Annotated in this window: 46 protein-coding genes and 2 pseudogenes (2 of these 48 cut by a window edge); 13 read left to right on the top strand and 35 right to left on the bottom strand. The window is 62.0% G+C overall.

Going from position 1 to position 57,671, the window contains the following annotated elements; translation table 11 throughout:
- From ACZXDY_RS03535 to ACZXDY_RS03445, 19 genes are all read right to left on the bottom strand, one after another.
- On the bottom strand, window positions 1-5,564 hold the 5' portion of the coding sequence (locus ACZXDY_RS03535; protein WP_464344510.1) for a filamentous haemagglutinin family protein. The gene continues 2,068 nt to the left of window position 1, outside the view; 5,564 of the gene's 7,632 nt are visible here — the first part of the coding sequence; its start codon is at window positions 5,562-5,564; the stop codon falls past the left edge of the window.
- 32 nt (window positions 5,565-5,596) lie between these two features.
- On the bottom strand, window positions 5,597-10,012 hold the full coding sequence (locus tag ACZXDY_RS03530) for a two-partner secretion domain-containing protein (RefSeq protein ID WP_464344509.1): 4,416 nt from the start codon (window positions 10,010-10,012) through the stop codon (window positions 5,597-5,599).
- Window positions 10,013-10,176: 164 nt separating this feature from the next.
- Window positions 10,177-11,175 (bottom strand): FecR family protein, encoded by a 999-nt coding sequence (locus ACZXDY_RS03525; RefSeq protein ID WP_464344508.1) that lies wholly within the window; start codon window positions 11,173-11,175, stop codon window positions 10,177-10,179.
- A 100-nt stretch (window positions 11,176-11,275) separates the two neighbouring features.
- Window positions 11,276-11,776 carry an RNA polymerase sigma factor gene (locus ACZXDY_RS03520; RefSeq protein ID WP_464344507.1) on the bottom strand — a complete coding sequence of 167 codons (501 nt, stop codon included), beginning with the start codon at window positions 11,774-11,776 and terminating at the stop codon, window positions 11,276-11,278.
- A gap of 11 nt (window positions 11,777-11,787) precedes the next feature.
- On the bottom strand, window positions 11,788-12,438 hold the full coding sequence (locus tag ACZXDY_RS03515) for an STN domain-containing protein (protein WP_051396486.1): 651 nt from the start codon (window positions 12,436-12,438) through the stop codon (window positions 11,788-11,790).
- Between the two features lie 323 nt (window positions 12,439-12,761).
- Window positions 12,762-13,226 (bottom strand): Lrp/AsnC family transcriptional regulator, encoded by a 465-nt coding sequence (locus ACZXDY_RS03510; protein ID WP_130222800.1) that lies wholly within the window; start codon window positions 13,224-13,226, stop codon window positions 12,762-12,764.
- Window positions 13,227-13,476: 250 nt separating this feature from the next.
- A complete protein-coding gene (locus ACZXDY_RS03505; RefSeq protein WP_464344506.1) occupies window positions 13,477-14,238 on the bottom strand; it encodes an SDR family oxidoreductase in 762 nt (253 codons plus the stop codon).
- Window positions 14,235-15,746, bottom strand: coding sequence for a class I adenylate-forming enzyme family protein (locus ACZXDY_RS03500; protein WP_464344505.1), 1,512 nt, complete (start codon window positions 15,744-15,746; stop codon window positions 14,235-14,237). The genes ACZXDY_RS03505 and ACZXDY_RS03500 overlap by 4 nt, the downstream gene beginning before the upstream one ends.
- A gap of 26 nt (window positions 15,747-15,772) precedes the next feature.
- The gene (locus tag ACZXDY_RS03495; RefSeq protein WP_464344504.1) at window positions 15,773-16,762 is read right to left on the bottom strand and encodes an ABC transporter ATP-binding protein; all 990 of its coding nucleotides are present in this window, start codon (window positions 16,760-16,762) and stop codon (window positions 15,773-15,775) included.
- Window positions 16,740-17,756, bottom strand: coding sequence for an ABC transporter ATP-binding protein (locus ACZXDY_RS03490; RefSeq protein ID WP_464344503.1), 1,017 nt, complete (start codon window positions 17,754-17,756; stop codon window positions 16,740-16,742). The genes ACZXDY_RS03495 and ACZXDY_RS03490 overlap by 23 nt, the downstream gene beginning before the upstream one ends.
- Window position 17,757: 1 nt before the next feature.
- Window positions 17,758-18,603, bottom strand: coding sequence for an ABC transporter permease (locus ACZXDY_RS03485; protein ID WP_464344502.1), 846 nt, complete (start codon window positions 18,601-18,603; stop codon window positions 17,758-17,760).
- A gap of 4 nt (window positions 18,604-18,607) precedes the next feature.
- Window positions 18,608-19,576 (bottom strand): ABC transporter permease, encoded by a 969-nt coding sequence (locus ACZXDY_RS03480; protein ID WP_464344501.1) that lies wholly within the window; start codon window positions 19,574-19,576, stop codon window positions 18,608-18,610.
- A gap of 16 nt (window positions 19,577-19,592) precedes the next feature.
- On the bottom strand, window positions 19,593-21,197 hold the full coding sequence (locus ACZXDY_RS03475; RefSeq protein ID WP_464344500.1) for an ABC transporter substrate-binding protein: 1,605 nt from the start codon (window positions 21,195-21,197) through the stop codon (window positions 19,593-19,595).
- A gap of 68 nt (window positions 21,198-21,265) precedes the next feature.
- Complete coding sequence (locus ACZXDY_RS03470; RefSeq protein WP_464344499.1) at window positions 21,266-21,700, bottom strand: PaaI family thioesterase; 435 nt, start codon at window positions 21,698-21,700, stop codon at window positions 21,266-21,268.
- Entirely contained in the window at window positions 21,697-22,710 is a 1,014-nt protein-coding gene (locus ACZXDY_RS03465; RefSeq protein ID WP_464344498.1) for a quinone oxidoreductase family protein, read from the bottom strand. Before ACZXDY_RS03465 ends, ACZXDY_RS03470 begins: the two co-directional genes overlap by 4 nt.
- 19 nt (window positions 22,711-22,729) lie before the next feature.
- Window positions 22,730-23,842: a M14 family metallopeptidase gene (locus tag ACZXDY_RS03460; protein WP_464344497.1), complete on the bottom strand. Its 1,113-nt coding sequence runs from the start codon at window positions 23,840-23,842 to the stop codon at window positions 22,730-22,732.
- Window positions 23,839-24,693, bottom strand: coding sequence for a VOC family protein (locus ACZXDY_RS03455; RefSeq protein WP_464344496.1), 855 nt, complete (start codon window positions 24,691-24,693; stop codon window positions 23,839-23,841). Before ACZXDY_RS03455 ends, ACZXDY_RS03460 begins: the two co-directional genes overlap by 4 nt.
- Before the next feature lie 63 nt (window positions 24,694-24,756).
- Window positions 24,757-25,491: an aspartate/glutamate racemase family protein gene (locus tag ACZXDY_RS03450; protein WP_028161985.1), complete on the bottom strand. Its 735-nt coding sequence runs from the start codon at window positions 25,489-25,491 to the stop codon at window positions 24,757-24,759.
- A 317-nt stretch (window positions 25,492-25,808) separates the two neighbouring features.
- Complete coding sequence (locus tag ACZXDY_RS03445; RefSeq protein WP_464344606.1) at window positions 25,809-26,282, bottom strand: FMN-binding negative transcriptional regulator; 474 nt, start codon at window positions 26,280-26,282, stop codon at window positions 25,809-25,811.
- Here ACZXDY_RS03445 and ACZXDY_RS03440 point away from each other — a divergent pair.
- The 8 genes and pseudogenes from ACZXDY_RS03440 to ACZXDY_RS03405 all read left to right on the top strand — a co-directional run.
- A pseudogene (locus tag ACZXDY_RS03440) lies at window positions 26,238-26,339 on the top strand (hypothetical protein); the annotation flags it as partial. The gene ACZXDY_RS03445 and the pseudogene ACZXDY_RS03440 overlap by 45 nt on opposite strands.
- 42 nt (window positions 26,340-26,381) lie before the next feature.
- Complete coding sequence (locus tag ACZXDY_RS03435) at window positions 26,382-27,116, top strand: LysR substrate-binding domain-containing protein (RefSeq protein ID WP_464344605.1); 735 nt, start codon at window positions 26,382-26,384, stop codon at window positions 27,114-27,116.
- 187 nt (window positions 27,117-27,303) lie between these two features.
- Window positions 27,304-27,486 (top strand): hypothetical protein, encoded by a 183-nt coding sequence (locus ACZXDY_RS03430; protein WP_130222768.1) that lies wholly within the window; start codon window positions 27,304-27,306, stop codon window positions 27,484-27,486.
- Entirely contained in the window at window positions 27,483-28,763 is a 1,281-nt protein-coding gene (locus ACZXDY_RS03425; protein ID WP_464344495.1) for an alkaline phosphatase family protein, read from the top strand. Before ACZXDY_RS03430 ends, ACZXDY_RS03425 begins: the two co-directional genes overlap by 4 nt.
- Window positions 28,756-29,871, top strand: coding sequence for an ABC transporter ATP-binding protein (locus tag ACZXDY_RS03420; RefSeq protein WP_464344604.1), 1,116 nt, complete (start codon window positions 28,756-28,758; stop codon window positions 29,869-29,871). Before ACZXDY_RS03425 ends, ACZXDY_RS03420 begins: the two co-directional genes overlap by 8 nt.
- Window positions 29,868-30,800 (top strand): carbohydrate ABC transporter permease, encoded by a 933-nt coding sequence (locus tag ACZXDY_RS03415; protein ID WP_464344494.1) that lies wholly within the window; start codon window positions 29,868-29,870, stop codon window positions 30,798-30,800. The genes ACZXDY_RS03420 and ACZXDY_RS03415 overlap by 4 nt, the downstream gene beginning before the upstream one ends.
- Window positions 30,797-31,639 carry a carbohydrate ABC transporter permease gene (locus tag ACZXDY_RS03410; RefSeq protein WP_028161980.1) on the top strand — a complete coding sequence of 281 codons (843 nt, stop codon included), beginning with the start codon at window positions 30,797-30,799 and terminating at the stop codon, window positions 31,637-31,639. The genes ACZXDY_RS03415 and ACZXDY_RS03410 overlap by 4 nt, the downstream gene beginning before the upstream one ends.
- Window positions 31,640-31,654: 15 nt before the next feature.
- Window positions 31,655-32,944, top strand: a complete 1,290-nt coding sequence (locus ACZXDY_RS03405; protein ID WP_464344493.1) for an ABC transporter substrate-binding protein — start codon at window positions 31,655-31,657, stop codon at window positions 32,942-32,944.
- Window positions 32,945-33,437: 493 nt separating this feature from the next.
- Here ACZXDY_RS03405 and ACZXDY_RS03400 read toward each other — a convergent pair whose 3' ends face one another.
- The 6 genes from ACZXDY_RS03400 to ACZXDY_RS03375 all read right to left on the bottom strand — a co-directional run bounded on the left by ACZXDY_RS03400 (window position 33,438) and on the right by ACZXDY_RS03375 (window position 38,547).
- Complete coding sequence (locus tag ACZXDY_RS03400; protein WP_464344603.1) at window positions 33,438-33,632, bottom strand: membrane dipeptidase; 195 nt, start codon at window positions 33,630-33,632, stop codon at window positions 33,438-33,440.
- The gene (locus ACZXDY_RS03395) at window positions 33,581-34,414 is read right to left on the bottom strand and encodes a membrane dipeptidase (protein ID WP_464344492.1); all 834 of its coding nucleotides are present in this window, start codon (window positions 34,412-34,414) and stop codon (window positions 33,581-33,583) included. Before ACZXDY_RS03395 ends, ACZXDY_RS03400 begins: the two co-directional genes overlap by 52 nt.
- Before the next feature lie 82 nt (window positions 34,415-34,496).
- Window positions 34,497-35,540 (bottom strand): ABC transporter ATP-binding protein, encoded by a 1,044-nt coding sequence (locus ACZXDY_RS03390; protein ID WP_464344602.1) that lies wholly within the window; start codon window positions 35,538-35,540, stop codon window positions 34,497-34,499.
- A 72-nt stretch (window positions 35,541-35,612) separates the two neighbouring features.
- Window positions 35,613-36,431, bottom strand: coding sequence for an ABC transporter permease (locus ACZXDY_RS03385; protein ID WP_464344491.1), 819 nt, complete (start codon window positions 36,429-36,431; stop codon window positions 35,613-35,615).
- Window positions 36,428-36,793: an ABC transporter permease gene (locus ACZXDY_RS03380; RefSeq protein WP_464344601.1), complete on the bottom strand. Its 366-nt coding sequence runs from the start codon at window positions 36,791-36,793 to the stop codon at window positions 36,428-36,430. The genes ACZXDY_RS03385 and ACZXDY_RS03380 overlap by 4 nt, the downstream gene beginning before the upstream one ends.
- A gap of 560 nt (window positions 36,794-37,353) precedes the next feature.
- Complete coding sequence (locus ACZXDY_RS03375) at window positions 37,354-38,547, bottom strand: ABC transporter substrate-binding protein (RefSeq protein ID WP_464344490.1); 1,194 nt, start codon at window positions 38,545-38,547, stop codon at window positions 37,354-37,356.
- Window positions 38,548-38,886: 339 nt separating this feature from the next.
- On the opposite strand from ACZXDY_RS03375, the gene ACZXDY_RS03370 reads away from it, so the two are divergent.
- A complete protein-coding gene (locus tag ACZXDY_RS03370; RefSeq protein ID WP_464344600.1) occupies window positions 38,887-39,369 on the top strand; it encodes an N-acetyltransferase family protein in 483 nt (160 codons plus the stop codon).
- Between the two features lie 64 nt (window positions 39,370-39,433).
- Here ACZXDY_RS03370 and ACZXDY_RS03365 read toward each other — a convergent pair whose 3' ends face one another.
- Entirely contained in the window at window positions 39,434-40,156 is a 723-nt protein-coding gene (locus ACZXDY_RS03365) for an isochorismatase family protein (protein WP_464344489.1), read from the bottom strand.
- 161 nt (window positions 40,157-40,317) lie between these two features.
- Here ACZXDY_RS03365 and ACZXDY_RS03360 point away from each other — a divergent pair, with 161 nt between their 5' ends.
- On the top strand, window positions 40,318-41,220 hold the full coding sequence (locus ACZXDY_RS03360) for a LysR family transcriptional regulator (protein WP_464344488.1): 903 nt from the start codon (window positions 40,318-40,320) through the stop codon (window positions 41,218-41,220).
- Window positions 41,221-41,239: 19 nt separating this feature from the next.
- Here the strand turns inward: ACZXDY_RS03360 and ACZXDY_RS03355 are convergent, their stop codons facing one another.
- From ACZXDY_RS03355 to ACZXDY_RS03315, 9 genes and pseudogenes are all read right to left on the bottom strand, one after another.
- On the bottom strand, window positions 41,240-43,111 hold the full coding sequence (locus ACZXDY_RS03355) for a gamma-glutamyltransferase family protein (protein ID WP_464344487.1): 1,872 nt from the start codon (window positions 43,109-43,111) through the stop codon (window positions 41,240-41,242).
- A gap of 12 nt (window positions 43,112-43,123) precedes the next feature.
- Window positions 43,124-44,416, bottom strand: coding sequence for a serine hydroxymethyltransferase (gene glyA, locus ACZXDY_RS03350; protein ID WP_464344486.1), 1,293 nt, complete (start codon window positions 44,414-44,416; stop codon window positions 43,124-43,126).
- Window positions 44,417-44,426: 10 nt separating this feature from the next.
- Window positions 44,427-45,799: pseudogene (locus ACZXDY_RS03345) on the bottom strand (L-serine ammonia-lyase).
- Between the two features lie 4 nt (window positions 45,800-45,803).
- Window positions 45,804-46,400, bottom strand: coding sequence for a sarcosine oxidase subunit gamma (locus tag ACZXDY_RS03340; protein ID WP_464344485.1), 597 nt, complete (start codon window positions 46,398-46,400; stop codon window positions 45,804-45,806).
- A complete protein-coding gene (locus ACZXDY_RS03335) occupies window positions 46,393-49,389 on the bottom strand; it encodes a sarcosine oxidase subunit alpha (RefSeq protein ID WP_464344484.1) in 2,997 nt (998 codons plus the stop codon). The genes ACZXDY_RS03340 and ACZXDY_RS03335 overlap by 8 nt, the downstream gene beginning before the upstream one ends.
- A complete protein-coding gene (locus ACZXDY_RS03330; protein WP_464344483.1) occupies window positions 49,386-49,709 on the bottom strand; it encodes a sarcosine oxidase subunit delta in 324 nt (107 codons plus the stop codon). The genes ACZXDY_RS03335 and ACZXDY_RS03330 overlap by 4 nt, the downstream gene beginning before the upstream one ends.
- An 18-nt stretch (window positions 49,710-49,727) precedes the next feature.
- Window positions 49,728-50,981: a sarcosine oxidase subunit beta family protein gene (locus ACZXDY_RS03325; protein ID WP_464344482.1), complete on the bottom strand. Its 1,254-nt coding sequence runs from the start codon at window positions 50,979-50,981 to the stop codon at window positions 49,728-49,730.
- Between the two features lie 199 nt (window positions 50,982-51,180).
- Complete coding sequence (locus ACZXDY_RS03320; protein WP_464344481.1) at window positions 51,181-52,182, bottom strand: CobW family GTP-binding protein; 1,002 nt, start codon at window positions 52,180-52,182, stop codon at window positions 51,181-51,183.
- 35 nt (window positions 52,183-52,217) lie between these two features.
- Window positions 52,218-53,876: an amidohydrolase gene (locus ACZXDY_RS03315; protein WP_464344480.1), complete on the bottom strand. Its 1,659-nt coding sequence runs from the start codon at window positions 53,874-53,876 to the stop codon at window positions 52,218-52,220.
- Between the two features lie 240 nt (window positions 53,877-54,116).
- Between ACZXDY_RS03315 and ACZXDY_RS03310 the strand changes: the two genes are divergently transcribed.
- The 3 genes from ACZXDY_RS03310 to ACZXDY_RS03300 all read left to right on the top strand — a co-directional run.
- Window positions 54,117-55,943, top strand: a complete 1,827-nt coding sequence (locus ACZXDY_RS03310) for a CocE/NonD family hydrolase (RefSeq protein ID WP_464344479.1) — start codon at window positions 54,117-54,119, stop codon at window positions 55,941-55,943.
- A gap of 24 nt (window positions 55,944-55,967) precedes the next feature.
- Entirely contained in the window at window positions 55,968-56,486 is a 519-nt protein-coding gene (locus ACZXDY_RS03305) for a prolyl-tRNA synthetase associated domain-containing protein (RefSeq protein WP_464344478.1), read from the top strand.
- Window positions 56,487-56,678: 192 nt separating this feature from the next.
- Window positions 56,679-57,671: the 5' portion of a GlxA family transcriptional regulator gene (locus ACZXDY_RS03300; RefSeq protein WP_464344477.1), read on the top strand. 33 nt of this gene lie beyond the right edge of the window; 993 of the gene's 1,026 nt are visible here — the first part of the coding sequence; its start codon is at window positions 56,679-56,681; the stop codon falls past the right edge of the window.

Raw genomic sequence — 57,671 nt, 5'->3', positions numbered from 1 at the left:
AGGTATCGGGAATAGGTTGCGCCGCTGCCCGGCTGGAGCGAGCCACCCGCGGCAAACATGTTGATGGCGGTTTGCCCCGTCCACAGCGTGAACCAACTCGCGCCGTCACCGTTCGTTTGACCGTTATTCGCGTCCGTCCAGGCCGTGAGGCCGACGCGGCCCGGATCGAGGATGGTTCCCACGGCCAGATCGCCGCGCGCGCGAAGGTTGACCACGCTATCGCCCGGCGCGAAATCTCCGCCATACAGCGTGGTCATCGAATACGGCGTCAGCGGATTGATCGGCCGCGGATCCGTCCCGTTATCGTTGCGAATGTTTGTCGCGGTGAGACTGCCGAAATCTCCCGTCGCGACATCCATGGTCCCGCGCAGATTCACGAATTGGTTGCCGCCGGTGCCGATATCGCCCGCTTTCACCGACAGCGTGCCGCCGCCCGTCTGCAGCAGGCTGCCATCGCCTATCACGCGGCCGCTGCCACCGACGGCGATGACCACGCCGCGACCTGTGTCGCCGCCGAGCGTGCCGCCCGCTTGCAGCGTGACATTGCCGCCACCGAGCGTACCGAGGCCGGAGAAAGCGGACAGATTCAAAGCCGCGGCGTTATTAGTGTTGATCTGATCAAACGTGTAGCTACCGAAATTGATGCCCCAGGCAGCACGCTGGCCGATTTCCCAACCACCCTGGCGCCACAGCCAGCTTCCAACCTCGTCCGCGCGCGGCGTCAGCGTGCCCTTCACGTCACCTTGCGCGGCTAGCAGGAAATCCCCGCCATGCTCGGTGTAATACATCCGCTGCGAGCCAAGCGTCGCTTCATACGCGGCGTTTGCTGAGCCCAGCACCGTGCCATCGGACAATGTGCCCCGGCTGGCGTTGTAAGGATCGTTGGCCGCGGTCCCGGTCTCCTTGATCGCAGTGCCGGCGGTATAGACCCCGAACGGTGATTTTTGCTCGTAATTGCCGCCGGCGAGAAGCTCGAGATCCCCGGTGCCGGTGCGCACGACGCTGACGCCAGAGGTCGACGTGCTCCCAACGAGCGTGACCTGGAAGGGATCGTTCAACACCACATTGCCTGAACCAGCGAGACTGTCTGCCGTCTTCAGCCCCCGACTGTCGGCGCTCGCAAGATCAGCACCGCCCACAAGCCGCATCGACCAGGATTGCGTCCCCGGTGCGAGCATGGGTGCGATCGCCCACACCTTGCGATCGCCCGGCCCGGTCAGCTTCACGTTCGTCATGCCGGCCGGCAGCACGGTGCCCTTGGGAAGCGGCGTATCGGCATCGAATGTGTAACCCCCGAACAGGGCAAGGCTGGACCCCGCCGGCAACGTTACAGGCTGAAGCACCAGATTGATGGCTGAGTTGATGAAGACCTGCCCGGTAAAATAGACGCCTTTTTCGAACACGGTGCCGATCGGAAATACTGTGTTGACCAGAAGCGTATCACCCGGGTTGTAGGTCTTTTCCGGCGTGATGATGCGCCCGCCATTCAGCTTCCTGGTTTGAACATTGGGCCCTTTTATAGTGAAGGGCTCCGACAAGGTCATCGCGACGGGAAGTGGATTTGCGACGTTCGGGCTCTGCACGATCCTTCCGTCGACGAGATTCAGTTCCAGGTTGATTATGCCGTTGCTCGGAATGGTCGATCCGTTGCCGATTATGACGTCATCCATTGTGACCGTGTAATTTGATCCAAGCATGGTACCTGCCGGGATCAGCACCGTCAGCGCGTCGGGCGATTTCGGCGGCGGCGCGAAGCCGTCGTTGATGCTTCCATTGATCTTGAGATCGCCGGCGGCACGTACGACGAGCACGCCCGGTTCGCCGGAGCCTGGCGCGGCCGGATCGACCTTTGGTCCATAGCGATAACCGGAGAAATCGAGATCGCCGTTGGTCGAGAGATCTCCATCTGACGTGATGGCAACGCCCGGCCGCAGATGGAAGGCGGAGCCATAGGCCGCAAGCCCGGCAAGGCGATTATGCAAGTCGCCATTCTGGAGTGCCGCGTTGATGAATGCCTCACTGTCGGCATGCAGACCATCGAGGTAGGCCTGATCGATGACGCTACCGCCCGGAAGTTGATAGGTGCGGAAGCCGTTCATCGCGATGCTGCTGGTTCCGCGGATATCGAGCGGGCCGCGCGCGTCGACGGCGATGTCATTCGCGCCGATACCGTCGTCATTGGTGCCACCGCGCCGCGGCGCATTGAGCTCCAACTTACCGCGCGCTACGCTGTCCGGCGAGGACATATCGATGGTTGCGCCTGGCCTTAGCGTCATGCTGCCTTGCTTGCTCGTGACCTCGACATGCGCGGTGTTGTTGGCCTCGATCGGTGCACCATAGCTGTCGGTCTGCAGCACGGAGTGATGCACATCGAGCACGGCGTTCCGCGTCAATGTCAGATCGTCGCGCGCCGACAATCGGATGGTGCCGGGCTTGGTCCCGCTCGCATCGATCCTGCCATCGACCGTGAGGCTGCCTTGATCGACCGACACCGTCACGTAGCGCGCCTTGACGCCGTTGCGGATGACAAGGCTGCCCTGCCGCAGATCGAAGCTGCGAGCGCTGAAGAAGCCGGCGTCATTGAGCTTCGCGTTCAATGCGGCGAAATCGCCAAAATCCTGCGCCGCCACCGTGAACTGGCCGCTGTCATAATTGCCCGTCGACGAACCCTTGATCGTGCCGCCGAACGAGACGTGCCCATGTGCAGCGTCGATGGCCTTGGCCGTGATCGAGCCCGCGGCGTTGTTCACCGCCGAGACATCGATCACCGAGCCGGCGCCCTGGACGATATCGCCGCTCGTGCTATTCAGAACGAGATCACCGCCCCAGCTATATTTCGTGACATCGAAGAAGGAGATAGCACGGCCTGACAGGTCGATCACCGCGTTGCCGCCGAGCACGACGTCATGCGCGGCGTTGAAGGTCAGCTTGCCGGAAGGCAAGGCGAATGCGGTATCGACAAAGACGCTGTCGCCGCCAAAGGAGACCGTCCCGCCGAGATCCGTCACGCCACGCGTATCCGCGGGCGCGATCCCAGCTGGCGCGACCAGACGCAAAGCGCCACCTGCGGTAACATCGAGCTTTGCCCCATTGCTCGCCGTGATCAGCGGGGTCGCGACGGTGAGATTCCCGCCCTGCAGTGCGCCCTGGCTGTCCTGGCTTAAGCCCACTTTGAACGTGCCATCGCTGTTCGCCGTGACGCGCCTCAACGCCGTCAGCGCCACATCCGAGAAGCCGAGCGCGAGACGGTTCAGCGTTGCGCCATCGGTCGGCTTGCTCTGTGCAGCGTCGTAGCCGAACAGAACCTCGTTCGCCGTGATGGCGAGATGCCCCAATCCCGTGCCAGGACCGCCGGGCATGACGCTCGCCGGCGCCTGGCTGCCATACGGAGCAGCAGTGCCGGTGCGGATTCCGTTCCAGATCAGCACATCGGCCTTGATGCTCGCCGTGTCGCTTGCGGAGCCAAGACCATAAATGGCAGGCGTATTGAGAACGAGCTTGAGCGGATCCCCGGCCCCCTCCTGCCGCGTGGTGTCGAGCGCGGCGCTGCCGACCAGATTGAACGCGCGGTTTGCCGTGAGAATGAGTTGCTCAAGCGCGGGGACACCGGCGGTCGTTGACGGCCGCAGGAGTTTGTCGAGCACGCTCTGGGTGAGGTTCCAACCCGAGGGAAGCTGGCCCGCGGCCTGCGCCGCGGCGAGCGCAGCCTCCGTGCCGACATTGACCTGCTCCTGTGTGACGTTGAGATAACGTGCGCCGAAATTGACGTCGCCCATGGTGAGCCCGCCCGGCCCGGCCAGCACCACACTGCCGTCAGTGAGCAGCGACGCACCGCTCGCGATGTCGATCTTGCCGGGGCCAACGGCACTCAGGAATTGGAACCAGCCATTGGCGACCGCGAGCACGGCCGGACTGAAATTGGGATCCGCGTACAGATACGGGCTTATGTTGGCATAGACATAACCGAGCGTGGAATCGACGGCGTTGCTGCGCAATCCGCGCGTATCGATGGTCGCGCCGCCCGCCATGTTGACGGCCTTGCCGACCAGGAAGACCTGGCCCGCGCGGATGATGGCGCCATCGAGCAGGTTGACGGCCGCGGTCGTGCCTCCGTCGAAATAAACGTTGGCGCCGGCCCCGGGGTTGTCTTCCTCGAAGTACAGGCTCGTGCCGCCCAGCAAGAGCGTCGATGCTTTGAAGGCATTGACGTCGTCGCTCGAGATGGACGTATGCCCGGCTATGGACACGGCCCCTGGCGCCGTGATGTCGAGCACGGCAGGCCCCAATGAGGTGGCCGACGGCATGACGATCAGCGTCCCGTCGATACCGCCCTTGGCGCCATCGAACAGCGCGGTGCCGGCGAAGGACAGCGACTTCGTATTATCCGACTGCGGCAGGAGACTGATCTCAAGCACCTTGCCGTCCTCTGGCAGACGATGCCGGAGACCGCCGAACTGGGCCGCCCGCGCGCGCTCGAAATCGGCATAGCTCGTCTCGTTATATTGCGAGTAGCGGCGCGTGCTCTGGCCGGAGCTGAAGATCACCCTGGTCGGCAACGCGTCCTTAATTCCAGTGTTGGCGACGCCGAGATAGCCCGATGTGACGACGGAGGCATTGCCGATGGTCACGGGCGCAAACGTGGTGGTTCCCGTCGAGCCAAGCTCGACGCGATAACCGCCGGGCAGCAGCGCATAGCTCGAGGGCAGCAGCGTATAGGTGCCCGCAGGTAGTCCCGACACACCCGAGGGAAGAGTGATCTGCTGACCGATCGCCGGATCGCCGGCGCCGTTGGTCGCGATCGCCGGCGCATATTCAGCGGCGTAACCGGGCACGATCGCATAGACCTTGTTGCCGGCGGCGCTGTAGCTGTTGACCGGATTGGCATTGACGAGCGCTGTCTTCAACACATCGACCGAGCCGCCTCGGCCGGAGATGAAGCCCGCGCCGGTGAGCGTGCCGCCGCCGCTGAGATCGAGCACGGCTCCAACCTCACCCACGACCGACGCGGCATCGATCGAAGTACCGCTCGCGATCTTGTAGCCGTGATGGTCATCGTAAGACGCGCCCGCCAGATTGCGCAGTGTGCCGTCCGCGCCTTGATAGGTGATCCCGTCCGAGGTGCCGCCAAAAGGCATGATCAAGCCGGCTGCGCTTGCGGAGGTGATGCTGCCGCTGCGGAACGTGATACGTGCGTCAGGCGGCACGTCATTGGCCGCGGTATCATCATAATTGTTGAACCAGATATGGCCCAACGGTGCGCGAAGAACGCCGCCCTGGTCGATATTGGCGGCGAAAAAGGCGACACCGCCGAACACCGAAGGCGGGACCGCCGGTGTCTGATCGTCATTGCGGCGGATGGTAAGACGGGTATCTGGGGCATAGCCGCCATTGTCCAATCCGGCCCGCTGGCCAGCCCTGATAATGGCGACCGCGCCGCTCAGAGGATAAATCTGGTCTGCGATCAGCGTGAGATTATAGGCATTGAGGCCGCCAACCTGTTCGTTTTGGTCAGCACGGATTGTGGCATCGCCGACCCGAAGATCACCGCGGCTTTGCAACGTCACCTGGTCAAAACCATAGGCGACGGCATCTCGGATCAGTCCTGAGCCATAACCTTGCTTGGCCGCCGCGCCGAAATGAATATCCCCGTAGAGATCGATGAGATCGGGGAGATGGTAAAATGACTGTCCTTCGCGATCAATTGAGGAGCAGCAAGAAGGAAGCCGCTCGGCACATTGATGCCGGGATAATAGCCTCTGGCATTGTCACCCGCTGCGGGCTTTGTCCCACTGTAGTTGAACCCATCCAGGCGGACGTAAGGCGCCGCAAGGCGAATGCTGGCACTGGATTGATCGGAGGGCGCCGTTATCACACCGCCTGACAAGCGGATGCTGCGCGAAAGCTGAAGATCGATATTGCCGCCAAAAACAAAGAGATCGCGAGTCGAGAGCGATAGCGATCCAAACCCACCCTGCTCTATCTGGTCGACACCGATCACGGTGCGCCCGAATTGCAATGTCGGATCGTCCTCACCCGGCTTGAGATCGGCGCTGAGGCCACTGCGACCCGCATACTGCACGAGGGTGATATCGCGCGATCTCTGGAAGTCTTCCGTCAGTTCGCCGATAGCATAGGGCGCGTTCGCGCTGGGTTGCCCCAACGTATAACCTCGTTCAGCCATCGTCAGATTCAGCGTTCCGCCAGAGGCGCCGCTGCCGCCGCTAGCTGCTCGCAAGGTACCGTCGAGCGTGATGCCGAAGGCGGAATAGAGCGAGATCGTCCCGCCATTGCTGGCGGCAGGCGTCGAGACATAGCCGTTGCCGGTGGAGACATCGACCAGCGCGGAGGTGCCCGATGCATCGATCAAGGCGCCGGGACGAAGGATCACAAACGCATCGCTGACGACGGGCACGCCCGCGTTGTCGACCGCGCCCGTGCCACCGATGCGGATCGTGCCACCGTCCGGCACGGCTGCGTAGGAGACGCCGCGCTCATCGCGTCCCACCGCGCCACGTGCGGAGACATCCAGCACCGCGGCGTTGCCGATCCAGATCGACCGCGTCAGGGCGAATTCGCCATATCCGGAATTGTACCTGGTGTCGCCGGGCGCGTCCTGCAGGCTCGTGATCAGGATACTGCCGGCGGGAGCCGTGATCGCGCCGTCGATGACGGTCTGGCGATTGGCGAAGATCGAGACGGAGTGCCCCGCATCGACATTGATCGAGGCGCCTTTCGCCAGCGTGAAATCATGCAGGCTCCAGAGCGTCACATCGGCGCCCACGCGCTGCGTGACGCTATGCGCGACGGGGTTGATGATGAACCTCGGCGGCGTCCACAGCTCCGCGGCATCCGCGACAGGGCTTCCCGTCGCCGCGTCATAGCTCTTGTCCGTGAAGCGATAGACCGGCACCTCGACGTCAAGGCGCGTTCCCTCGCCGATCTCCATGCCAGTGTTGCTGGAGATCTTGTACGCGGAGAAGCCGGACCGGAACAGCTCGGGGTCGAGCACCAGCGCATCGGCCACGGCCTTGCCGATCGCGATCGCCTGGCCCGCATCCAATGTCAGCGTGCCGCTGCCGCCAAAACCATACGCGCGGATAGCGCCCTCAAGGATGAGTGGATTGGTGAAGAACTGCGTCGAGGCCAGATGCGCATAATCATTGGCGACGAGGCTGACATTGCCGCCCTTGCCGCCTTTGGTTTTGCCATCCACCAGGATGGCGCCGCCTGACGACACGTCAATGAGCGAACCCTTCGAAAGCGTGATGCCGCCTGTGGTCGAGACGGTGAAATTTCCGCCATCAAGATGCGCGAGACGTGATGAATCGGTTTGCGCGTCGCGGAATTCGTTGGTCCACAATCCGCTGAGATCAATGGCAACCCTTTCGCCGATCGTGACCTGCGAATTGCCGTTCGCGTCGTTGAGCGCCCACCATTTCGCGTTCTGCCCCTGGCCGAGCACGGCATGCATGAGATTGGTCAGCGTAATACTGCCGCCATGAGCCGTGACGTCTGCGCCGATATCGACATGCGGCGCCGCGAAGGTCACCTCCGCGCCGGGCGCAAGTTCAAGCGGCGCCTCGACAACGATTTCCTTGCTGCTCGCAAAGTTGAGACCGCCCAGCTTGGCGGCATTGATCGCGTCCGCGTCAAACAACGCGGTGCCGATGCGGCTGTCAGGCGACAGCGATTTGTCGTTCAGCGCCTCAGTGATATCAGACACACGGCCAAAGACGACCCGCGCAGCGGATGCATCGGTGAGACCGATACCCGAGTAGCTGCCCAGCGCAAGCCTGCCCTCGAGCGGCGCGACGTCCTGGGGCAGCTTGTAGCCGTCGGCGGTGCCGGAAGGCCGGTTCCCGGTCTGGCGCTCACCCTTCACGATGTCGGCGAGGATGGTGGCTTCGAAGATCGACGTCGGCGTCGACAGGATAAGGGAGCCGGCGTCGCGGCCGACGGTGTAACCATCTTCCCAGCGGGTGGAGACGCTGCCCTTGCCGAACGGGGACGTCCAGATCTCGGTCAGCGGATCGTAAACCTTGCCCTCGACATAGTGCTTGCGCATATAGCCGCCGCCGAGCGCCATGAACTGCATATCGGCGCGCGCATTATTGATATTGTAGGTTCGGCCATCCGCCCCGAGGAAGTTGGTGGTCCTGATATAGCCGCCCTCGTAGCTGACCGAGCCGCCGGAGACGTCGAACACTGCCCCCTTCTGCGCGACCACCTCCGGCGCCGCCAGCGTGATGGTGCCGCCGAGCGCGGTCCATTCCCCGATGCGATGGGCGGTATTGGCGAGATAGCCCGAGACCTCGAGCAGACCGCCCGGCGTATAATAGCGGTCGGTCGCATAGCCGCCTGTGCCAGCCGGCACCAGCACCAGATTGCGCGCGTCGATCCAGACATCTGCGTTCTTCAGATAATCCTGATCGCGATTGACCGGTGAATCGCGCAGCTCATTGCCTTGCACGTTGACCATGATGTTGTTGGCCGACATCGGCAGCAGCACGCCGCGCACGCCCGAGACATCGATCACCGCGCCATTCTCGGCGAAAACGCGGCGAGCGGCGGAGACGGCAACCTGGCCACCTTGCGCCTGCGTGATAGAGCCACCCTTGAAGACCACGTTGCCGCCACTGACGATTTCGACGCGGCCTTGGTCGAGCCGATCGGCGAGCAGCGAGAGATTGTTGAACTGGGCGTTGGCGGTCGGAACGTGGGTGAAGGCGTTGGAATCGGCGATCAACTGGTTGCGCTGGCTGTCGAGCGCGGTTTCGGCGCTGCCGAGCTCGGGCAGGATGGCGGTCAGGCTGCCGCTGCCGAGCGTGACACTGCCGGCGGGGTCGGAGGCGGCGTTCAGGAGGTGGATGGTGCCGCGGGTGTTGACCGAGGTAGTGGCAACCAGCACGCCGTCCTGGCCGATGCTGCGACCCGCGAATGTGATATCGCCTTGCTGCGCGAAAGTCAGGCCGGAATTGCCAACGACCGCAAGCGCATCGCGGACGATCGGCGAAATCTCGTTGCCGCGCGTGGTCGAGGCCTGGTTGGCGTCGGTGCCGTAGCCTGGCCGCAGCAGGAAATCGTTGCCGGCCGCAAGCTGCACCTGACCGCGCGGCGCGCTGATCGCGCCGGCGTTGCTGACCTCGGTGCCCATCAAGAGGACGAAGCCGCCGCCCTGCTTCGCCGACGACGGCGCGCGGGTCGAGATCAGCGCGCCGGCCTCGACCTTCACGGCCCCACCAGCATCGGTGAAGCTGGGCACGTATTGGCCACTTTCCTGCCGCGAGTAGATGCCGCTATTGAGGAACTGGGTGTCGGTGATATTGGCGGTCGAGGCGATCAGCGACCCGACATTGATCTGGCTCGCACCGCCGAAGATGATGCCGTTCTGGTTGATCACATAGACCGACCCTTCGGCCTTGATGTTGCCGAGGATCTGGCTCGGCGATGTGCTGCCGACCACGCGGTTGAGCGCCACCCAATTGGCATTGCCCTGCTGGTCGAAGGTGAGCGTGGTGCGCGCGCCGACGTTGAACGAATTCCAATTGAGGATCGCCTGCGCCCGGGTCTGCTGGATGCCGACCTGGGTCTGGCCGCTGGCATCGACGGCCTGCGTCGGCGCATTGGCGCCCTGCCATCCAGCCGCCGCCTGCAGGCCGCCCGGCGCCAGCCCATTCGGCACAGCGACCTGCGGCAGCGTCGCGGAGCGCTGCGCGGCCTGCGCCGCGCTGCGCGCCGCGCCCTGCACCGCCTGCATCGCCTGGATGGCGCGCGTGGCCCGCGCCAGCGCATCCTGGCTTTGCTTGGCGACCGTCGCCGCGTCCTGCGCCGCCGACTGCGATGCAGCCATCGCCGCCGCCGATGGTGTCGGTGCCTGTCCGCCTAATGGACGTGCCACCACTGCAGTATTGGCCAGGAACAGCGCCACCACGCTGACGCCGGTTCGCAGCGCCGCGTGACGGGCATGGCGGCGCATGGGACCGTTAGCGGTCGAGGGTGAACGGGCGGACATCGGGTGGCTCCTTCAGACGACGGTACGCCCCTGACGCTGCAGCCGGAAGTCGCCGCCGCCTCGGGGGTCAAGAGAGGTCTCACCGCTAAGACCGAATCCCGAGTGGCCGTTGACTACGCTTTCGGAAGATTTTTTTGAGAAATTTTTTACCCGTCCCGTCCGAATCAGCTCAGCAGCACGATTCCACCCGGCAACCGCTGCAGTTTTGCGCCGAACGCGCGCCCCAATCCCAGCAGCGCCTCATTCATCTGATCGATACGAAAGCGACCGCTGAGCTGTTTCTGGCCCAAGGCCGCGTTCATCAAGATGATGCGGCCGGGCCGATATCGATTGATTTCTTCCACGGCTTCGACGAGCGGCGTGCCGCGGAATTCGACGATGCCGCGCTGCCACTCCGAGGCTAGCTGCGGATCGACTGCGGCAATCTCGCTCAGTCCCGCAAGATCATAGCGCACGCGCTGGCCAGGTCGCAGGGCCACAACGTCGGCTCCACGTTCGATCCGCACCGCGCCGTCGAAACAGGTCACGCTGACCGGGGACCGCTCGCCGCTTGCGGTGTAGCGGACATCGAACCGGCCGGATTCGGCGATCGTCCTGCCGTGCGCCGCCAGGACCACGAGCGATCGCGCCGGGCGCATCGATGTTGCAAACGATGCTTCGCCGGAGATCAACTCGATGCGATCTTCGATTCCTTCCGCAGGACGGACGGCCAGGCTCGTCTGCGTGTTCAGGCCGATCGTCACGTCGCCGGCGAATGTGACATGGCGTTGCTCGCCGGTGCCCGTGCGGTAATCCGAATTGAGTTCGGACAATGACGGCCAAAATCCGAACGGCGGGTTGAGCACGCCATAGACCGACGCCGCGGCAAGCGCCGCGACGCCGGCGCTCAATACCGCGCGACGGTTCATCCTGCGGCGCCGTCCCAGCGCATCGAGCCTGGCTAGGAAGCTTTCACCCGGACCCGACAGAGCATCGCCGGCGACACCAGCCGTATGCCACAGGCGCTTCGTCTCCAAAAAGGCTGCTTCATGCAGAGGACTGCGCGCGCGCCAGAGTTCCAGCGCCGCCACGTCCTTCGGCGTCATCTCTCCGGATGTGAGCTTCTGCAGCCAGTCGACCGCTTCCCGCTCCACCGGGTCCAAACCAGGGCGTGCCTTGCTCATCTCAATGTTGTGCCTTTCACCGCTGCCTCCGTGAGAAAGCAAGCGACGATCGCAGGAGTTCTTACCTCTAAGACGATTCTCGGCGACCGAAAGTGCACGCTCAACCCTTCAATTCCTTATAGCGCGCCAGGCAATGTTCGAGTGCCAACCGGAGTTCTTTCGCAACGAGCTGCCGGGAGATGCTGAGCCGATCGGCGATTTCCTGGCGGGGAACATTGCCGACCCGGGCCGCCAGAAAGATCACCCGGCGCCGCTCGGGGAGTTCGTTGACGATCGCCTCGAAGGCCTCCAGATCAGACCGCGCCAACATGGTTTGCTCAGGCGTCGGCGCATGATCGGGCAGCTCAAGCAGGCTTTCGATCTCGATCGCCGATATGCGTTGCCGCCGCTCCATCCGGCGGCGATCCTCCGCCACGTTCAGCGCGATCCGGAAAAGATAGCTGCGCGGGCTTTGTACGGCGCCAATCGAATCCGCGCGCGACAGGCGCAACCATGTATCCTGCATCGCATCGCCGGCGAGATCGGCCGAGCCGAGGCGTTGAGTCAAGCGCGCCTTGAGGTCATCATAGCGATCGACAAACAGCCGGCGGATGATCGTCAAGGCGGTCTCGGTCATGGCCGCGTCCCAGCCGATCGGAGGTTGGAATCGGCCTTGCCGCACCCCTGCGCCACGCCGGGTCCTTGCGGCACAATCAAGATCAAGACCGGCTGCAGAAAGCCCGCCGGCGGTGGCTCGTCGAAGCGCACGCTGCGCAAGGTCGCATCAATCCGGTCATCAGCGTCAGGCTTGCCGGTGGACCCGATACGTTGGGATCTCTGGACGGTGCCGTCTGGCGCGATCCAGAACACAGTGGCGAAGCGATAGCTGCCCGGACGCGCGCCGCCCGATCGGCAAAGAGCATCCGCAATGCTCGCCTGAATCTGTCCATAGTAACGCCGATGTTCTGGCGATCGTGTTTGCTGCGCCGCCTGCTGAGTGGCGAGTGGCTCCGGCAACAGCACGAAAGTCGTCTCGGCCACGAACTCGGCAGCCAAACCGGTGCCAGACAAGAGCTTTCGGAGCGCCTCGTCCGGTGCAAACACGCCCTGGACATCGCCGGAGAGGCGGCCGGCCGCAAGGCTCGTGTCGTAGAGGGCGTCGCGTCCGGTCGCATCGACATAGCGATTGAGCGCGGCGGCGAGTGGTTGCGAGGGGATATTGAATTCGATCGGCGCATTCGCTGGCCTGGTCTGAGCCGCGGCCACGTCGATACCCGCAGCCATGCCCGCGACGGCCAATGCGCATGCCCAAGCTGCCAGTCGCCTATTGGCCGCCGTAACGACAACACGCTTGGCGCGATCCGGTCTGAGTTCGGCTAGGGCCGATCGAAGCATCACCACTGTCCCCGCCCACGCAGATCAGGACAGCCGTTCCGGCTTCCCAGCGCTACGACCTGCCCGCCGACGGTCCAAATTGCGCGTCAGCGCACATCCCAAGCCAACGCGTGGCGGACGCTAGTGACGTAATATTACGGTTTGACGACAGCCGTAGCCCCTAGTCCGTGTCGACGATCCAGCCCAGACACGCGGGTGCCCGCCTCAGTCGCTCACGCGAGATTCGCGAGTGGCAATTCGGTGGTCGACTTGATCTGCTCCATCGTGAACATCGATGAGACGTCGTGCAGGTCAATCTTTGCGATCAATCGCTGATAGAGATCGTCATAGGCGCGAATGTCGGACACGACGGCTCGGATCAAATAGTCGACGTCGCCGCTCAAGCGATAGAAATCCACGACCTCCGGAAAGCTCGTGACGATTTTCCGGAATTTCTGCGCCCATTCCGCATTGTGCTGGTTGGTCTTGACCGCGATGAAGACGCTGACGCCAAGGTTCAGCTTTTCCGCGTCCAACAGCGCCACCCGGCGTTTGATGTAGCCGGAGCTCTCAAGCTTCTGGATCCGCCGCCAGCAGGGCGTCGAACTCAACCCGACCCGCTCGGCAATCTCCTGCATCGAGAGGCTGCTATTCACCTGCAGCGTCGCCAAGATCTTGCGGTCGAAGTCGTCGAGCATGCAAACCTCCGAATCCAGGAGGGAAAAGAATATTTTGGTTGTCACAAACCTTGTTTGAAGAATGTTATTGTCATGCACGCGCCACGGCTAGCATGAACTTTCATCAAGCGCTGTACAATCTCGCGGCAGCGTGTAACGTCCCCGCCACGAGCCAGGCCCCTCATGGAAAATCCGCTGATGAAAAGCCCGCCAGGCGAGGCATCGGACGGCTAAAGCGGCCGATCCTTGCCTGTTCTGGCGGCAGTGCGGCTTACAGCCGCTGGCCGCCGCTGGCGTCGATCTGTTGGCCCGTGACCCAGCCGCCATCGTCGGACGCCAGGAAGGCGACGACTTTGGCGATATCGGCCGGCTGGCCGACACGCCCAAGCGCGATCGAATTGGCAACTTCGCGGCTGGCGACGGGATCGCGCGCGTTGGCGTTCATGTCGGTCGCAGTGGCGCCCGGCATCACGGAGTTCACCGTGATTTGCCGCCCGCCAAGATGAACAGCGAGCAGCCGGCTCAACGCCTCCAGGCCCGCTTTTGCCGGCGCATAGGCTGCCATGGCGGGGTACGCGGCGCGCGTTCCCATCGACGAAATGTTGATGATGCGGCCACCATCGCGCAAGTGGGGCAACAGAGCCTTGATGAGAAAGAACGGCGATTTGAGATTGGTCTGCAACAGAAGCTCGAAATCTTCTTCCGTGATCTCCTCGATCGTCGCACGCTTGCCGACACCGGCGTTGTTGACGAGGATATCGAACGCTGTCTTGCCGTATCGCTCGGTTAGTTCCGCGGTGAACTTTGCGGCAAGAGCTACAGCACCGCCACGCGCCGACAGATCGGCCTGCAGTGCAAACGCAGCTCCACCGGCAGCGACAATCTCGTCGACGGTAGCGCGCGCGGCTCCCTCGGCAGAGTGATAATGAACCGCAACGATCGCACCGTCCCCGGCGAGCCTGAGTGCGATCGCCTGCCCGATGCCGCGGCTCGCGCCGGTGACCAATGCAATCTTGGCTGCCAGTGCGCTCACACCGACCAGCCTTTCGCCGCCTCGAGCTGGCGGGCGCGATCAATCAGCGATTTGCGGTCGATCTTGTTGGTGCCGGCCCAGGGCAATTCATTGACGAATTCGATGCGGCGCGGATGTTGATAGGCCGGTCCATTGGCAATCGTGAATTTCCGGATATCGTCCACGGTCGGCTTGGCGTCGGCGCGGGTGACGATGAAGGCGACCGGGACCTGGCTGCGCTCCTCGTCCGGCAGCGGCACCACCACCGCCTGCTGCACCTGCGGATGACGCTCCAGCAACTTCTCGACCTCGCCGGGATAGACGTTCTCGCCCGAGCAGACGAACATGTCGTCGGCACGGCCGACGAAATAGTAGAAGCCGTTCTCGTCGCGACGCATCACGTCGCCGCTGTAATACCAGCCGTCGGTGATCGCCTTCGCCGTCTGCTGCGGCAGGTTGTGATAATGATCCATCAGCGCAGGATTGCGCATCAACAGCACACCCTCATTCTCGGTACCATTGATGAGCTTGACTGCCTCGGGATCGATGGGATAGCCGAGCGCGAGCGGCGGCGTTGGAATGCCCTTCGGATGCGGTCCAAACACTGCCGGCCCGGCTTCGGTGGTGCCGTAGCCGATGGAGAGCGTGACGTTCGGCAGGACCTGCTTGATCTTGTCCCACAGACCCATCGTCATCGGCGCCGAGCCAAGCATCAATCGCCTGATCGATGTGATGTCGTTCTGAACCAGCAACTCGCGCTCCTTGATCACCCGCGCCCACATGGTGGGGACGGCCGTCGCCGCCGTTGCCTTGTATTTGGCGATCGCCTCGATATAGCTCCTGGTCTCGAACGATGGCAGCAGCACCACGGATGCGTTGGTCGCAAAGATTGTCTTGGTCGCGAACAACCCATTCATGTGGAACAGCGGCTGCGCGATGATGTAGCGTTCATTTTCGTTGAGCGCGCCGCTGGTTCGGGTGGAAAGCGCCCAGAGCTGACCGAGATGCGACAACGGCACGCCTTTCGGCCGGCCGGTCGAGCCGGAGGTGTAGAGCATCTGGCCCACTTCGTCCGGTCCGGCCACGACACTGTCAAAGGACTCGAAGGGCTTTATGCTTGCGGCAAAACCGTTCGGGCCGGCGTCGTCGAAGTCAATCACCGGAATGCCCTCGCGCACCTGAGGGCGGTTCGCAGCGTCGGCGAAGGCGAGCGCGATCTTGGCGTCATCAATCACATAGTCGATGGTGTCGCGCGCGACCTTGATATTGACGGGCACCGCGATACAGCCCGCCCGCATGATGCCGAAATAGGCCGCGACATATTCGGCGCGATTGAATGACAGGATGGCGATATGAGTGCCGCGGGAAAATCCGCGGTCGGTCAGGTACTTTGCGACCCCGTTGGCGAGCTGATCTACCTGCCGGTGGGTATAGATTCTCGGGCCACCGGGCAAAGCGAGATCGATGATCGCTTCCTTGTCCAGATTGCCCCTGCGATCGATCAGATCGCCCAAATTGTGCCAACGCATCGGCGGAACTCCGTCCTTCGTATCAGCTAACTGGCCGCACTCACTGCCCGCGGCAGTTCGGCGGGCTGCTCAAGCAAGTCGTAATGGCAGGCCACCATTCGGCCGCCGGACACCTTCCGCAGCAGCGGCCGCTCTTTGCCGCAGCGCTCGCGCGCCATCGGGCAGCGCTCGTGGAAGCTGCAGCCTTGGGGTGGATTGAGCGGGCTTGGCAATTCGCCCTGCAAGACCTGCTTGGCGCGGCCGCGCGCCAATCGTGGATCGGCGATCGGCGCCGCCGCCAGCAGGGCAAGAGTGTAAGGATGCGCCGGCTGCCGCCAGATCTCTTCACCGCTGCCGCTTTCGACGATGCGACCGAGATACATCACGATCAGGCGATCGGAGATATGCTCGACCACCGAGAGGTCGTGGGAGATGAAGAGAAAGGACACGCCGGTCTGCTGCTGCAGGTCCTGCAGCAGATTGATCACCTGCGCGCGGACGGAGACGTCCAGCGCCGATACTGGCTCGTCGCAGATGATGACTTTCGGCCGCAGCGCAAGCGCACGCGCGATGCCGACGCGCTGGCGCTGGCCGCCGGAGAACTCGTGCGGATAGCGGCGCTCGGCATCCGCCGGGAGGCCGACCTGCCTGATCAGCTCGGCAACACGATCGCGGATATCACGGCGCGACCAGCCGGCGACGCTGAGCGGCTGGCCGATGATGGTGCCGACGTCGTGGCGCGGATTGAGCGAGCCATAGGGATCCTGAAAGATCATCTGCATGTTCTTGCGCACGGATTTGAGCTGCGCGTTCGACATGCTCGTGATGTCCTGCCCGTCGAGCACGACGCGGCCATCGGAGCTCGGCACCAGCCGCATGATTGCCTTGCCGAGCGTCGACTTGCCGCAGCCGGATTCACCGACCAGACCGACGGTCTCACCGGCCTCAAGCTCAAGGCTGACGTCGTCGACCGCGCGCACGGTGCCTTGCGCGGTCTGGTACTGGACGCACAGGCTAAGTACGGACAACAGCGGCATGTCGCGACAGCTCCTCTTCGGCGGCGAAACACGCGGCGGTGCGCCCCGGCAATAGCGGCATCAGGCCGGGCCTCTCCGCACCGCAACGATCGAATGCGTCGGGACAGCGGTTCTGGAAGGCGCAGCCGGCCGGCAGATCCGACAGCGGCGGCACGCTGCCCCCGATCTCCGCAAGCCGCGTGCCGCCCCGGCGCGTCGCCGAAGGCGTGGCACCAAGCAAGCCGCGGGTGTAGCGATGCAGCGGCCGTTCGAATAGCGCCTCTACCGGTGCCTCCTCGACCTTCCGGCCGGCATACATCACCACAACACGGTCGGCGGTCTCGGCCACGACGCCGAGGTCGTGCGTGATGATGATCAGCCCCATGCCCGAGCTCGCTTGCAGTTCCTTGAGCAAGGCAAGTATTTGCGCCTGGATCGTCACGTCGAGCGCTGTGGTCGGCTCATCGGCGATCAAAAGTTTCGGCCCGCAGGCGATCGCCATTGCGATCATGACGCGCTGGCTCATTCCGCCGGACATCTGATGCGGAAAATCGTTCAGCCGTCGCTCAGCATCGGGGATGCGCACCTGGCGCAGCAACTCGACGGCGCGGGTGTGCGCTTCGGCGCGCGAGACGTCATTGTGCCACCGGATCGCCTCGATCAACTGGTCGCCGACGGTGGTGACCGGATTGAGCGAGGTCATCGGATCCTGAAAGATCATCGAGATGTCCTTGCCGCGGACCCGCCGCATCTCGCGATCGGACGAGGACGTCAGCTCGCGGCCCATGAAACGGACGGTGCCGCCGACGATCTTCGCCGGCGGATATGGCAACAGCTGCATGACCGCGAGCGCCGTCAGCGATTTGCCGCAGCCGGATTCGCCGACGATCGCTACCGTCTCGCCCGCCGCGACCGTCAACGACAGCCCATCCACCGCCGGCAGCACGCCGCGGCGCGTGAACAACGACACGCTCAGCCGGTCGATCTCGAGAACCGGGCCGTTGCCAGCCGCCATGTCAACGATCCCTCAGTTTCGGATTAAGCGCATCGTTGAGACCATCGCCAACCAGGTTGAGCGCCAGCACCGTGATCATGATCGCAAGGCCCGGCACGGCGCAGATGTACCAGGAGGTGCGGATCAGGGTCCGGCCATCGCCGATCAGCCGCCCCCAGCTTGAGACGTTGGGATCGCCGAGCCCGAGGAACGACACTGCGGATTCGAACAACACGGCGCCGGCTATCACGAGCGAAGACAGCACGATCACCGGCGGCAGCGCATTCGGCAGGATCTCGCCAAGCATGATGCGCAAGTTTCCCATGCCCATGGCGCGGCAAGCCTGCACGAACTCGCGATCGCGTAGCGCCATGAATTCCGCCCGCGTCAGTCGCGCAATTGGAGTCCATGTGACGATGCCGACAGCGACCGTGACATACTCAATCTTCTGGCCGAGGATCGAGACGATGGTCAGCACGAAAATCAAATTCGGAATGGTCTGAAACAGCTCGGTGAAACGCATCAGCATTTCATCGATCCAGCCACCGAAATAAGCGGCGGTGGCGCCAATCGTGATGCCGATCAGAGTCGCCGTCAGGCTCGCGCATAGCCCGATCAACAACGTCGTGCGCGCGCCGTAGGCGATCATCGCCGCGATGTCCCGGCCAAGCGAGTCGGTGCCCAACGGGTAGCGCGAATTGACAAAGGGCCAGATCTCGGGACGGCCGACGATGCGCAAAGGATTGCGCGGAAACAACCAGGGCGCCGCCAGGGCGACGCCGACCACGACAATGACCAGCAGAAGACCGATCAGCGCGGCGCGGTTGCGCGAGAAACGGCGGGCGAAATCGATCGCGAGATTAAGCATCCGCCTACCTCGCCCGGATGCGCGGGTCGAGCCGCAGATAGAGCAAGTCAACGGTTGCGTTGGCGACGGCCACGAGCAGCGAGCCAAGCACGAGTACGCCAAGCACCATCGGAAAATTCCGGCTCATCACGCTGTCGAACAGCAGGCTGCCGATGCCAGGCCAACTGAACACAGCCTCGATCACGACGGAGCCGCCCAGAATGGTGCCGAGCTGCAGGCCGAGCAGCGTCACGATCGGAAGCAACGCGTTGCGCATGACATGCGCGAGCACAACGCGTGCCGGCGAGAGCCCCTTGGCGCGCGCGGTGCGGACGAAGTCGAGCCGGAACACCTCCAGCATCGAGGCCCGCATCACCCGCGCATAGGTTGCGGCATAGAACAACCCGAGCGCCGTCGCCGGGAGCACTAGGTGGTGCATGACATCGAGCGCATCGGCGAACGCGCCGTTGCCGGCTCCGATCGTCCGCATGCCTCCGACCGGAAACCAGCCGAGTTTGACTGCGAACAGCACCGTCATCATGATGCCGAGCCAGAAGCTTGGCGCGGCGAAGAAGAACACTGCGGCAAGCGAGATCAAATTGTCCCAGTTCGTGTTGACCCTGACGGACGCCAGCACGCCCGCCGTGACGCCCACCAGCAGTGCCACCGAAGTAGCCGCCAGCATCAGGATCACGGTGGCCGGCAGCTGGTCCATGATCACGTTGAGGACCGGCGCATTCTGCCGGTAGGAGAAGCCGAGATCGAGCCGCATCACCGACCAGATATACTTGGCGAGCTGTACCCAGGTCGGTTGGTCGACGCCGTAGGTGTGACGGAGCTGATCCAGCATCGCCGGATCGGAGATCTGCTGCTCGGCAGTCATGACGTCGAACAGGCTGCCCGGCGCGAGATGGATCAGCACAAAGTTGAGCACGATCACCGCCAGGACTAGCGGGATTACCTGAGCCAATCGGCGAGGCACGATGCGGTTCAAGTCGATGCTCCCTTATCTAGCGATCGAGCCAGAGTTCGGCCCAGCTTTCCCCCATGAAGTCGGCGGTAGCGGAATGATTGCGGACGTCCGATCGGACGATCGTCACCGGCTCCAGATCGACCATCGGAAGCAGGGGAGCTTCTATCGTGGCCAGGCGATCGAAGTCCTTGGCCAGCGCGATGCGCTTCGGCTCATCGGTTTCGACCGTCATCTTGGCGACGATCTCATCGAGCTTCGGATTGGAATAGCCGGTCGCGTTGCGGAACGCGGCGCCCTTCACGATGCCGTCGGTGGTGTAATATTGCGTCGTGCTCGGGATCAGTTCGACGCTCCCGGAATTGTTGGAGATCGCGACGTCATAGTCGTAGTCGCTGTAGATTCGTTTGAGCGAGGTGGCGCGATCCGGCACCGCGAGATCCACGGTGATATCGAGGTCCTCGAACGCCTGCTTCACATATTGGCCGATCTTGATGTTCTCCTCGAACCAGCCGGCCGAAACCAGGCTGAGCTTGAAGCGCGAGCCGCCCTTCACCGGGAAACCTGCAGCATCCAGAATCTTCTCTGCTTTCTTGACGTCGAACGGATAGTCCTGGACGTCCTTGGTGAAGAAGATGGAATTCGAGCTCGCCACCGCGCCGATCGAAGGACGGGCGCGGCCGAAGAACACCGTGTCGGCGATGAACTGCCGGTCGATGGCCTGCATCAGGGCCTGCCGCACCTCCCGCTTCTTGAATATCTCGCGGCGCTGGTTGAACTCGATCGTCGTCACCCAGGCCGAGTTCGAATAACCCTTGGTTTCGGCAATGAACTTGCCGCCGGAGGTGAGCCGCGCGATATCCGGCATCGGGATCGGATTGAAGGTGCCGATATCGAGTTGCCCCGCCTCGAAAGCAGCAGCCCGTGACGCCGGATCGCGCCACCAGTGGATGACCAGGCGGTCGAGGTACGGCAGTCCCGGATTCCAGTATTTCTCGTTGCGCAGATACTCGACATGGCTGCCACGCACCCATTCCTTGACTTTGAACGGGCCGGTACCGATAGGCGCGTTGTTGATCGGATTGGTGATGATGTTGCTGCCGGCATAGATGTGCTTCGGGATCACCAAACCGGATTTGCCTGCCAGCACGGATTTGAGGAAGAACTCCGGGACAGGCGCCTTGAACTTCAGCACCACGGTGAGCGGATCGGTCGCCTCCGCGCTTTCGAGCGCGTCGAGCGAGACGCCGGCCGAGATCGGCTTCCAATACTGCATCGCGTTGAAAACGACGTCCTCGGCACTGAAGGAATTGCCATCATGCCAGGTGACGCCCTCGCGCAGCTTGATCGTATAGCTCTTGAAGTCGGCCGATGGCTTGATGTCGACGGCCAGCACCGGCTCGAACTTCAAATCGACCGTCAGGCGGATCAGGCGCTCCAGTACCTTGGTCGAGGTGAAGTATGGACTTGAGCCGCCGCCCGGCGGCACGAACAGGGATTGCGGCTCAAAGCCGCCCCAGGTACCGATCAGTGTGCCGCCACGCTTTGGCGTTTCGAGCCCAGCCAGCGCAGGTCCGGCCATGCCTGATGCGAGCGCCGCACCCGCCGTAGTTATCAGAAAGTCGCGTCTCGAAAACCTGCTCATCGTGTAGCCCCTCTATGATTGCGTCGAACGGGCTCTTATTGCAGCGCCCGTTTGCCCCGTTCCCGCTGTTACTTTGCATCCAGCGTCGAATAGGTGCCCCTTCCGATCGCGAGCAGTGAGCCTTTCTCGTCGAACACGTCGACATCAGCGACGCCGACGCTCTTGCCAGCGCGGCGCACGCGTGACACTGCAACCAGCGCCGTATCGACCGCGGGCTTGAGATAGTCGACGCGGAAATTGACGGTCGGCAGGCCCCGTCCGACCATCATGCCAACGGCAAAATCGCCGACAGTGTCGATGACAGAAGCGATGACGCCGCCGTGCCACTGCTTCGAGCCGGGACGACGCTCGAATTCCGGACGCATCTCCGAGCGCATGGTGACTTCCTGCTTGACCGGATTGGCGTCAATGACGGTCAGGCCGAGGAACAGATTGAACGGCGAGACATCCAGCATCTTCTGGATGTCGGCGGCCGTAAGGGTCGTGACTTCTGCCTTGCTCACGGCGTCACCACGACTTTACCGAACACCGCCCGATCTTCGATCACGCGGACGGCTTCCTTGGCCTGTTCGAGCGGATAGGACTTGTCGATCAAGACCTGCAGCTTGCCCGCCTGCACCAGATCGAACAGCTTTTCGATGTCCTCGCGCTCCCAGCCGTTGGAGCCGAGGACCTGCAGTTCGAAAGTCCAGATGAAACGGATGTCCTCGGTCGGCGCATACCCGGCCGTGGCGCCGCAGGTCAGCAGACGCCCTCCCAGCTTCAGGCAGCGAAGCGACTTCACCCAGGTGTCGCCCCCGGTAAAATTGACCACCACGTCGACGCCGCCGCCTTCGACGAACCGCCGGCGATGCGGCTTGCCGTGGCGCTCGAAGACCGCCTTCATGAAATCGGTCTGCGTGTAAAGAATGATCTCGTCGGCGCCGAGCTCCTTGAGCCGCCGCCCCTTCTCCTCGCTGCCGGCACAGGCGATCACATAGGCGCCCGCCAGTTTGGCGAGCTGCACACAGCAGACGCCGACGCCACCGCTCGCGCCAAGGATCAGCACTTTTTCGCCCGGCTTGATCTTGCCGATCGTGTTCATCATGCGGATCGCAGTGCCGTAAGCCACCGGCAGCGCCGCCGCCTGCTCGAAGCCGACATTGTCGGGAATCCTGACCAATTGGTGCGCCTTGGCCCGGCAATATTCCGCGAGGCCCCCGTCCTGGGTCTCGCCCATCAGGCCGCCCTCGACGCGGTTGACCGGATCGATCAGTACGCGATCGCCGACTTTCCAGCCGGTGACGCCCGGGCCAAGCTCCGCGATCTCGCCGACCACGTCGAGGCCGATGATGACCGGCAGCGGCACCTTGATGCCGGGCATGCCGCGGCGGGTGAACACATCGTGGTAGTTGATCGAGGAGGCCTTGACCCGTACGACGACATCACCCTCCGCCGCCCTCGGCGTTGGATAATCAGGCACGAATTGAAGCTTGTCGTTGTCGCCATGTTCGCGAAGGATTACGGCACGCATCTTGTCATTCAGCTCCGTGTTAGGCCGCCGCGGCAAGCGACCAGGTCGCCAGTCCGTCGATCGCCCGTTGAGTTATCGAGATCGCCTGTTCGGTGGTCTGCTCGCGCCAATTGGCCGATACCGGCACGAAGCAGTCGTGAAGATCGGCTCTCAAGAGCCGCACCCGTTCGCTGTCGCGTTCGGCCTTGAACTTGAGCCATAGATCGAGTTGCAGCGCGCGCCGGACATGGACGCCGCGGGTGCCGAACTCGACGACCGCGCCGACCATCGGCCGGCGGCCGAGGAATGTCGTCAGGCCGTGGAACACCAGCCCTTGATAGTTCGGCCGCGCCATGTTGTGTGGCCGCTGGCCGATGATCCGCTCCTTGCCCCACCAGCGCACGGCCTCGGCGTGCAGCGGACCGTTTTCGTCGTTGAAGCAAAGGAAGAAGGACTGAGCCCAGTCCCCGATCCCGGTATGCCAATCGATGAAACCGACACGTTCAGCCTTGCCGAGATGATCGACGACGATCTTCTCCAGCGTAACGTTCGACCACTCGCGAGCGACGCCGCCGAAATTGTTGCCATTGGGGAAGTCATACTGCCCGCTCGCCAACACATTGAACAATGCGTCATCGCCATGGGCAGCACGAAAACGATCGAGCGCTGCGGCATAGGCTTGAAGGGCGGGCGGCGTCCAATCGTCCGGGACCAGATCCGGGTACAGCGTTGCGTAGCCGGGATTGGCAGGATACGGCGCCTCGTGATCGACAAAATTGCGGTTGAGATCGACGTTATTCTCGGTCGTGCGAGTGCCCCACGCGAAACCATACGGATTGATCGCATGCACCAGCACCACGGAGACACGAGGCGGCAGCGCGCGCGCTTGAGCGCTTTTCATCCAGGCGATCTGTGCCGCAGAGCCGCTGAGACCTTCAAGGCCGTGCGTACCGCTGATCACGATCAACTGCGACGGGGCGGCGGCATCGCCGAGCCGCGCGACGTCGACCACGAGATCCTGGCCGTCAGGCGTCTTTAGGGTCGGATGACGATAGTCGGAAAGCGCGCCACCCAGTTCGGCCGCAGTCGCGCGGAACTTGGCGCGGGCGCCCGCATAGTCCAAGGCGAAGCTCTCGGTGAAATCGATCATCATGGCGCCGTGAACCCGAGCGCCACATTGGCTGCGTCGGCATGGCTGACGATGATCCCGTCGACATAGGGCCGGTAACCGATCCCCGACCTCTCGAACACCGTCCGCGGAGCCTCGAGCGAAGGCACCTTGAACACCAGGGCGACCATACGATCCGAGCCGTTCTCGTCGACCAGCGCTGCGCCGGCATAGCGTTCGGCAACTGCCGACGGCTCCAGTACACGGATGATGGTAGTGCCGGCACGGAACGATACGCCGCCAGGTACCTCAGTGAGCAAAGGCGCGCCGAACACCCGCTCGTACAGGGCAGCGGTGCGCGACGGCGCTTTCGACGCGATGACGAATTCGACGATGTCGGTGACACCGTTCGGGTGCGCACGCCATTCCGATCGGTAAACCAGTTCCGGAGTATCGTGGTGGCAGAAGAAGGTGCGGCCGTTTTGCACCTCTTCGCCGCTGACGCGAACCACCCTGAAGCGCGCGTCCTGCGCACCACCCGGAAGCGACACCGGGCGCGAAAAGCTCATCGGCTCTTCCGCTGGAATGCCGCGCTTTTTCAAGGCGGCAAAGACAAGGTCGGGGTCGACCGATTTGAACACCAGCCCGGTCAACCCGGGCGGATGTGCCCACAGGTCGGCGCGCCTGGTCTCGTTCCCCGGCAGATATCCGAGCAGTTCCAGGTAGTTCTCGCCAAAGATCGCGAGATTATTGCTCGAGCCGAGCGAATGATGACCACGTTCCGTCAGTTTGAAGCCGAGCCGGTCATATTGCGCGGCCGCCTCGTCGAGCTTCCCCATCACATTAATGACGGCGTGATCGAGAACGGGCTTCACCGCATCGATAGTCAGAGCCATTTCACTCACTTCCTTACAAACCTACTCGCGGCTCGCTGTTTTTCAGGCAAGATCGGTGCCACTTCAGGATTTCATTCCCTGCGCTGCACGCGGATGAGACGCTTGTTTCGTCATGGAGAAATCCACGGCAGCGTCGGCGTGCAGCATCGTCGAGTCGAACACTGGAAGATCAATGTGTTGCGGTCCGACCAACAGACAGATTTCGGTACAACCGAGGATCACGCTGTCGGCACCGTTTAACTTTCCGCGCGCGATAACATCGAGGTAGCGGCGGCGCGACCGCTCGCTGACGACGCCTTGGCATAGCTCATCGAAGATGATGTCATGGACGGCGATGCGATCTGTTTCGTCGGGAATGATCGGATCGAGCGCAAACTGCTCGCGCAGCCGCTGCACATAAAAGTCCTGTTCCATGGTGTAGCGTGTCGCCAGCAGCAACGGGCGCTTGCATCCGCCGGCCTTGATCGCGCTGGCGGTAACGTCGGCGATATGCAACAGCGGGATCGATACCGCCCGCTGCACCTCGTCCGCGAGCTTGTGCATGGTGTTGGTGCAGATCAGGAGGCAGCCGGCGCCGCCCTCCTCCAGCTCGCGAGCGATATTTGCAAGAATCCTGCAGGCTTCGTCCCAGCGTCCCTGCTTCTGCAGGTTGACGATGGCATCGAAATCGACCGACCTCATCAGGATTTCGGCGGAGTGAAGCCCGCCCAACCGGGTTCGGACCTGTTCATTGAGCCGTCGATAATAGACGGCGGTACTCTCCCAACTCATTCCGCCGATCAAGCCAATCGTTCGCATTTCCTGTTGCTCGCTCCACGCGACATTTCTGCCTTGTGGAAAGACTAGCAACGCCGTTGCGCAATTCGGTTGCGTATCGAGGACTTATAGGAGCTTCGAGCTAAAAATAGACTTCATAGTTCGAGCGAATTCTGGAATAGGATTTCACAATCTTGGGGCGTCCCGAGTTGGACATGCTGCGGGACTCATTATTCGCTATTCGTTGTCCTCAGCGCGACAACCTGTCTTCCGTACGGATTGATCGACGGTTCTTCCGTCTGCTCGTCGAGGCTTGGTCGTTGGCGACGGACCCGTGGTCGTTCAGGGCGAGCTCGGGGCTAGCCCTTTGAATAATTGTCAAGAATGTCGTTAGCCGGGCGATCACCCTGCACCGAGAGCGTCTCAGCCATCAGTCCCGCGATCTGTCGGGCATCATCCTTGCCGGTCTCGATGAGCCCCGCGATGGCGCCGCGCTTGTCGGCGTCACTGTAGTCCCGCTTGATGTTGAATTTGGGTTCGAGCCGCGTCACTGCCATCGAGAACCCAACGATGTGCGGCATCAAGGCGGCGCGGCGCTGCGGGCTGTAGTCCGCGATCGACCACTGGGTGGGAAAGCGGCTTTCATTGACACGCACCAAGTCATCGACAACCTGATCGCGCCCAGCGCGGTCGAGCAGGCGGACGTCACCATGGGCATGGACCACCGCATACGACCAGCTCGGCGCCGCCGGACATTCCTTCGTGTACCACTGAGCCGACACGTACGCATTCGGGCCGTTGAAGACGAACACCGCCTTCGGCTGGCGCTCCAGCGATGCGGGCTGTCGCAGTCGGCGTTCAGCACCCGCATTTCGTCGCTCGAACACGCGTTAGGAGCCAAGCTGTTCGACCGGACCACGCGGAGGGTCGAAATGACTCCCGATGGTGAGGTCTTCGAGCCTTTCGCTCATCAGTTGCACGCGGATTTGTCCGACGTTAATCAGATTTTCCGCGACCGGGCGGCGCGCCGCCGGGGCCGGGTGTCGATCGCGGCACTGCCATCGGTCTCTGCCGGTTGGATGCCGAAAATACTATCACGGTTTGCAACCCGGCATCCAAACGTTCAGTTGTCGCTGACCGATGCAATAGCGGAGACGTGCGTATCATTGGTACGCAACGGCGACGTTGACTTTGCCCTGTCGACACTTGACGGTGCAGAGGACTTGGACGGGCAGGTCGTGGCAACCGATCACTTCTACCTCGTGTGCCGCACAGACCATGAGTTGCTGGCGAAAAAGAAGATCACTGCCGCTGACGTCGCGTCCTATCCGTTTATTCACCTGACGCGCAACAGTAGTGTTCGCCGCGCTCTCGAGGCCGCCTTTGAGCGCGCGAAACTAAAAGCCCATCTCGAAGCGAATTACATGGCGACGCTTGCCGGCATGGTGGAAGGAGGTCTGGGCATCACAATAGTTCCGTCGCTTAGCGTCCACCAGTTCGAGCGTCCGACACTTGGTGTCAGAGTTCTGCAAGCACCACGGATCTCTCGTCTGATCTATCTGATCCGCCGGCGCGCTCGCACATTATCGGCAGCCGCTGAAGCACTCTTCAATGAGATCCGCCGGACAGACTTCGAAGAGCCTTCGATCACGCGCAAGCGCACCTAGGGCGAACGTAGTCTTGAACAATTGGCCCGGGCACCGCGTCGAGTTGCCTGGTCCAGCACATCCGTCTCCCTGCTACACGCTCCACATCGCAATTCGGCGTTCGGAACAAATGTACCTCATAAGTCACAAAAGTGTCGTCGGTCTCCATTAGGAGTCGCCTCCTCTCAGGCGCAAACGATGGAACGACATGCAAAGTGGTGAACCGACGCCGATCCGGCTTGCTCAGGACGTAAACGGAAAACTCCGCGCGTGGCCCGAGCGGCCAAAGATGGCCAAACATCGGTTGAAAGCCGGTCGCACCAGCGACCCAGCACGGCTGCTGCGCGAATGTCGCGCCTCTTTCGTGCCGCTCAACGACGTGGATGCATGAACGTGCGCCGCGCCATCCTCGTCACCCTCGACGGCTTGCGCCGGGACCTCATCAGTCCCGAGACTACGCCGCACGTAGCCGCCTTCGCCGCGCACGCCGAGCAATTCTCAGACTACAGCACGGTCTTTCCTTCATGCACGCGCGTGGTCTCCGCCAGCCTCGCCACCGGCTGCCTGCCGGCGCACCACGGGCTCCAGGGCAACACCATGGTCCTCGTTGAAGACGGCCGCCTTGTGCGTCACGATGCGGGGCGGCCGGATTTTCTCCAGCACAAAAGACGTGTCACCGGACGGTCCCTTGGCGTTCCGACTCTTGCCGAGCGGCTGCGTGAGCACGGTGGTGCGGTGATCTTCAGCAACGTGTCGCCTGGTGCGGCCTATGCTCACGATCCCGACGGCCACGGACGCATCTATCATCGCGCCGGCTCGTTCGGGCGAGGCCGCATTCCCCTGCCCGAAGCTGAGCAGCTTCGCGTGAGCCTGGACGTGGCTGGCGATCGAGCCATGACCGAGCGTTTCATTGCGGAAACTGTGCTGGCCGCGGGTCCTCCAGCCCTCACTCTGATGTGGCTGGGCGAACCCGACTCGTCCCAGCACGCACTGCCGCTGGGCTCGCCCGAACATCTGGCGGTCCTGACGGAAGCCGATCGGAACGCGAAGCGCGTCATGGACGCTGTGGCGCAATTGCCCGACCGTGAGGATGTGCTCTTTCTCCTTGGATCCGATCACGGTCATCAAACCGTGAGCGGCGTCATCCACATCGAGGCCGAGCTGGTCGCCGCCGGCCTCAAGGAAAGTCTCGATTCCGACGAGGTGGTGGTCGCCTCCAACGGCACTTCGGCACTGATCTATCTTCACCCGGACGCCGCTCGGCGCGAGGCGGCGATCGCAAGCTTCCTGGCCGGCCAAGATTGGGCCGGTACCGTACTGACCCGGGCCGAGTTGCACCGTATTGGCCAGTCCACCGACAACGGACTCGCCTGCGCCGTCTCCATGCGCGACACCGAGGCTCCCAACGCTTTCGGCATCGTCGGGACAAGCTTTGCCGCCAAGCGTTCCGAAGGCAAGGAAGATGTCATCGGCGCAGGTCAGCACGGTGGGCTTGGGGCTGCCGAGCAGTCCCCTTTCCTGATGATCTCAGGTCCGGGCTTCTTGGCCGGAGCGGTGCGCTCCAAAGCAGCCTCGGTTATCGACATCGCACCGACCATTCTTGCTCATCTCGGTCTGCCCGGCTCCGGCACAGACGGCAACGCGCTACAGCGAGGCGGCTGTGGCTGAGATCGAGCTGCGCGGCATCGAGAAGCGCTATGGCGAGGTGCCGGTCCTGAAGGGCGTCTCCCTGAAGATTCAGGACGGAGAATTCCTGACCCTGGTGGGACCGTCCGGCTGCGGCAAGTCCACCTTGCTGCGGATCATCGCCGGGCTCGAAGATCAAGACGCCGGCGAGGTGAGCGTGGGCGGCCGGACCGTGGATGGTGCCCGTCCAAAGGACCGCGACGTCGCCATGGTGTTTCAGTCCTACGCCCTCTATCCCCATCTCACCGTATTCGACAATATCGCGCTGCCATTGCGCACGCGGAGACTCTCCTTCGCACAGCGCCTGCCGCTGATCGGACGGCTGCTGCCGGGTCGCACCGGCATCGAAAAAACCATTCGCGTGGAGGTGGAGCGGGCCGCCGCCATGCTCGACGTGGCCCATTTGCTCCACCGCAAGCCCGGCCAGCTTTCCGGCGGCCAACGCCAGCGCGTCGCCCTCGGGCGCGCAATGGTGCGGCATCCCACCGTCTTTCTGATGGACGAGCCGCTATCCAATCTCGACGCCAAGCTCAGAGTGCAGATGCGCGCGGAAATCACCGCGCTGCACCGCCGCCTCGGCGTCACCTTCGTTTATGTTACGCACGACCAGTCGGAGGCCATGACGATGGCGGACCGCGTGGCCGTGGTGATCGGCGGCGAGCTGCTCCAGGTGGGCCCTCCAGACGAGCTCTATCGCGACCCGCGGGATCTGAGGGTGGCCGAGATGATCGGCAGCCCCAAGATCAACGTGGTCGCTCGCGGCCATTGGGCGGACGATCGACCGATTCTGTCGGCAGCCCTTGCACCGCAGACCAAGCACCTCGCATTTCGTCCTGAAGCAGCCGTCCTGACCACGCCAACCGCTGGCCTGCCCGGTGGCACCGTGACGGATCTTGAAAATCTCGGCTCGGATATCTTCGTGCATGTGGCGCTCCGCGACGGCTCTGAAACCGTCGTGATCCGCACCGCACCCGACGAACCACGCCTTTCGCTCGGCTGCGCGGTTGGGCTCAAGGTCGATGCCGCGCGACTGATGCAGTTCGATGAGGCTGGCAGACGCTGCGGCGATATCGGGCGGGTTGCAGCATGAGCGTGACGGCCTTGGCCCACCGCCGTGCTCGCCCGGCTGCCCGTCGTCGGCAGCATCAGGCTGCAGAGGCCACCGTCGGCTGGCTCGCCGTCTCCCCGGCTTTGATCCTGCTCCTCTGCCTGCTCTTTGGCCCGGCCGCGGCGGTGATCCTGTTCTCTTTCACCGACTGGCAATTAGGCGCCAGCACCTTCCGTTTCGTCGGTACCGAGAATTTTGCAGCGTTGTGGGCGGAGCGGCCCTTTTGGAAGGCCCTGATAAACACCTGCATCTATGTGGCTATCGTGGTGCCGGGGACGGTGGGGCTTGGCCTTGCCACAGCTTTGCTCATCGAAGCGAGCCCTGGCCTGCGCGGCTTCTATCGCGCGGTGCACTTTCTGCCAGTCATGTCCACCATGTCGGCCATGGCCGTGGTGTGGGGCACCATGCTTCATCCCAGCATCGGCCTGGTCAACCGGACGCTCGCCGTATTCGGCATGACCGGCATCAATTGGCTGCGGGACGAGCACACCGCGCTCCTCGCCGTCGCGGTTATCGGCATTTGGCAGGGCTTTGGCTTCGCGATGGTGCTCTTTGTCTCCGGCCTGAAGGCGGTGCCCCAGCAGCTCTACGATGCCGCTGCGGTCGATGGAGCGGACGGCCTCTTTGACCGGCTGCGCATCGTGACTCTCCCCATGTTGGGGCCAGTCACCATGTTCGTCATCGTCCTCACCGCAAGCCGCGCCTTTGAGGTGTTCGATAGCGTGCGCGTGCTCACCCAGGGCGGTCCGAATTACGCCTCCGAGGTTTTGCTGAATCGGCTCTATTCCGAAAGCTTCGACTATCTGCGCACCGGATACGGCGCGGCCCTGACGGTGGTCTACCTTGCTATCGTGATCGCCCTCACGATTGCCCAGGCGCGGTTCATCGAACGCCGGGTGCACTATTCATGAGTGCACACCGCCCCCGACGCCGGCTCGCAGGTCGCATCGCGCGCCACGTCTTGCTCGTCGCTTCCGCAGCATTCGCGTTGCTGCCTTTCGTATGGATGGTCAGCTTATCCCTGAAGCCACCGGACGAAATCTTTCAACCCGACTTCCATCTTTGGCCCCAATCCTTCCACGGCGTCGAGAACTATCGCGTTGCGCTGACCGCGGCGCCGATGCTCCGTTTCCTGCTCAATGGTGCCTTCGTCTGCGCGGTCATCTTCGCGCTGCAGCTCGTGATCTGCGTGCCATGCGCCTACGCCCTCGCCAAACTGCGCTTCCGCGGGCGCGACACCTTGTTTTCCGCGGTGCTGGTGGGGCTTCTCGTACCCCCGCAGGCGCTGGCCATTCCCCATTTTGTCCTGCTCTACGTCTTCGGGCTGCTCGACACCTACGCGGCTCTCATTCTTCCCTGGATCATCTCGGCCTTCGGCATCTTCCTGCTGCGCCAGTTCTTCCGATCCATCCCCGACGAGATCATCCACGCCGCCCGGCTCGATGGGCTCGGTGAGTTCGAGATCATCTGGCGCATCATGATGCCCATGAGTGCGCCCGCGCTCGCCGCCTTCGGCATCTTCTCGGTAGTGGCCCACTGGAATGACTTGTTCTGGCCACTCATCGCCGTGCGGAGCGAAGAAATCTCGACACCGGCGCTAGGCATTCTCCTGTTCCGCGATGACGAGGCCGGCCAATTCCTCGGCGCACTGATGGCCGGCGCCACGATCATCGTCGCCCCGCTGCTGCTCGCTTTCCTCTTCGCCCAGCGCCGCTTCATCGACGGGCTGGCGACCACCGCCATGAAGTAACCAAAGGACACCATCATGTTCGACAGACTGCTGCCGCGCCGTGTGTTGAGGGTCGTGGGTGCCACATTGCTGGCCGCCTTCGCGCTCGCGCCCGCCCATGCCGAGGTAACGCTCGACGTGCTTTACACCACGCCGGGGACTTTCAACGCTCTTCACCAGGAGCTGGCCAAGCGCTTCACCGAGACACATCCCGAGATCAAGGTAAAATTCCGCAACCCGGCGGCCGGCTACGAGGAGGGGGCACAGCAGATCCTGCGCGACCAGATCACCGGACGTCTTCCGGATATCGCCTTCAACGGCATCAACCAGATCGGCTTGTTCGTGGACCGCGGCCTCGGCGCGCCCCTCGATGCCTTTGTGGCGGCGGATGGTGGTCTCGACAAACTCGGCTACTACTCAACGCTCGCAGCGCTTGGCCAATGGAAAGGCAAGCTCTACGGTCTGCCTTTCGCGGTCTCGACACCGGTGCTCTATGTGAACGCCGACCTCCTGAAGAAGGCCGGCCTCGATCCGACTACGCTGCCCAAGTCCTGGCCTGAGCTGGTCGCCGCAGGTCAGAAAATTCAGGCAGGTGCCGGAGCTAGCGTAACGGGATTCTACTACCAATGGGACCAGACCGGAAACTGGCTGCTGCAGTCGCTCGTCACCAGCCGCGCTGGACGCATGCTGAAGGCCGACGGCTGCACAATCGCCTTCGATGACGATGCCGGCATGTGGGCACTCAAGACCTTGGAGTCTTTTGGCAAGTCAGGAATGCCCAACTTCGGTATCAGCCAAGTGCGTCAGTCATTCGTCGCCGGCAGCGTCGCCATCCTCGTCGATTCCACGTCCTATGTCGCCGCTGCGGATCGCCAGATCGGCAACCGCTTTGATTTCAAGACCGTCGCGTTTCCGTTGTCGGCCCCCGACGGCAAGCTGCCTGCCGGCGGAAATGTCGCTATGGTCTTCGCGAAGGATGCCGAGCGGCAGAAGGCGGCATGGGAGTATGTGAAGTTTGTCACCGGCCCGATCGGTCAGACGCTCATGGTGAACTATACTGGTTACATGCCCGGCAATGAGATCGCGGTGAAGTCACCCGAGCTCCTCGGGTCATTCTATGCCAAGAACCCCAACCACATGACCAGCATTCAGCAACTGCCGGTGCTGACGGATTGGGCGTCCTTTCCGGGTGGAAATTCGCTGAAGATCATCGAAGTGATCAAGAACCACACCGAAAGCCTGGTGACGGGCAAGCGTTCCGCCGCGGAAGTGATGCCCAGCCTGGTGCAGGATGTGAACGGCCTCATGCCCAAATGCGGCGGCTAGAGCATTTTCGGTTCTGATTGAATCAGAACCGAAGTTCTAGATTCTTGTCTTGACGCGTTTTCTGCGCAGATAAGTCTACGCAATCTGCGTAAACTTGATTGCTACGCGAACCGATGTCCACCCTCGGATCAAGTCCGAGGGCACGCTTGGCTCGAAAACGCTCTAAAGCCAAGAATGTGTCAGGCAAGAATGAGAAGCTATCGCCCTCTTCCAACTCGGTCGTCCTTTTCGCTTTGAACCGGACCATGTTCGTTAATTTCAGCGTCGAGACCGGTACGATCAAGGCAGTCAAGAACCCCGTCGCTTTGTTTCATTCCCGTGGGCAGCGACACCTGCGCGCCGTCGGGACAGATGTGGAAATCGCTGACGTCTCCTTGGAACCTAAGCGATGCCCTCAACTGCGTGAACCAGCTCCTCATGGAAGGCGCCCTCAACAAACCGGCCTGCACAAGTGGTGGCAAGCAATTACTATGCGAATTCGTATGCAGGCGATCTAGGCACCCCAGACTTCGCGTAAGACCGACAGCCAGTTTTCTCCGATCACGCCCTCGATTTTGCTTGAATTCCAGCCGCGTTTCTCCATCGCGGCCGTGAGATTTGGCCAATCACCGATGGTACGCATGCCCTGCGGATTGATCACGCTCCCGAAGTCCGTGAGCTTGCGTCCGTATCCTTTGTCGTGCGTGATCCAATCGAAGAAGGGCTGCCCGTAGCCTTGAGTGAAGTCGGTCCCATGCCGACGTTTCGCTCGCCGCAGATGTCGATCACGTATTCGATCGCCTCGACGTAATCGTCTACTGATGCTTCAGCCCCGCGTTTAAGGAAGGGAGGAAACATCGTAACGCCGACGAACCCGCCGCGATCGGCGATGAACTTCAGTTGCTCATCGCTCTTGTTCCGCGGATGGGACTTGAGCCCGGCGGGCAGACAGTGCGAGTAGGTCACGGGCTTCTTGGAAGCAAGGATCACGTCTGTGCTCGTCTGGGGACCGACATGCGAGAGGTCGCACAGGATGCCAAGCCGGTTCATCTCGGCAACCACCTCGTGTCCAAAGTCGGACAGCCCACCGTCCTTGCTTTCATAACAGCCGGTGCCCACGAGGTTCTGGGTGTTGTAGGCCATCTGAATGATGCCAACGCCGAGCTCCTTGAAGAGGCTGAGATAGCCGATCTGGTCCTCTATACCGGTGATATTCTGCCATCCCAGTATGATCCCGGTTCCGCCTTCCTTTTTCGCAGCCATGATGTCCTGGGTTGTATAGACCTGCTTGATCAGATCGCCATGTTCGCGGAACCAGTGTTTCCACTGCATCACGTTCCGCATCGTCTCGGTGAACCCCTCCCAAATGCAGCACGTGCAATTGGCGGCCGTAAGCCCCCCCTTTCGCATATCCTCGAATATATCGCGGCCAAAATTGGAGATGATCAGACCGTCAATGACGATCGAGCGCTCGTGCAGTTGCGACGACATATTCTTGTTCTCCTGACGCAAATCGATGTTCGAACGCCGGGCAGCGACGGCGACGCCGCCGGTACCAAGTGGTGATGGTCCGTTACGGCTCACCCTCCAGGGCCTTCGTGCCCGGGTCGGCATTGAAGAGAAAGCACCACTCCGGAGCAATCGTGAGCCTGACCGCCTGCCCTGGCTGTACCGCTTCCGGCACGTCCCGATTGGCCTGCTGAACCAGAAGCCGTTGCTCGCCGGGGACCCTAATCTGATACTCGGTGAAAGGTCCGAGATAGCTGATGAGCTCGACCACCCCGTCGATCTCGTTCGCATCGGCGAGCACCGTTGCCGTCGATGCCGGGCCGACCGCAATCTTGATTTTCTCGGGCCTTACCCCAAGCAGCGTCGCCCGCGCGATTTTCGGCGCAACCCTGAGGGAAATTCCCGTATCGGTCGTGAACCTGTCGCCCGCCAGCGTTCCCTTGAAGAAGTTTGTCTTACCGATGAAGTCGGCGACGAAAGGCGTAGCCGGTCTTTCGTAGAGATCGGCGGGGCTCCCGATCTGCTCGATCGCGCCACCGTTCATCACCACGAGCCGATCGGCGAGGCTAAGCGCTTCCTCCTGGTCGTGGGTGACAAACACGGTCGTCAGCCCCAGCGATTGCTGCAATTGTCGGATCTGCAGCCGAACGTCGTGTCGCAGCTTCGCGTCGAGAGCCGACAGCGGCTCGTCCAGCAACAACACATGCGGATTGATGACCAGTGCGCGAGCCAACGCGACCCGCTGTTGCTGCCCTCCCGACAATTGTCGTGGCATGCGTTCTGAGAAACGGCCGAGCTGCACCAGGTCCAGAACCTTCGCCACGCGCTGTCGGATATCGCCTTTGGGAACGCGGCGCATCTCCAGTCCGTAGGCGATGTTCTGATGGACGTTCATATGGGGAAACAGGGCAAAGCCCTGAAAGACCATTCCCGTATTGCGCTTGTTGGGCGGAAGATCGGTCACATCCTGATCGCCGAACAAGATCCGGCCCGCGCTAGCCTCGATAAAGCCCGCGATCATCCGAAGCGTCGTGGTCTTTCCACATCCGCTGGGCCCAAGCAGCGCCAGGAATTCTCCGTTCGCGATATCGAGCGACATTTCCCTCACAGCGACGACGGAGTCGTATTGCTTCACCACGTTCTGGAGAGTGACGTTGGACACTGTTAGCCCTTTTGTTCTTCAGAATGTTCGGCCGAGACGCACGTATCGGTCGGAAACGATGAGCGCGATCGCGATGATGAGAACCTGGATCGTCGCAACCGCCATGATCGTCGGATCGGTTCGGTATTCCAGATAGTTGAGCATAGCGATCGGCAGCGTGATACGACCAGGACCGACCAGCAGGAGCGACTTCTCAAGATCGCCGAACGAAGCGATGAATCCGAACAGAACGCCAGCCGTGATACCCGGGCGTATCAGCGGAAGGGTTATACGGAAGAAAGTCGTAAGCCGCGTCGCGCCGAGACTAAGTGATGCTTCCTCGATCGCAGGATCGAGCCCGGCCAAGGATGCGACGAGCAGCCGCAACACCCAAGGTATCGCGATCAAGGCATGGGCCAAAGTCAGGCCGTAAACCGTAGAGGCGAACTGAACGTCGCTCCAGATCTGGAGCTCAATGTAGAACAGATAGATCGCGCTGCCGGCGACGATGGCCGGGATCATCAGCGGCGACATCAGCACAGTGTTAATGAACTCCCGTCCCCGGAACTTGTATCTGCCGATTGCGAGCGCTGCGGGAACGCCCAGGCATAGTGCGAGCACCGACGCACTGATCGCCACCTGAAAGCTCAGGAAGAAACCGCTCCTGAAGGCTTCGAGGCTCCAGGCCTGAACGAACCAGCTTCCCGTGTATCCCTCGGGAGGAAATGAAAGGATTTTGTTGCTGAAGAACGCGACCCATATCGTTGTCGCCAGCGGGACGAGCACGAACAGGATGGTGGCCCATACGAAGATCAGATAGGTCCACCTGAGCGGGCTCACCTTGCCGATACTCGTCATCGGACGGCACCTATCCGTGCCGTCCGATTGAACATTACGGCGGACACGACCGTGAGCACCATCGTCAGGGAGATCAGCATGAACGCCAGCGCCGAGGCGAACGGCCAGTTCATGGCCGCCGATATCTGCTTGTAGATGGTCGGCGCCATCATGTAGAACTTTGGCCCACCGATGAGGATCGGCGTCGCATAGGCATTCATCGACAGGATGAAGCACAGCACGCAGCCTGCGAAGATACCCGGCATCAGAAGAGGAAGGACGATCCGGCGAAATGTTGTCAGCGCGGAAGCCCCCAGGTTGAGTGACGCTTCCTCCAGCGATACGTCGATATTGTGCATGACGCTGTTGAGCGTCACGATCATGAATGGCAATAGTACCGACGTCAGACCCGTGATTACCGCGCCGGACGTGTAGAGTAGTTGCAGCGTTTCGCCTCCCGGGTCGAGTTGTTGCAGCAGAAAATTCAATAAGCCCCTTGTTATCGAGGATGATGATCCATCCGGCGGTCCTCGCCACGTTCCCCATGAACAGCGGCAAGACGATTGCGATGATCAGGTAGCGCTTCAGTATGGCTGAAGTCGTCCTCGCCATGAAATACGCAACAGCCAATCCACCGATGAGGCACAGCAACGTCGTGACTGCCGAGACCCAGAGGGTCGTCCACAACACCTGACGGTAGAATTCGTCCTTGAAGAACCTGACGTAATTATCCAGCGTGAACGCCTGGATGTACATCTGTGCCGCGTCGTACTGGTAGAAGCTCAACCGCAGCATCATGAGGAGCGGAAGCATCAACAGTAGCGAGACAAAGACGAAGGCCGGTCCCGACAACGCGTACGGAGCGGCCCATCTGCCACGTTTCGCGACAGCACGCATGCCGCTGGTATCTGGCGCAACTACTAGCGTGGTCATCTAGACGCGTTCAGCTCTTGAATTCTTTGTTCCACCAATCGAGCAGATCATTGCGGTTCTTCAGCCAGAATGCATGGGGCCGGTTATGGATCGCCTTCTTCTCTTGCTCAGTGAATTCGATCTGCTTGGCGGCAGCTTCGGGCAACAGCGACTTGGTGTTTGATGGCGAATAGAATGACTTCTGGACCAGAGCCGTGAGCCCGTCCGGGTCTAGCAACGCATTGCAGTAGAATTTCGCCGCCTGAGGATTCGGTCCCTTCTTCGGCATCACCAGACCGAAGATGATGCCGATGCCGCCCTCCGCCGGATAAGCGGAAACCACATCGACACCCTCCGAGGCGAATTGCAGGATGCGCGCCTTGTACTCGGGAGCTACGAGGATCTCTTCGTTCTTGAGCGCCTGCTCGATCTGCAGATGGTTCGGATAGATGCGCGGGCTGGCCGCTTTCTTCCATTCCATCATGCTGGCTTTCACGGCCTCGATATTGATGTTGTCGAGGGACTTTCCGAGCTTGAGTGCCGTGGACTCGATGTGGTGAAACCAGTGGGCGTCGCTTAGGCCGACGATGCCCTTGTACTTGGGGTCCCAGAGATCGGCAAAGCTCTTGGGAGCCTCCTTCAATTTCTTGGGGTTGTAGCCGATGATCCAGGCGCTGTATTGCCAAGGGACGAATGTGGGCGTTCGCAGGATGGACAGGGTATCCTTCAGTCGCGGGACGGCGTGTTCATCGATCGCATCAAGCGCTTCCAACGAAGCCAGTTCGAACGCGGTCGCGTCGTCCATGTGCGCGACATCCATAGGCGCACGCGGCAGCCTGCGGCTTGCAATGATCTTTGTTCTGCGTTGGTCAAACCCGTCGAGGTCGCGCACAACAGTGTAACCGGCTTTCTCAACAATGGGCGCTTCGAAGAACTGGACCGTGCGGTCGTTCCAGTCCCCGCCCCAATTGGCGACGATGATTTGGCCACCTTCAGCGCGGACCCCGCCCGCGCTGGACATGAGCGCCATCGCGCTCGTCGCACCCGCAAGAAATCCGCGCCGGTTCATCAGATAGCTCATGCGTCCCTCCGTGGTGCCACTCGCTCTTTGGCGCCATTGCCAAAGGCTGCGAATGCCCTCCCGCTTCCCCTCTTGCTCTCGTCTTTCGAAAGTCACAAAAATGTATACGTGCACTGCCAGCCGGGGCTTGTATGAATGCGACATGAAAATTGTAGCTGTTGGAAGACGCGAGGGACGTCGCGTCGCACGACCCTGGCAATGTGCAGTAAGTATGCAAACGGCCGCTTATCTACTAAGCAAATGGCGTGCGATCGCAGCGCAGTCGACTTGGCGTAGTTGTGCGATTCCGAAATAGCGCCCAGGTTGAGTTGCGTTCGCGAGCACCTCAAGTCACGGCGGGAAGTTGCTTCGCGGCGCCGCATGACGTCGAGGGCTAGAAGGACTCGGATCGCCATTCCCTGTATTAGAATGGCCTTTGCTCGAGCTTCATCGGCGAAGCTCGCTTTTCCCCCACTCGACATACCCACGGAACAATCACTCATGCTGCAGATAAGGCCGGCCACAGTTGAGGATAGCGCATCGATCTGGTCGATCATCGGCCCTGTCATTCGCGCCGGCGAGACCTACACACTCCCCAGGGACATGTCGGAAGCAGACACTCTCCGCTATTGGATGGGGACGGATCGGCAAACATTTATTGCGGTGCAAGACGGAAACGCGGTGGGGACCTACTACCTACGCGCCAATCAGGCCGGCGGCGGATCGCATGTCGCCAATTGCGGCTACATGACGCACGTGAGCGCTCAGGGAAAAGGTATCGCACGGCAGATGTGCGAACATTCCCTGCTGCATGCGAAGAGCCAGGGATTTTCCGCGATGCAATTCAATTTCGTTGTCAGCAGCAATGAGCGCGCCGTCAGCCTCTGGCATTCTCTTGGCTTCCGGGACGTCGGTCGCCTGCCACTCGCCTTCCGTCGGCCCTCAGGCGACTATGTTGATGCGCTTGTGATGTTCAAGTTGCTGTAGCGACTGAACCGTTCCGTATCAGCAACGGCGGGACGCTGTCCATCTCGCCGTTGCTGCGGGAGCGTTACTCGGCCGCCATGCGCGTCGATCCCACACTGTCCAGGTAATCGAAGCATTCATCGACGCTGTGGACGTCAGCGAACTTGGCGTCGATGTCGTAGAGGTTCCAGGCGACCGCGCCGGGCACGCGGTCACCGATGCACTCACGAACCGCGATGGTGCGAAAGCCGTCTGCGAGGCCATCGCAGATCGTCGTGCGGACGCAGGCCGTCGCGGTCACGCCGGTTACTAGGATCGTATCGACGCCGGCAGCGCGCAGAATTCCCCCAAGGCCTGTACCGTGAAATGCGCTCGCCCGCTTCTTCAGCAAGGTATATTCACCCTCGACCGGAGCGATGCGCGCGTCGATGGCCCAGAGCGCCCGATCGTTGAGATTGACGACCTCGATCGGTATTTTGCAGTGCCACAAGCCCATGTCGGTGAACGGTGCGTTGCGATCGGTGATCTCGTAGGCCGTAGTTACGTGGATCACCGGATGGCCGTTCGTGCGGCACGCCTTGAGCAGCCGCTGCATGCCCGGCATGATCTGGTTGTCCATCGCTTCCTGATCGCAGGTGAAGGGATTGCCGGGCCGCGTCCAGGCGTTGGCGAGATCGACGCTCACCAGCGCGGGACGCCTTCCAAATCCGATACGACGCTGGAAACCGCGCTCCTGATAGATCTTCGTGGAAGCATCGAAGGCCTGCTGCAACATGCGGTTAAGTTCGCGATTGTCGATGTCCTGCACGGTCAATCTCCTCGTTGTCCGGCCGTCCTGACCGACGGCTCCATATCCCGACCCCGCCATCATGACGAAACACAGCGCGCGCGGAAGTGATCGTTCGCCAATTGTTGTTGCACGGCCTGCATCAATCGATATCCTTCAGTCGCCCGTAGGGAAGGCGCCGAATGTGCGGAGACGGAGGCCTCGAACTCACGCAGTCGTTTGTGGTAGTCGCCGAGGAACTCAGTTTCCGACGCGGCGCCCAGCGCCTCAACATTGATCAGTCGGCTCTGACCCGTCGTATTCAGAGGTTGGAACAGCTGCTCGGATTCAAGCTGTTCGAGCGCACCACCCGGGAAGTTTCGCTCACGCCGGCGGGCCGCTGCATCTACGAAACAAATGTCGAGCTGTTGCGGGGTTACGAACGGGCAGTCGGCGCGGCGCGTCTTGTCGCGCAAGGCAAGACCGGAGAGCTACGGCTAGCTTACATGTCCTTCGCGGCAACGACGCTGATGCCGTCGGCAGTCTCTCGATACAGACGGCTCCATCCGCATGTCGCGCTGAACCTGCGTTACATGCGTACGCAAGGTCAGAAGCTGGCGCTCGCGCATGACGAGATCGACATCGGCTACATGATCGGGCCGTTCGACCATCCCGATTTCCAGGTCCTGGTGGTTTCGGTAGAGCCGCTTTATCTCGTCGCCCCGCGGGATCACGAGTTGACCCGTGCGCCAAAGATACGTCCAGCCGACCTTGCCGGGCAGGATCTTATCCTCGGAGATATGGGCGAGTGGGAAGCGTATCGCTGGCGCCTCAGCGACATCTTCGCGGCGGAAGGCTTGAGCATGAAGGTCTGCCTGGAGGCGTCGAATCCGATGGCCCTGCTCGGACTCGTCGCGGCCGGTCTCGGCGTCACGATCTATCCAAAGAGCTTGATCGGATTCGCCGGTCACAATATCGATCTGCGTCCCATCGACGATCAAAGATTTTGTCTTGAAACGGTTCTAGCCTGGAAAAGAACGAACAGGTCCAAGACCGTCCGCGCCTTCATTGAGCTGGCCGGGCAACGGCACTCATCTATCGACTGATGAGCGCGCACTGTGTCACTCAACGGCCAAAGGCGTAACCCTGCATGTAGCGAGGGTTCGCCGCCGCGCGCAGCGCCCTCCCTCTTTTGGAAACCGCCGAAAGCCTTCCGAGCGACCAATCGTCGACGATTTCGATGCGATGTCCCCTGTCCGCAAGCTCCTTCTGCACCTCCATCGAAAAACGACCTTCCATCGTCAGTGAGCCGGGTTTAGCACGTCGTGGAAAGAACGAGCTCGGCATGTGGTCGTTGTGAAACATCGGTGCGTCGATCGCACCCTGCAGATTGAGATTGTGATGCACGTGGCGCAGAAAGAAGACGGAGCTCCACTGATCCTGTTGATCGCCGCCGGGAGTGCCGAAACTCGCGTACGGCTCCCCTTCCCTGTACACCAGGGAAACGGAAAGGGTCGTCCGGGGACGCTTACCGGGGGCAAGCGACGATGGAAGCCCCGGCTTGAGCCAGAACATCTGCGCTCGCGTCCCGAGCGCGAACCCTAGTCCGGGAATTACCGGCGAACTTTGCAGCCAGCCTCCGCTTGGAGTTGCCGAGACGATGTTGCCGTGCCGGTCGATCACGTCGAGATGGACCGTATCGCCGCGCACCGCGCCGCGGCGGCTGATCGCGGGCTCGCCGCTGACGGCCGTGGAGCGGGCAACCGTAGGCTCGCCGGCGCCCAGCGCCGCGCTCCCGTCCTCGGCGTCGCCGATGGCATAGGGCACGGCATGATCGAACCCCTCGATCGAGCCCGGCCGGAAGTCGAGCGAGGCAGCACTCCCCACCAACTCTCGTCGCGCGTTCGCGTATTCCTCGCTCAGAAGCCTTGCCATCGGCACATCGACAAAATTCGGATCGCCGTAATATTTCTCACGATCGGCGAATGCGAGCTTGGAGCACTCGGTGACGGTGTGAATGAAGTCGGCGCCGAGAGGATCCATCGGGGATAGATTGAATCCCTTGAGCAAAGCGAGCTGCTGGAGGAACACCGGTCCCTGCGTCCACGGTCCCGGCTTGAGCACCTGAAAGTCGCCATAGCTCAGGGAAAGCGGATCCTCGTACGTCTCTTGCCAGAGCGAGAGATCCTGTCCGGAGATGATTCCGGCATGCCGCGATCCCGAGGTATCCATCACCGGCGTCCGGACGAACTGGTCGATCGCCTCGGCGACGAACCCCTGGTAGAACGCCTTGCGCGCTGCTTCTATTTTCTGTTCTCTCGTCCCTCGCGTTTCATCGGCGACCCGCACGATCCTCTCATACGTCGACGCAAGGTCCGGATTCGCAAACAGTGCGCCTGCCGGCGGAATGCCGTCCTTCAGATAGACGTCTGCTGATGTCGGCCACTCCTCCTGGAAAAGGGGAGCGACCGTTTGGATCGCAGCGGCGATCCTCGGAAGCATCACGTAACCGTCGCGAGCGTAGGTGATCGCGGATTCCAGGACGTCACCGACGTCCATTGTCCCGTAGTCGCGGAGCAGTCTCATCCAGGCGCCGAACGAGCCGGGAACGCATGCCGGAAGAAACCCGCTTCCCGGAATGATATCGAGGCCGAGTTTGGCGAACGTCTCAATCGTGGCGCCTGCCGGCGCAACCCCTTGCCCGCACAGCACGCGCGCGCGTCCCGATTTCGCGTCGTGGAAGATGATCGGGACCTCGCCGCCGAACCCGTTGAGATGCGGCTCGACGACTTGCAGCGCAAAGCCGATGGCCACCGCGGCGTCGAAGGCATTGCCTCCCTTCTCGAGGATCCGCATGCCAGCGGCAGTTCCCAGCCAATGAGTCGAGGCGACCACCCCGAACGCGCCGACGATTTCCGGCCTCGTCGTAAATGCGCCCTCGCCGGCATCAGGACCGTAGCTGAGCCGGAAGTTCCCCAGTGCCAAATTGCTCGACATTCTCGCCTCTCTTCAGCCCAACGGATAGATCGGGAACGCCTTCGTCAGCTCTGCGACCTGTCCTTTCACGCGCTGCTCGACAGCCGGAGCCGCGTCGGTATTCGCGGCGGAAACGGCGTCCAATACATCCGCGATCAGATTGCCTACCGCCTGAAATTCTCCTTCGCCGAAACCGCGCGACGTCGTCGCCGCGGTTCCGAGCCTGATTCCCGAGGTGACGGTCGGCTTCTCCGGGTCGAAAGGTATCCCGTTTTTGTTGCAGGTGATGTTAGCCCGTCCGAGTGCGGTTTCTGCCGTCTTGCCGTTGAGGTTCTTGGAACGCAGATCGACCAGAAACAGATGATTGTCGGTCCCACCGGAGACGACGGAGTATCCCCGTTCCATGAGGGTATTCGCGAGCGTCCTGGCGTTCCTGACGACGTCGCTGGCGTATCGGCGAAATTCCGGCGTCAGCGCTTCGCCGAATGCGACCGCCTTTGCAGCGATCACATGCATCAGCGGACCGCCTTGAAGGCCCGGGAAGATCGACGAGTCGATCTTCTTTGCCAACACTGGGTCGTTGCACAGGATCAGACCGCCGCGCGGACCGCGCAGCGTCTTGTGCGTGGTCGAGGTGACGACATGCGCGTGAGGGATCGGCGATGGATGCACGCCACCGGCGACCAGACCGGCGAAATGTGCCATGTCGACCATAAGGTATGCACCGACCGCATCGGCGATCCGACGGAATTCCGCGAAGTCCCAGAATCGCGAGTAAGCCGACCCGCCGGCGACAATGACCTTCGGCCTATGCTCCAGTGCGAGACGCTCCAGCGCCTCCATGTCGATCCTCTGATCTTCCGGACGCACGCCGTAGCTCACGGCGTTGAACCACTTGCCGGACATGTTGGGCTTGGCGCCGTGGGTGAGATGGCCTCCCGCGGCCAAGTCCAGTCCCATGAAAGTATCGCCTGGCTTCATGAGAGCCATGAAGGCGCCCTGGTTGGCCTGACTGCCCGAATTCGGCTGCACGTTGGCGAAGGCACAGCCGAAAAGCTTCTTCGCGCGGTCTCTCGCGACCTCCTCCGCCACGTCGACATGCGCGCATCCGCCATAGTAGCGTCGTCCCGGATAACCTTCCGCATACTTGTTCGTCAGAACCGAGCCTTGCGCCTGCAGGACCGCGTGCGACACGATATTCTCGGAGGCGATCAGCTCTATCTCTTCCTGCTGTCGCCGTAGCTCGTCTCCGATGGCCGACGCCACCTCGGGATCCAGGATCGAGATGTCGGTGGTGAAGAACTTGTTCGCCGCAACTTGTCCCATGTGTGTTCCTTCAGCATTCCGCCAGATTCACCGCGAGTCCTCCGAGCGAGGTCTCCTTGTATTTGGATTGCATGTCCCGGCCGGTCTCGCGCATCGTCGCGATGACTTTGTCGAGTGACACCACGTGTGTCCCGTTGCCCTGGAGCGCCAGCGAGGCGGCGCTGATGGCCTTGATGGCGCCGAAGCGTTTCGCTCGATGCAGGGTATCTGCACCAGGCCGCCGATGGGATCGCACGTCATGCCAAGATGGTGCTCCATGCCGATCTCGGCGGCGTTCTCGATCTGCTCGTTCGTACCGCCGAGAACCGCCGCCAATCCCGCGGCCGCCATCGAGCAGGCGACACCCACTTCTCCCTGACATCCGACCTCCGCGCCGGAGATGGACGCATTCATCTTGAACAGGGCTCCGATCGCTGCGGCGGTCAGCAGAAAGCAGCGCAGCCCTTCCGCATCGGCATCGTGGCAATGGTCGCGGAAGTAACGCAGCGTGGCCGGAATGATGCCGGCCGCGCCGTTGGTCGGCGCGGTGACGACGCGGCTTCCCGCGGCGTTCTCTTCGTTGACGGCTATCGCATACAGGCTGACCCAATCCATCACGGCGTGTTGCGCGCGATTGTTCGCTGCGGATGCTACCAGGAGCCTCCGATGGAGTGCAGGCGCCCGCCTCCGCACTTCGAGACCACCGGGAAGTTCCCCTTCCGTCGCCATGCCGCGGTCTATGCAAGACATCATGACCGCGACGATGCGATCGAGATGCGCCTCGACTTCTTCGCTCGGCAGCCGCGAGGTCTCGTTGGCGAGGACCATCTCGGCAATGGACAGGCCGGACGAAGCGCCCATCGTGAGGAGGTCGCGGCCGGAGCGAAACGGATAGGGCACCGGCGCCGACGAGGCGGGCGACGGCTTTACTACCTCTTCTTCCGGCACAACGAAGCCGCCGCCGATCGAACACCATCGCTGTTCGAGGAGCCGCTCTCCGGCAAAATCGAAGACCATAAGCGCCAGCGTATTTGGATGATGGACCGGAGGAGTGATGCCGTCGAATACGATGTCCGCCTCGGGATCGAAGGCGATCCGGTACTTGCCTGCGAAACGGAGCGCCTTTTCTTGCCGGGCCGACGCCACGATCTTGTCCGCATCATCAGGATCGACCGCATCAGGACGTTCGCCGGCAAGGCCGAGAATGACGGCTTTGTCCGTGCCGTGCCCTTTACCGGTCCAGGCGAGCGATCCGAACAGATCGACTCGCACCCGCGCCACACGTTGCAGCAGGCGCGAACGCTCTACGCTCTCGGCAAAGACGGCCGCCGCCTTCATGGGGCCGACCGTATGGGACGACGATGGGCCTATGCCGATCTTGAAGAGCTCGAACGTTCCGATCATGAAATCACGTGGGTGACCTTGCCGACTGATCGTGGAGGAATTCCTGGCGGGCTTCGTCCAGGAACGACCAGACGTAAGGCGAGAAAGAGCGCCAGACGCCCAGATGAAACACCTCCTGCTCCGTTCGGGAGAGCACTATCGGCGACTTGCCGAGAATGGTGCGCGTGCACATCCCGACCGGAAATGCTCGTTCGGAGAGATCGAGCGGGCAGCCGTGGTTGAGCACGTATTCGCTCATCGGTCCCCTTATCGCCATGGAGTCGGATCGATGACTGACATCGACGAGGGAACAGGAATGGGAGGCGAGCTTTTCCGACATCGTTGAGAACAGCTCAGAAGAATCCACTCCGATCGCTTCCAGCAACCACTCGTCCGGACCCAACCAATAGGCTTTGCGTCCCGCCGCCTCGCGGAAGCGGTTGGCGGTCTGGGGCAACTCGACGCCGAATGCCTCTCCGGCGACGCCGATCGACGAGGGTCGTCCGCGAAACACCAATTTCGCCGCATCGGGCAGCACCGCTAGCGAAACCTGCGGAGAACTGGCGCTGTCGCGGCTGACGGCCGCTAGCGAGTTCACCCTGACGATCGTTGCCTCAACCATCGAGACGCTTCCCTTCCGGATCGTAGAATATCGGCTGGACGACTTCGACCGTCACGGGCCCGCTTGGCATCGGAACGCTCAGGCGTGAGCCGATGCGCGCCCGGCCGCCTTGCACCAAGGCCAGAGCGATCGAGCGGTCGAGCGCAACGCTCCAGTACGACGATGTAACGTGGCCGATCATCGTCATGGGGACAGGCTCGGACGGATCGGCGACGACCTGCGCCCCCTCCTCCAGCACGATGTTCGGATCGACAGTGAGCAGCCCGACCAGTTGTTTTCGATCGCTTCGGCTCATGGCGGGCCGCGCCAGCGAACGTTTGCCGACGAAGTCCTTCTTGGCCTTCCCGATCGCCCAGGCCAGCCCCACGTCATCGGGGGTCACGGTGCCATCAGTCTCCTGACCAACAATGATGTATCCCTTCTCAGCCCGGAGAACGTGCATCGTTTCGGTGCCGTAAGGCGTGATGCCGAACTCGCGTCCCGCGGCGTAAATCGCCTCCCACACCCCACGGCTATATCCCATGGGGACGTTGACCTCGAAGCCCAGTTCGCCGGTGAAGGAGACCCTGAAAAGTCGCGTCGGCACCCCGCAGATATGCCCCTCCTGCACGCTCATGTGCGGCATGGCCTGCTGGGAGATGTCGATGCCGTGCACGAGCGGCTCCAGCACCTTGCGTGCATTCGGTCCCTGGACGGCAATGACGGCCCATTGCTCGGTGGTCGACGTCAACCAGACGTCGAGGTCTGACCACTCCGTTTGCAGGTAGTCCTCCATGAGGGCGAGCACGCGGGCGGCGCCACCCGTCGTCGTCGTGACGTGGAAGCGATCTGGCGACATTCGCCCGACGACGCCGTCGTCCATGACAAAGCCGTCCTCGCGCAGCATAACCCCGTAGCGCAGACGCCCCGGCTCAAGCTTGGTCCATGCATTGGTGTACATCCGGTTCATGAATTCGGCAGCGTCCTTGCCGACAACCTCGATCTTGCCGAGCGTGGTAGCGTCGAAAATCCCGACCGATTCCCGTGTCGCCTTGCATTCGCGCCTGACCGCCGCGTGCATGTCCTCGCCCGGTCGCGGGAAATAATGAGCTCGTTTCCAAAGGCTCACATCCTCGAAGACGGCGCCGTTCTCGCGCGCCCATTCGTGGATTGACGTTTTCCGAACCGGATCGAACAGCTCTCCTCTGGACTGGCCGGCGAACGCGCCGAAGGTTGTCGGCGTATATGGCGGGCGGAATGTGGTCAGCCCGACTTGGGAGACGGGCAACGCCAGCGTTTGCGAGACGATGCCCAACGCGTTCATGTTGGACGTCTTGCCCTGGTCGGTCGCCATACCCGTGGTCGTGTAGCGCTTGACATGCTCGATGGATCGAAAGCCTTCGCGCGTCGCGAGTTCGATGTCTTTTGCGGTGACGTCGTTCTGAAAGTCGACCCAGGCCCGCGTTCGTCGCGATTTGCCGCCGCTCGGCGGGGCACCGATGAGACCATCCCTGCCCAACGATTGAGCGAAAACCGAAAACTCGTGCTCGGCCGCCACAGTTCCTCCCGACGCCTTTGCCGCACTGAGTCCTCCCGCGAACCCGTCGGCGAGAGATGCGCCGAGGTCGAATACGCCTCGACACGCTCCCACAGAACGCTCGCGCTCGACCGAAGTGCCCGGCAGATATGCCTTCAGATTCTCGTCATAGACGAGCTTGCCGCGCGACTGCGAGAACAGGTGCACACTCGGCGTGAAGCCAGCCGACATCAGCAGAAGGTCACACGCGAAGGTTTCGGGATGCCCCGTGCTTCCTCCGGAAATTCGCGCCAGATCGGCATGCGAGATGCGCAGACGGCCGTAAGTGCCGGCGATCACCGTGGATGGACGCACGTCGATGCCGGCGGCTCGCGCCCGCTCGATCCACCGGCCATTCGGAGCTGATCTCACATCCGCTATCGCAGCGATCTCAACGCCCGCGCTCTTCAACTCAAGCGCCGCGCGATAAGCGCTGTCGCAGGCGGTGAAGACAACCGCCCGGCTGCCGGGCAACACTCCGTAGCGATTGAGATATGTCCGCGCCGCCTCGGCCATCATGATCCCGGGGCGATCATTGTCCGGAAACACCAGCGGCCTTTCGATGGCGCCGGTCGCAAGGATCACTTCCCTGGCCCGCACCTGCCACATTCGCTCCCGCGGCTGCTTTGTGATTGCCAGTCCCAAATGGTCCGTGACGCGCTCACATAGCCCAAGGAAATTGTGCGGATACCAACCGAACGCGGTGGTCCGCGGCAACAGGACCACGTTCGTTCGCGACTTCAATTCCTGGATGGTCTGCTCCAGCCAATCGGCGGCCCCCTGCCCGTCGATGGTTGCTTCCCGCTCCGACAGCAGCGAGCCTCCCATCTGGTCCTGCTCGTCGCAGACGAAGACCTTCACTCCGGATCGCGCCGCCGCCAGCGCGGCTGCGAGGCCGGCCGGTCCTGCACCGATGACCAGGACATCGCAATGCCCGTACACTTGCGTATAACGGTCGGCGTCGGCCGCTTCCGGGGCGCGCCCCAGCCCGGCGGCCCGCCGGATCATCGGCTCGTACAGCTTCTTCCACGCCGACGCCGGCCACATGAAGGTCTTGTAGTAGAAGCCCGCCGGGAGAAATCGCGAGAACAGGTCGTTTGCGCCGCTGAAGTCGAGCGACAAGGACGGCCAACGGTTCTGGCTCTCGGCCACGAGGCCGTCGTACAGCTCGAGCTGGGTTGCGCGAAGGTTCGGCGTATAACGCGCTTCCTCGCTGCCCACGCCTACCAGCGCATTCGGTTCATCCGGCCCCGCGGACAAAAAGCCGCGAGGGCGATGGTACTTGAACGACCTGCCGACGAGATGCACGCCGTTGGCGATCAGGGCCGAAGCGAGCGTGTCGCCCGCGAACCCGGAATATTTCTTGCCGTCGAAGTGGAACGACAGCGGCTTGCTGCGATCGATGCGGCCGCCCGCGGGAAGCCGGTATCTCATAGCGCCGCCCCGCTCCTGCTGGACCACTCTTCCAACCCCGGGTCGACCGGTTTGGGAGGCTCCTCGCCGATCTTGTAGGTCGCCACGATCGCATCGGAGACCGTATTCCGCTGTACGTTGAAGAAGCGCGCACAGCCGTGAATGTGCCTCCAGCGTTCCGCGTGCAGTCCTTTCGGATTGCTTCTTATGTACAGGTACTCCGCCCAGGACTCGTCATCGAGAGACGCCGGATCCTTCGGACGAGCAATGTGAGCCTGTCCTCCGTAGGAGAACTCGAGTTCTGGCCTCGGACCGCAGAAGGGGCACTTGATGAGAAGCATGTGACTGGATTTCCAAAACTAGTGGGCCACCGCCGCAGCAGCGGCTTCGTCGATCATCACGCCATCGCGAAATCGCTCGATCGTGAAAGGCGCGTTGATCGGATGAGGATCATCCTTCGCGATCGTCCACGCGAAAACGTCGCCTGAACCTGGCGTCGCCTTGAATCCTCCAGTGCCCCAGCCACAATTGACGTAGAGCCCAGGCACCAGCGTCTTCGCCACGATGGGGGACCGATCGGGGGTTACGTCGACGATGCCCCCCCAGTTGCGCAACATCCGTAGTCTTCTGAACATCGGCACAAGCTCGCAGATGGCGTCGAGCGTATGGGTTGCGATATGCAGCGCGCCCCGCTGTGAATAGGATGTGTAGGCGTCGGTGCCGGCGCCGATGACCATCTCTCCCTTGTCGGATTGCGAGATGTAGGCGTGAATGGTGTTTGACATCACCACGCAGGGAAAGGCCGGCTTGACGGGCTCTGAGACCAGAGCCTGGAGCGGAAAGCTCTCCAGCGGCAACCTTACCCCGGCCATGTTCATGACGACGCTGGTGTTGCCGGCCGCAACGACTCCGATCTTGCCGGCCCGAATGAAGCCCCTTGACGTCTCGATCCCTTCCACTCGGCCCGATGCCGCGCGGCGGATGCCGAGGACCTCGCAGTTCTCCAGGATGTCGACGCCACGCGCGTCCGCGGCTCTTGCGTACCCCCACGCGACAGCATCGTGCCGGGCGGTGCCGCCTCGCCGCTGCAAGGCGCCGCCAAAGATCGGATAGCGCATGGCGCCGCCAACGTTCAGCGGAGGACAGAACTCCTTGCACTCTTGTGGAGACAGCCATTCATTGTCGATACCGTTGAGCCTGTTGGCATGGACATGCCGCTTGAAGCTTTGGACGTCGTGAATGTTGTGCGCCAACATCAGGACGCCCCGCGGGGAGTACATCACATTGTAGTTCAGCTGCTGCGAGAGCCCTTCCCACAGTTTCAGGGCATGCTCGTAGAGCCTGGCGCTCTCGTCAAAGAGATAGTTCGATCGGATGATCGTCGTGTTACGGCCCGTATTCCCGCCTCCGATCCATCCCTTCTCCACGACCGCGACGTTTGTTAGTCCGTACCGTTCGGCCAGGTAGAATGCCGTCGCCAAACCGTGCCCACCGCCTCCGACAATCACAACATCGTAGGCAGGCTTCGGTTCGGGCGAACGCCACTGCCGCGGCCACGTCTCATGCCCCCCGAGAGCTTCGCGAAACAAGGAAATTGCAGAGAATCGTCTCATGGGTGCCCGTGCCAGAATAACTGCGATTTATTATCGCCTGCCGATACGATCTCGCCAGCATCCGCTCGCCGCGCTTGTTGGATGAAAGCGACATCCCGCCGATCGACGCGGCAGTCGCCGGGTGCGTCGGGCTTCCGGATTGGACGGTATCGAACCGGGTGCGCCACACTGGGCGGAAGTGCGGCATCACCACCCCTGGTCATGGTATGAGCCGGGATACCTCGGCCTCATCCCACTGCTCGGAGAAGCCCATCAGGACGAGCCTCGAGGCATGCTGGGCAATCGATGAGGGGGCAGATACGGCTTCAAGGCTCTCGCGCTTGCCGACCCGCTGATAGACGAATCTTCGTTGTTCGTCGTCCTTGAAGCAAAAGATACCCTTTGCTCGTATGACATTCGGCGGAAGCTCGCGCAACGCCCGCATGATCGCGTCTCTGTCTGCCGGCGCCGACCAGCTACGCGTTGTCGAGGCGAATGAGGTGTGATGGCCGGTGTCTGAGCATCCGAATGTCGACGAGGGACTAGCGTTCACGCCCAGCACGATATCGGCAGGAATGTCGCCGTGCGTCGCCTCGAGGACGGTGCGGCCCGGAGCCGCTGATTCGATTAGCCCCTTGATCATATCCCGCCGATCCTCGATGAGGTCGGATTTGCTCATCACGACGATATCGGCCGCAGACAACTGCGCCAGCATCGTCGGCCGGGTTCTCTCATCCCTGATGCGCTCGGGAAATGTTTCGCAGTCCACCAGTGCGAGGATAGCATCGAGCCGTATTGCAGGATTGGCCAATGCGACCTGCGCGATGCCGCGCGGATCCGCGAGCCCACTCGCTTCAAGGACGATGGCGTCGGGAGGTTCTTTTCGCTCGATCAGCCGCTGGATCGCGTTGACCAGATCGCCGTTGATGGAACAGCACGCGCAACCGTTCGTCAGGCCGATCGTATCCTCGCTTTGAAAGCGGATCAGCTCCTCGTCGATGTTCACGGCCGCAAAATCATTGACGAGTACGGCTATCCTCCTGCCCGCGGGCTCGGAGAGCAGACGGTTCACCAGCGTTGTCTTTCCCGCCCCCAGGAATCCGCTGACGATCGTCAAAGGCAGCGATATCGGTGCGACCGCGCGAGGAACGACCCTCGCGGCCTCAAAGATGCCCATCAACATGGCCAGCGTTTCTTTGCCGGCTGTCGGATTAACCGGCACAGCGACGTCGTCGGCTTGATCGCGGGATTCGGCTGTCATGCGGGTTGCGGCTTGCCGCCGAGAACCGTGCCCCAGATCTTGATGTCCTTGAGATCGACGGGATCGACCTCGAACGGATCGGCTTCGAGCACGGCAAAGTCGGCGAACTTCCCCGGCTCCAGACTGCCCAATCGCTGTTCGGCGCCCAGCACGTAAGCGGCATCGATCGTGATCGCACGCAGCGCTCGTTCGACGCCGATCCGTTCGCCCGGCGCCAGCACCGTCTTTCCATCCAGGGCGATGCGATTGACCGCGACCCAGGCGGCGGTCAACGGATGGAGCGGAACGAGGACCAGCGAGTAGTCGGAGTGAAGCGCGAAGATCACTCCTTCGCGCTCAAGGGACCCCAATCGCGCCACCGCCTCGGAACGATCCGGCCCGAACCCCTCTTCGGCGTGAAGCTGACTGCGATAGTGCACGAAATAATTGTTCACGCTGGCGACGCCGCCGAGCGCCTTTAGCCGGCGGGCCTGGTCGGGCGTGCTGATGCAGTAGTGCTCCAAGGTGAAACGATGGTCGAATTGCGGCTGCGCCTTCTGAAGCTTGGCCAGGGCGTTGAGCGACGCATCCACCGCTTCGTCACCGTTTGCGTGGCAGTGGATCTGGATACCCGCCTTCCAATACGGAAGCATCCGCTCGTGGAGCTCATCCCACGGGACATCATTGCGCAGGCCGTTGCTTCCGTCGAGATAACCAGGAAAATTCAGCCGTAGGGACATCGCCGGGAATGACCCGTCAGATAGAAACTTCACGCCATGAAAGAAGAGCTTGTCGCCACTCCTCTTCATCGCATCGAGAAGAAAATCTGCGCCTTTGCTGCCGTGATCGGCGTAGAGTGCGAGCTCGAGCGAAACAAGGCCCATGCGTAGCGGAAAACTCTCGTCCGGAACCACCTTCGCATGGAGCGCCCATTCGTTCTCGAAGTTTCCCTTGCCGAAGATCATTTCGGCGGTCGTGGTGACGCCGGCCTTGCGCGCGATGTCTCCCATTCGCTTCAGGCCATCGACGCCGCCACGCTCCGCGATCGCTTCGCGCATCGCGCCGAGCGCGAGACGTCCCGCCTCCAGCTCAACGAACTGTCCGTTCAACCTGCCGTCCGGATACCGCATCACGCCGTGCACATTGGTGTTGTCGGGAACCTTGGCCCGTTCCAGCGCCGCGCTGTTCAGGTAGATAAAATGCGGAGCGTAAGAGATGACCCACATCGGCCGATCAAGGGAGATGGCATCGAGCTCGTCGCGATGGAGATGTCCGCCTTGGGATGCGGGATCCAATCCCCAGGCGATGAGCGGTGCACTCGGATCAGCGTCAGTCTTGGCAGCTTCGCGAAGCTTGGCGAGAACCTCCGCGCGGGTGGGCAGTCCCTTGTTGATGCCGTGCGGTCCTGGCGAGTCGATCGGGCCGATGTAGTGCATCGCGAGATAACCGGCCGAGAACGCGAAGTGCGTGTGGGGATCGATGAATCCCGGCAGGATGACCTTGTCCGCAAAGGTATCGTCGATCTTGTAGGGGTACCGCTTCAGCCAGGGCTGCATGGTCTCGATCGTGCCGGTCGACAGAACACGACCATCTCTCACCGCCACGCATTGGGCGAAAGGACGACCCGGATCCATCGTAACAACCTTCCGCGCCCGATAGACCGTGATATCTCCCATTTGATCTCCCCTGAGTGTCTGGTCAGCTCGCCAATGAGCCGAGCGGCCCGGTTACTCGAACCGTGGAGCAATGTGCACTTTCGCTTCCCTTCGCGGTTGGAAGCTTGCGACATCGCTCGCGTAACGACGCGACACGTACGGCCCCGCATCTTGCCTATGGACGTGTAGCCGTGATGATCGGCCCTCCTGCTCGTGCAGCTTGTCGCGGGCGTCAAAACGACAGGACTTCGGGATTTTCAGATGGCCGATAGCGACATGCGCGGGGATGCCTGGATGCTACCGCCGAGCCGGTACATCCGCGGCAGGCCCGGGACCCACAAGGTAACTCCGCCGAAGTCGATCTACTTGAAAATGAGGGATGGCTGCCGGCTCGCCGCCGATGTGTATCTTCCCGGCGGGCCGGAACAGGGCGGACCCTGGCCGACCATCCTGATTCAAACTCCGTACTACCGGCGTTTCGCAGTCGATCCCGCGGCCAAGAATGTCGAGCCATCGCCGAACGTTGCCAAATATCGCGACACCTTCGTCCCGCGAGGATACGCGCTTGTCGTCGCCGACGTCAGAGGCACGGGAGCGAGCTTCGGTACGCGCGACATTTTCAGGTCTCCCCGCGAGCGAGACGACGCCTACGAGGTGGCCCAATGGATCGTCCAACAACCCTGGGCGAACGGCGCGATCGGCGCGACCGGGATATCCTATCTCGGGGCGGCCAGCGATTTCCTTGCTTCGACATCGCATCCTGCCGTCAAGGCGATCGCCCCACTATTCTCTGTCTGGGACACCTATCTGGATAACTATTACCCCGGCGGGATACTTCTGACCAATCTCGCCGATGTCTACGATCGCCTGATGACCGGCCTCGACCAGGATAAGCGCGATCTGCTCAAGGAGTTCGTCTACTACTCCAATCCCGCCTTCAGGGGACCGCATCCCGTCGATGACGATCCGGACGGCTCCGACTGCAGAGCGGCAATCGACGAACACTCCGGCAATTTCCGCATGCCGGAGCTGATGCGCGCCATGGAATTCAGGAGCGCCCCCCTTTCCCAATTCGCCGGGCACTCGTCCGATGCCATCAGCCCGGCGAACTATTGCAAGGGCATCAGGAGAGATGTGGCGGTCTATTCCGTCTCCGGCTGGATGGACGGCGCTGGCTACGCGAACGGAGCGATCAGCCGGTTTCTCACCTTGCCGAACCAGAACAAGTACCTTCTCCTCGGCCCGTGGGATCATGGCGCACGCATCAATTGCTCACGGTGGCGTGCGGACGAACTCCCGGAATTCGACATTGTCGCTGAGGTCTTGAGGTTCTTCGACGAGCACCTCGCCGGACATGACACCGGCCTCCGCTCGGAGAAGCCGGTGCACTATTTCTCTGTACATGACGAGAGGTGGCGCTGTGCTGATACCTGGCCGCCGTTCGACGCATCGAAAACGCTTTTTCTGGCGCTCGACGGAAAGCTCGCCGATGCGGCAGGCAAAGCGGCGACCGACTCTCACGAGATCGACTTTGGTGCGGGAACAGGCAGACAGACGCGATACGAGCGGATCGCAGCGATCGACAGCCGGCAGTATTATACGGACTGGGATGGCCGTGACCGCTCCATGCTGAACTACGCAGGCCCCGAATTGCCTCACAACACCGAACTGAGCGGCCATTGCCTGGTCAATCTCTGGATATCAGTTCCGGCACCCGATTTTGCAATCCACGCCTATCTCTCCGAGATACTTCCTGACGGAGAATCTCTCTACGTCACCGAAGGGTGCCTTCGCGCGCTCCATCGGGCGGAAAGTCCCATGCCAAGCAACTATCAGACGCCTGGCATATTCCACGCTTGCACGCGAGATCAGGCGCGAGAGCTGGTGCCTGGCCAACCTCATTTGTTTCGTTTCTCATTGCTCCCTGTCGCCTGGACCTTTCTGGCGGGGAGCAGGATCAGATTGTCTCTCGCGGGCGCAGATGCGGACCATTTCCAGCGCATCCCCGCGACAGGTCCACTGCGGATCGAGGTGCTTCGCGGTGGCGGCAATGCCTCACACATCAAGCTGCCATTGCGGCCAGCATGAGCAGCGGCTAGAGGAAAGCGGTCTATGAGCAGCAGCATGAACCAAAGCGACGAACTTCTGGCCTATCTCGAGAGCAACGGCATCGAGGCACGCACTTTCCAACACCCGCCGGTGCACACCGTCGAGGAGTCGAAGAGCCTTCGCGGCGATATTCCCGGCTTGCACACCAAGAACATGTTCCTGCGCGACGGCAAGAAGAACTACTTTCTTTTCGTGACCGACGAGGACGCAGTCATCAATCTCAAGCAGTTGGCTCGAAAGATCGGCGCGAAAGGAGGCCTGTCGTTCGGATCGGCCGATGCGCTGCTGGAGTTGCTCGGCATCCAACCCGGCGCCGTCTCGGTGCTGGCGGTTGTCAACGACAAGGAACGAAAAGTCAGGGTTGTGCTGGACCAAAAATTGGCCGGCGTGGCGACGATCAATTGCCATCCCCTCAGCAACCAGAGGACGACGTCGTTGTCACGGGAGGCGCTCGAGAAGTTCCTGGCCGTTACAGGCCGCGATCCTTCCTACATCGACCTGGACGACGACAGCCCGACCTGAGCAATCGATCTGCTGCGGCTCCCCGCTTGGGCAGGTCGCTGGCGCAGAGCCCGGGTTCGCGGCCTCCCGAATGGTCTTGTTTTTGCTTTCGTAATAACCGCAATATGGCGCTCCGATCGCGAGATTGGGGAGATGCGGTTCCACGACAAGGCCGAAGCCCCGGCCCTCGCGCGGATACGCTCGGAGGCAGGGATGGAGAGAACGATACGACCGCTTCGCGTCGGCTTTATATTGTCGAACAACTTCACGCTGACGGCGTTCTCGAACTTCCTGGATGTCGTGCGATTGGCGGCCGACGACGGGGACAACAGCCGTCCAATCCGATGCCAATGGCACATCATGTCCGCGGGCGGCGATCCAATCAGGTCCAGCAGCGGCGTGCTGGTCACGCCCACCTCCAAATTCATCGACCCGTCCGAGCTCGACTACATCGTTGTGGTCGGAGGCCTGCTTCACGACGGTCCGCAGATCGACGAGCGCACCGGCAAATATCTTTTGACGGCGGCCGAGTCCAGCGCGGCGATCGTCGGTGTCTGCACCGGCAGCTTCATTCTCTGGCGCCTGGGCCTCCTGCGCCAGAAGAAGTGCTGCATCAGTTGGTACCACTATCGCGACTTCCTGGAGGAGTTCGGCGACACGTTGCCGATTGCAGACCAATTGTTCGTTGTCGATGGCAGGCGCATCACGTGCTCGGGCGGGATCGGCGCAGCCTATCTTGCGGCGCACATCGTCGAGTTGCGCCTTGGCCTGTCCAACGCGCAGAAAGCGCTTCACATCATGCAGATCGACCGGATGCGACCGGGCTCATCGGCTCAATCGGCTCCGCCTACGGAGTTCGTCGGCAACGATAGTCGGATCTCGCGCGCCTTGTTGATCATGGAGCAGAACCTGTCGTCCCCCCTTTCCATTGCCCGGCTGGCGGCGAAGGTCCGCCTCAGCACACGTCAACTCGAGCGGCTGTTCAAGGACGAGACGGGTCAGTCGCCTCAGAACGCCTATTTGCGCTTGCGGTTGAAGCATGCACGCTGGATGATGAAGACCGAGATGACGCTTGCGGCCATCGCTGCGGAAACCGGATTTGTCGACGGATCCCATCTCAGCAAGGCCTACAAATCCACGTTTGGGAGCAATCCGTCCGGGGATCGCAAGAGATCTGTCGGTAGCGTCCCAGATCTCGAACCAAGC

This window comes from Bradyrhizobium sp. LeoB3, from assembly GCF_055456055.1.
The sequence above is the reverse complement of the archived record's forward strand: the minus strand, read 5'-3'. Positions and strand labels throughout refer to the sequence as shown.

Bases quoted from the DNA above. Each gene is read 5' to 3' on its own strand.
- ACZXDY_RS03355 (WP_464344487.1), bottom strand. From the start codon at position 43,111: ATGTCGAGCAATTTGGCACTGGGGAACTTCCGGCTCAGCTACGGTCCT.
- ACZXDY_RS03415 (WP_464344494.1), top strand. From the start codon at position 29,868: ATGAGCGTGACGGCCTTGGCCCACCGCCGTGCTCGCCCGGCTGCCCGT.
- ACZXDY_RS03385 (WP_464344491.1), bottom strand. From the start codon at position 36,431: ATGACGAGTATCGGCAAGGTGAGCCCGCTCAGGTGGACCTATCTGATC.
- ACZXDY_RS03475 (WP_464344500.1), bottom strand. From the start codon at position 21,197: ATGAGCAGGTTTTCGAGACGCGACTTTCTGATAACTACGGCGGGTGCG.
- ACZXDY_RS03330 (WP_464344483.1), bottom strand. From the start codon at position 49,709: ATGCTTCTCATCAAGTGCCCCTTCTGCGGTCCGAGGCCAGAACTCGAG.
- ACZXDY_RS03485 (WP_464344502.1), bottom strand. From the start codon at position 18,603: ATGCTTAATCTCGCGATCGATTTCGCCCGCCGTTTCTCGCGCAACCGC.
- ACZXDY_RS03500 (WP_464344505.1), bottom strand. From the start codon at position 15,746: ATGCGTTGGCACAATTTGGGCGATCTGATCGATCGCAGGGGCAATCTG.
- ACZXDY_RS03360 (WP_464344488.1), top strand. From the start codon at position 40,318: ATGTGCGGAGACGGAGGCCTCGAACTCACGCAGTCGTTTGTGGTAGTC.
- ACZXDY_RS03530 (WP_464344509.1), bottom strand. From the start codon at position 10,012: ATGTCCGCCCGTTCACCCTCGACCGCTAACGGTCCCATGCGCCGCCAT.
- ACZXDY_RS03340 (WP_464344485.1), bottom strand. From the start codon at position 46,400: ATGGTTGAGGCAACGATCGTCAGGGTGAACTCGCTAGCGGCCGTCAGC.
- ACZXDY_RS03510 (WP_130222800.1), bottom strand. From the start codon at position 13,226: ATGCTCGACGACTTCGACCGCAAGATCTTGGCGACGCTGCAGGTGAAT.
- ACZXDY_RS03460 (WP_464344497.1), bottom strand. From the start codon at position 23,842: ATGATGATCGATTTCACCGAGAGCTTCGCCTTGGACTATGCGGGCGCC.
- ACZXDY_RS03380 (WP_464344601.1), bottom strand. From the start codon at position 36,793: ATGATCGTGACGCTCAACAGCGTCATGCACAATATCGACGTATCGCTG.
- ACZXDY_RS03310 (WP_464344479.1), top strand. From the start codon at position 54,117: ATGGCCGATAGCGACATGCGCGGGGATGCCTGGATGCTACCGCCGAGC.
- ACZXDY_RS03455 (WP_464344496.1), bottom strand. From the start codon at position 24,693: ATGGCTCTGACTATCGATGCGGTGAAGCCCGTTCTCGATCACGCCGTC.
- ACZXDY_RS03335 (WP_464344484.1), bottom strand. From the start codon at position 49,389: ATGAGATACCGGCTTCCCGCGGGCGGCCGCATCGATCGCAGCAAGCCG.
- ACZXDY_RS03305 (WP_464344478.1), top strand. From the start codon at position 55,968: ATGAGCAGCAGCATGAACCAAAGCGACGAACTTCTGGCCTATCTCGAG.
- ACZXDY_RS03425 (WP_464344495.1), top strand. From the start codon at position 27,483: ATGAACGTGCGCCGCGCCATCCTCGTCACCCTCGACGGCTTGCGCCGG.
- ACZXDY_RS03405 (WP_464344493.1), top strand. From the start codon at position 31,655: ATGTTCGACAGACTGCTGCCGCGCCGTGTGTTGAGGGTCGTGGGTGCC.
- ACZXDY_RS03465 (WP_464344498.1), bottom strand. From the start codon at position 22,710: ATGCGTGCCGTAATCCTTCGCGAACATGGCGACAACGACAAGCTTCAA.
- ACZXDY_RS03325 (WP_464344482.1), bottom strand. From the start codon at position 50,981: ATGAGACGATTCTCTGCAATTTCCTTGTTTCGCGAAGCTCTCGGGGGG.
- ACZXDY_RS03525 (WP_464344508.1), bottom strand. From the start codon at position 11,175: ATGAGCAAGGCACGCCCTGGTTTGGACCCGGTGGAGCGGGAAGCGGTC.
- ACZXDY_RS03410 (WP_028161980.1), top strand. From the start codon at position 30,797: ATGAGTGCACACCGCCCCCGACGCCGGCTCGCAGGTCGCATCGCGCGC.
- ACZXDY_RS03515 (WP_051396486.1), bottom strand. From the start codon at position 12,438: ATGGCTGCGGGTATCGACGTGGCCGCGGCTCAGACCAGGCCAGCGAAT.
- ACZXDY_RS03430 (WP_130222768.1), top strand. From the start codon at position 27,304: ATGCAAAGTGGTGAACCGACGCCGATCCGGCTTGCTCAGGACGTAAAC.
- ACZXDY_RS03315 (WP_464344480.1), bottom strand. From the start codon at position 53,876: ATGGGAGATATCACGGTCTATCGGGCGCGGAAGGTTGTTACGATGGAT.
- ACZXDY_RS03495 (WP_464344504.1), bottom strand. From the start codon at position 16,762: ATGCCGCTGTTGTCCGTACTTAGCCTGTGCGTCCAGTACCAGACCGCG.
- ACZXDY_RS03375 (WP_464344490.1), bottom strand. From the start codon at position 38,547: ATGTCGCATTCATACAAGCCCCGGCTGGCAGTGCACGTATACATTTTT.
- ACZXDY_RS03395 (WP_464344492.1), bottom strand. From the start codon at position 34,414: ATGTCGTCGCAACTGCACGAGCGCTCGATCGTCATTGACGGTCTGATC.
- ACZXDY_RS03450 (WP_028161985.1), bottom strand. From the start codon at position 25,491: ATGCGAACGATTGGCTTGATCGGCGGAATGAGTTGGGAGAGTACCGCC.
- ACZXDY_RS03490 (WP_464344503.1), bottom strand. From the start codon at position 17,756: ATGGCGGCTGGCAACGGCCCGGTTCTCGAGATCGACCGGCTGAGCGTG.
- glyA (WP_464344486.1), bottom strand. From the start codon at position 44,416: ATGGGACAAGTTGCGGCGAACAAGTTCTTCACCACCGACATCTCGATC.
- ACZXDY_RS03435 (WP_464344605.1), top strand. From the start codon at position 26,382: ATGACTCCCGATGGTGAGGTCTTCGAGCCTTTCGCTCATCAGTTGCAC.